General features: G+C 61.8%; 43 protein-coding genes, 3 tRNA genes, 1 other RNA gene and 1 pseudogene (1 of these 48 only partly in view). 16 read left to right on the top strand and 32 right to left on the bottom strand.

The features are described 5' to 3' along the window. Both HMPREF2978_RS05060 and HMPREF2978_RS05055 read left to right on the top strand, forming a co-directional pair. On the top strand, positions 1-722 hold the 3' portion of the coding sequence (locus HMPREF2978_RS05060; RefSeq protein WP_070744454.1) for a metallophosphoesterase. Its footprint begins 184 nt before the window's first position; only the last 722 of its 906 coding nucleotides appear in the window; the start codon falls outside the window, past its left edge; the stop codon is at positions 720-722. 81 nt (positions 723-803) lie between these two features. Continuing rightward, a tRNA-Pro gene (locus tag HMPREF2978_RS05055) sits at positions 804-880 on the top strand. Between the two features lie 70 nt (positions 881-950). On the opposite strand, the gene HMPREF2978_RS05050 is transcribed toward HMPREF2978_RS05055, so the two are convergent. The 3 genes from HMPREF2978_RS05050 to HMPREF2978_RS05040 all read right to left on the bottom strand — a co-directional run bounded on the left by HMPREF2978_RS05050 (position 951) and on the right by HMPREF2978_RS05040 (position 5,850). Beyond that, on the bottom strand, positions 951-2,453 hold the full coding sequence (locus HMPREF2978_RS05050) for a DUF5129 domain-containing protein (protein ID WP_070744453.1): 1,503 nt from the start codon (positions 2,451-2,453) through the stop codon (positions 951-953). A 262-nt stretch (positions 2,454-2,715) separates the two neighbouring features. Further along, positions 2,716-4,167 (bottom strand): hypothetical protein, encoded by a 1,452-nt coding sequence (locus HMPREF2978_RS05045; RefSeq protein WP_070744452.1) that lies wholly within the window; start codon positions 4,165-4,167, stop codon positions 2,716-2,718. Positions 4,168-4,293: 126 nt separating this feature from the next. Then, the gene (locus HMPREF2978_RS05040) at positions 4,294-5,850 is read right to left on the bottom strand and encodes a catalase (protein ID WP_070744451.1); all 1,557 of its coding nucleotides are present in this window, start codon (positions 5,848-5,850) and stop codon (positions 4,294-4,296) included. A gap of 173 nt (positions 5,851-6,023) precedes the next feature. Between HMPREF2978_RS05040 and HMPREF2978_RS05035 the strand changes: the two genes are divergently transcribed. Beyond that, positions 6,024-6,572, top strand: coding sequence for an RNA polymerase sigma factor (locus tag HMPREF2978_RS05035; RefSeq protein WP_070525228.1), 549 nt, complete (start codon positions 6,024-6,026; stop codon positions 6,570-6,572). Positions 6,573-6,850: 278 nt separating this feature from the next. Next, positions 6,851-8,173, top strand: coding sequence for a YkvI family membrane protein (locus HMPREF2978_RS05030; protein WP_070744449.1), 1,323 nt, complete (start codon positions 6,851-6,853; stop codon positions 8,171-8,173). An 85-nt stretch (positions 8,174-8,258) separates the two neighbouring features. On the opposite strand, the gene HMPREF2978_RS05025 is transcribed toward HMPREF2978_RS05030, so the two are convergent. Both HMPREF2978_RS05025 and HMPREF2978_RS05020 read right to left on the bottom strand, forming a co-directional pair. Continuing rightward, entirely contained in the window at positions 8,259-9,296 is a 1,038-nt protein-coding gene (locus HMPREF2978_RS05025) for an aspartate-semialdehyde dehydrogenase (protein ID WP_070744447.1), read from the bottom strand. 19 nt (positions 9,297-9,315) lie between these two features. After that, a complete protein-coding gene (locus HMPREF2978_RS05020) occupies positions 9,316-10,581 on the bottom strand; it encodes an aspartate kinase (protein WP_070525222.1) in 1,266 nt (421 codons plus the stop codon). 146 nt (positions 10,582-10,727) lie between these two features. Here HMPREF2978_RS05020 and HMPREF2978_RS05015 point away from each other — a divergent pair, with 146 nt between their 5' ends. Continuing rightward, a complete protein-coding gene (locus HMPREF2978_RS05015; protein WP_070744446.1) occupies positions 10,728-11,600 on the top strand; it encodes a DMT family transporter in 873 nt (290 codons plus the stop codon). On the opposite strand, the gene HMPREF2978_RS05010 is transcribed toward HMPREF2978_RS05015, so the two are convergent. Continuing rightward, entirely contained in the window at positions 11,597-12,799 is a 1,203-nt protein-coding gene (locus HMPREF2978_RS05010) for a mannosyltransferase family protein (protein WP_070744445.1), read from the bottom strand. The two genes, HMPREF2978_RS05015 and HMPREF2978_RS05010, sit on opposite strands and share 4 nt — an antisense overlap. Positions 12,800-13,026: 227 nt before the next feature. On the opposite strand from HMPREF2978_RS05010, the gene leuA reads away from it, so the two are divergent. From leuA to HMPREF2978_RS04985, 5 genes and pseudogenes are all read left to right on the top strand, one after another. Next, entirely contained in the window at positions 13,027-14,841 is a 1,815-nt protein-coding gene (leuA, locus tag HMPREF2978_RS05005; protein ID WP_070744444.1) for a 2-isopropylmalate synthase, read from the top strand. Positions 14,842-15,152: 311 nt separating this feature from the next. Continuing rightward, entirely contained in the window at positions 15,153-17,102 is a 1,950-nt protein-coding gene (locus HMPREF2978_RS13225) for a hypothetical protein (RefSeq protein WP_070744443.1), read from the top strand. Between the two features lie 104 nt (positions 17,103-17,206). Then, positions 17,207-18,412, top strand: a pseudogene (locus tag HMPREF2978_RS04995) (DNA polymerase III subunit epsilon); the annotation flags it as partial. A 369-nt stretch (positions 18,413-18,781) separates the two neighbouring features. Continuing rightward, on the top strand, positions 18,782-20,071 hold the full coding sequence (locus HMPREF2978_RS04990; RefSeq protein WP_070744439.1) for a Mur ligase family protein: 1,290 nt from the start codon (positions 18,782-18,784) through the stop codon (positions 20,069-20,071). Beyond that, the gene (locus HMPREF2978_RS04985; protein WP_070744437.1) at positions 20,064-20,843 is read left to right on the top strand and encodes a type 1 glutamine amidotransferase; all 780 of its coding nucleotides are present in this window, start codon (positions 20,064-20,066) and stop codon (positions 20,841-20,843) included. Before HMPREF2978_RS04990 ends, HMPREF2978_RS04985 begins: the two co-directional genes overlap by 8 nt. A 23-nt stretch (positions 20,844-20,866) precedes the next feature. Here the strand turns inward: HMPREF2978_RS04985 and recR are convergent, their stop codons facing one another. The 6 genes from recR to ffs all read right to left on the bottom strand — a co-directional run bounded on the left by recR (position 20,867) and on the right by ffs (position 26,736). Beyond that, positions 20,867-21,523, bottom strand: coding sequence for a recombination mediator RecR (gene recR, locus HMPREF2978_RS04980; RefSeq protein ID WP_070525209.1), 657 nt, complete (start codon positions 21,521-21,523; stop codon positions 20,867-20,869). 113 nt (positions 21,524-21,636) lie between these two features. Continuing rightward, the gene (locus HMPREF2978_RS04975) at positions 21,637-22,017 is read right to left on the bottom strand and encodes a YbaB/EbfC family nucleoid-associated protein (RefSeq protein ID WP_070744436.1); all 381 of its coding nucleotides are present in this window, start codon (positions 22,015-22,017) and stop codon (positions 21,637-21,639) included. A 57-nt stretch (positions 22,018-22,074) separates the two neighbouring features. Next, positions 22,075-24,690 carry a DNA polymerase III subunit gamma and tau gene (locus tag HMPREF2978_RS04970; protein WP_083316497.1) on the bottom strand — a complete coding sequence of 872 codons (2,616 nt, stop codon included), beginning with the start codon at positions 24,688-24,690 and terminating at the stop codon, positions 22,075-22,077. 32 nt (positions 24,691-24,722) lie between these two features. Beyond that, positions 24,723-25,199, bottom strand: coding sequence for a suppressor of fused domain protein (locus HMPREF2978_RS04965; RefSeq protein WP_083298950.1), 477 nt, complete (start codon positions 25,197-25,199; stop codon positions 24,723-24,725). 85 nt (positions 25,200-25,284) lie between these two features. Next, positions 25,285-26,556, bottom strand: a complete 1,272-nt coding sequence (locus HMPREF2978_RS04960; protein ID WP_070744431.1) for an aspartate aminotransferase type Ic — start codon at positions 26,554-26,556, stop codon at positions 25,285-25,287. 81 nt (positions 26,557-26,637) lie between these two features. After that, an RNA gene (gene ffs, locus HMPREF2978_RS04955) (signal recognition particle sRNA small type) lies at positions 26,638-26,736 on the bottom strand. 166 nt (positions 26,737-26,902) lie between these two features. Between ffs and HMPREF2978_RS04950 the strand changes: the two genes are divergently transcribed. After that, a tRNA-Ser gene (locus HMPREF2978_RS04950) sits at positions 26,903-26,991 on the top strand. Positions 26,992-27,070: 79 nt separating this feature from the next. Here HMPREF2978_RS04950 and HMPREF2978_RS12790 read toward each other — a convergent pair. From HMPREF2978_RS12790 to gluQRS, 4 genes are all read right to left on the bottom strand, one after another. After that, on the bottom strand, positions 27,071-27,436 hold the full coding sequence (locus HMPREF2978_RS12790) for a VOC family protein (RefSeq protein ID WP_168166442.1): 366 nt from the start codon (positions 27,434-27,436) through the stop codon (positions 27,071-27,073). Positions 27,437-27,704: 268 nt separating this feature from the next. Beyond that, positions 27,705-28,040: a hypothetical protein gene (locus HMPREF2978_RS04945; RefSeq protein ID WP_070744426.1), complete on the bottom strand. Its 336-nt coding sequence runs from the start codon at positions 28,038-28,040 to the stop codon at positions 27,705-27,707. Between the two features lie 48 nt (positions 28,041-28,088). After that, the gene (locus HMPREF2978_RS04940; protein WP_070744424.1) at positions 28,089-29,660 is read right to left on the bottom strand and encodes a cation:proton antiporter; all 1,572 of its coding nucleotides are present in this window, start codon (positions 29,658-29,660) and stop codon (positions 28,089-28,091) included. A 69-nt stretch (positions 29,661-29,729) separates the two neighbouring features. After that, positions 29,730-30,662, bottom strand: a complete 933-nt coding sequence (gene gluQRS / locus HMPREF2978_RS04935) for a tRNA glutamyl-Q(34) synthetase GluQRS (protein WP_070744422.1) — start codon at positions 30,660-30,662, stop codon at positions 29,730-29,732. Positions 30,663-30,720: 58 nt separating this feature from the next. On the opposite strand from gluQRS, the gene HMPREF2978_RS04930 reads away from it, so the two are divergent. Beyond that, complete coding sequence (locus HMPREF2978_RS04930) at positions 30,721-32,031, top strand: hypothetical protein (protein WP_070744420.1); 1,311 nt, start codon at positions 30,721-30,723, stop codon at positions 32,029-32,031. A 35-nt stretch (positions 32,032-32,066) separates the two neighbouring features. Here the strand turns inward: HMPREF2978_RS04930 and HMPREF2978_RS04925 are convergent, their stop codons facing one another. The 10 genes from HMPREF2978_RS04925 to HMPREF2978_RS13445 all read right to left on the bottom strand — a co-directional run bounded on the left by HMPREF2978_RS04925 (position 32,067) and on the right by HMPREF2978_RS13445 (position 48,794). Continuing rightward, the gene (locus tag HMPREF2978_RS04925; protein ID WP_070744418.1) at positions 32,067-32,561 is read right to left on the bottom strand and encodes a hypothetical protein; all 495 of its coding nucleotides are present in this window, start codon (positions 32,559-32,561) and stop codon (positions 32,067-32,069) included. Continuing rightward, positions 32,558-33,568: a TRAFAC clade GTPase domain-containing protein gene (locus HMPREF2978_RS04920; RefSeq protein WP_070744416.1), complete on the bottom strand. Its 1,011-nt coding sequence runs from the start codon at positions 33,566-33,568 to the stop codon at positions 32,558-32,560. The genes HMPREF2978_RS04925 and HMPREF2978_RS04920 overlap by 4 nt, the downstream gene beginning before the upstream one ends. Then, positions 33,568-34,527, bottom strand: a complete 960-nt coding sequence (locus tag HMPREF2978_RS04915; protein ID WP_070744414.1) for a hypothetical protein — start codon at positions 34,525-34,527, stop codon at positions 33,568-33,570. Before HMPREF2978_RS04915 ends, HMPREF2978_RS04920 begins: the two co-directional genes overlap by 1 nt. Before the next feature lie 18 nt (positions 34,528-34,545). After that, positions 34,546-35,793 (bottom strand): GAP1-M domain-containing protein, encoded by a 1,248-nt coding sequence (locus tag HMPREF2978_RS04910; protein ID WP_246818728.1) that lies wholly within the window; start codon positions 35,791-35,793, stop codon positions 34,546-34,548. Beyond that, a complete protein-coding gene (locus HMPREF2978_RS13450) occupies positions 35,787-36,242 on the bottom strand; it encodes a GAP1-N2 domain-containing protein (RefSeq protein WP_246818727.1) in 456 nt (151 codons plus the stop codon). The genes HMPREF2978_RS04910 and HMPREF2978_RS13450 overlap by 7 nt, the downstream gene beginning before the upstream one ends. A 2-nt stretch (positions 36,243-36,244) precedes the next feature. Continuing rightward, positions 36,245-38,635: a SaeA-related protein gene (locus tag HMPREF2978_RS04905; RefSeq protein WP_070525194.1), complete on the bottom strand. Its 2,391-nt coding sequence runs from the start codon at positions 38,633-38,635 to the stop codon at positions 36,245-36,247. Between the two features lie 23 nt (positions 38,636-38,658). After that, complete coding sequence (locus tag HMPREF2978_RS04900) at positions 38,659-41,496, bottom strand: AAA family ATPase (RefSeq protein WP_070744412.1); 2,838 nt, start codon at positions 41,494-41,496, stop codon at positions 38,659-38,661. Further along, on the bottom strand, positions 41,496-45,161 hold the full coding sequence (locus tag HMPREF2978_RS04895) for a tubulin-like doman-containing protein (protein ID WP_070744411.1): 3,666 nt from the start codon (positions 45,159-45,161) through the stop codon (positions 41,496-41,498). The genes HMPREF2978_RS04900 and HMPREF2978_RS04895 overlap by 1 nt, the downstream gene beginning before the upstream one ends. A gap of 70 nt (positions 45,162-45,231) precedes the next feature. After that, the gene (locus tag HMPREF2978_RS04890; protein ID WP_070744409.1) at positions 45,232-48,135 is read right to left on the bottom strand and encodes a VWA domain-containing protein; all 2,904 of its coding nucleotides are present in this window, start codon (positions 48,133-48,135) and stop codon (positions 45,232-45,234) included. After that, the gene (locus HMPREF2978_RS13445; protein ID WP_246818726.1) at positions 48,135-48,794 is read right to left on the bottom strand and encodes a hypothetical protein; all 660 of its coding nucleotides are present in this window, start codon (positions 48,792-48,794) and stop codon (positions 48,135-48,137) included. The genes HMPREF2978_RS04890 and HMPREF2978_RS13445 overlap by 1 nt, the downstream gene beginning before the upstream one ends. Positions 48,795-49,235: 441 nt before the next feature. Between HMPREF2978_RS13445 and HMPREF2978_RS04880 the strand changes: the two genes are divergently transcribed. Then, the gene (locus HMPREF2978_RS04880) at positions 49,236-49,970 is read left to right on the top strand and encodes a queuosine precursor transporter (protein ID WP_070525188.1); all 735 of its coding nucleotides are present in this window, start codon (positions 49,236-49,238) and stop codon (positions 49,968-49,970) included. 176 nt (positions 49,971-50,146) lie between these two features. Continuing rightward, on the top strand, positions 50,147-50,872 hold the full coding sequence (locus HMPREF2978_RS04875) for a sortase family protein (RefSeq protein ID WP_070744406.1): 726 nt from the start codon (positions 50,147-50,149) through the stop codon (positions 50,870-50,872). Here the strand turns inward: HMPREF2978_RS04875 and tgt are convergent. Continuing rightward, positions 50,860-52,143, bottom strand: a complete 1,284-nt coding sequence (tgt, locus tag HMPREF2978_RS04870) for a tRNA guanosine(34) transglycosylase Tgt (RefSeq protein WP_070525184.1) — start codon at positions 52,141-52,143, stop codon at positions 50,860-50,862. The two genes, HMPREF2978_RS04875 and tgt, sit on opposite strands and share 13 nt — an antisense overlap. 6 nt (positions 52,144-52,149) lie before the next feature. Next, positions 52,150-54,582 carry an MMPL family transporter gene (locus HMPREF2978_RS04865; protein ID WP_070525182.1) on the bottom strand — a complete coding sequence of 811 codons (2,433 nt, stop codon included), beginning with the start codon at positions 54,580-54,582 and terminating at the stop codon, positions 52,150-52,152. A 181-nt stretch (positions 54,583-54,763) separates the two neighbouring features. Here HMPREF2978_RS04865 and HMPREF2978_RS13220 point away from each other — a divergent pair, with 181 nt between their 5' ends. Then, positions 54,764-54,931 (top strand): hypothetical protein, encoded by a 168-nt coding sequence (locus HMPREF2978_RS13220; RefSeq protein ID WP_168162394.1) that lies wholly within the window; start codon positions 54,764-54,766, stop codon positions 54,929-54,931. A gap of 48 nt (positions 54,932-54,979) precedes the next feature. Here the strand turns inward: HMPREF2978_RS13220 and HMPREF2978_RS04860 are convergent. The 4 genes from HMPREF2978_RS04860 to HMPREF2978_RS04845 all read right to left on the bottom strand — a co-directional run bounded on the left by HMPREF2978_RS04860 (position 54,980) and on the right by HMPREF2978_RS04845 (position 56,435). Then, a tRNA-Ser gene (locus HMPREF2978_RS04860) sits at positions 54,980-55,070 on the bottom strand. Positions 55,071-55,162: 92 nt separating this feature from the next. Beyond that, the gene (locus HMPREF2978_RS04855; RefSeq protein WP_070525180.1) at positions 55,163-55,360 is read right to left on the bottom strand and encodes a CsbD family protein; all 198 of its coding nucleotides are present in this window, start codon (positions 55,358-55,360) and stop codon (positions 55,163-55,165) included. A gap of 93 nt (positions 55,361-55,453) precedes the next feature. After that, entirely contained in the window at positions 55,454-55,897 is a 444-nt protein-coding gene (locus tag HMPREF2978_RS04850) for a nucleoside deaminase (protein ID WP_070525274.1), read from the bottom strand. Positions 55,898-55,931: 34 nt separating this feature from the next. After that, on the bottom strand, positions 55,932-56,435 hold the full coding sequence (locus HMPREF2978_RS04845; protein WP_070744404.1) for a tRNA adenosine deaminase-associated protein: 504 nt from the start codon (positions 56,433-56,435) through the stop codon (positions 55,932-55,934). A gap of 39 nt (positions 56,436-56,474) precedes the next feature. On the opposite strand from HMPREF2978_RS04845, the gene HMPREF2978_RS04840 reads away from it, so the two are divergent. Further along, positions 56,475-57,503, top strand: a complete 1,029-nt coding sequence (locus HMPREF2978_RS04840) for a prephenate dehydrogenase (protein WP_070744402.1) — start codon at positions 56,475-56,477, stop codon at positions 57,501-57,503. Positions 57,504-57,671: the final 168 nt, after the last annotated feature.

Below are 57,671 nucleotides of genomic sequence, written 5' to 3'. Positions count from 1 at the left end.
GCCAACGCGCCAAAATCGAGTGGGTCTCGGGCCTCGATGACCTTGACCCGCACTTGGTGATCAACACCGGTGACAATCTCTCCGACGAGCGCGCGGTCCCAGAGGTCCTCCGCGCCCTGGGCCCGCTGCTGAGCCGCCCGGGAATGTTCTGTTTTGGCACCAACGACTACTGGGCGCCGCGCATCCCGAACCCCTTCAACTACCTGGTCGGGAAGAAGAACGAACCCTCCTACGTGAACCTGCCGTGGAAGGGCATGCGCGCGGCCTTCCTCGAGCATGGCTGGCACGACGCCAACCAGGCCCGCGTGGAGTTCAAGGTCGGCGACGTCCGCCTCGCTGCCGCCGGCGTGGATGACCCACACCATGATTTGGATGACTACTCGGAGATTGCCGGCGCCCCGAACGAGGATGCCGACCTTTCCTTGGCGCTCCTGCACTCCCCGGAACCCCGCGTCCTGAAGAAATTCGCCGCCGACGGCTACCAACTGTCCCTGTCCGGGCACACGCACGGCGGTCAGCTCTGCCTGCCATTCAAGGTGGCGGGTTCGCGCTCCATCGTGACCAACTGCGGCATCGACCGCGTTCGCGCGGAGGGCCTGCACCGTTTCGGAGAGATGTACATGCACGTCTCCAATGGCCTGGGCACCTCGAAGTTCGTTCCCTTCCGAGTGTTCTGCCGCCCGTCGGCCACGCTGCTACGCATCACCGAAAAGGCCGCCTAGGTATACCCCCTCCACGCTGCCGTTTTGTCCTTTCAGACCAGGGTGAGTTACAGTATTCCGGTACCGCTTAGAGCGAGACACCGGGATATGGCGCAGCTTGGTAGCGCGCTTCGTTCGGGACGAAGAGGTCGCAGGTTCAAATCCTGTTATCCCGACCACAAACCCGCAGGAAACTGCGGGTTCTTTTGCGTTTTCACCAGCGCCCCAGCGGGGGCGGGGCAGGCCCGCCTAGAAGCTCGAAGAACCACCCGACCCGGAAAAGCCCGAGCTAAACCCGCTATTGACGCCGCCGCTGCTGGAGGAGCTATCGCGGGTGGTGGTGGCATCGCTGTCCCAGGTGCTCACAACGTAGAAGGGCACGTAGCCGTGGTAGCCGGAACCGGCGAAGAAGTTGGAGTCATAGATGCGCGTGCGCTCCGGGCGCTCGTCGGCCTCGTTGCGCTTCTGCAGCTGCGCCTGCAGGTGCTCAGAGAGTAGCGCGGTGCGGTCCAAGAGCTCCACGTAGCGTTCCATGAACTGCGGGTGGTTTGGTTCCTGGGACAGGGCCACGGCGGTGTCTTCCAGCTCCTTTGCGTGGCGCTCAAACGCTGAGTCGATGTCCGCTGCCAAGTAGCCCGCCTGGGCCAGGTCCTTACCCAGCTCATAGAGCTCAAAGCGGCGCACGTCAGCATCCGCGCTCTCGACGCGGTGCAGCTTGTCAATGTTGGCCTCGGCGGTTTCCACGCGCTCGCACAGCTCGCGCGCGTGGGCGATGGGCTCGGCATGTGAGCGGAACTGCTCATCCGGCGCATCGGCCGGAATCGACATAAGGGAGCCCACCTGGGAATCGATGGCCAGGAAATCATCGCGCAGGCTCTCCCAGTCCTCACGCAAGCGCTCATCCACCAGACCCGATTGCAACGAGTGCGCCCGGATATCGATCTCCCGCAGGCGCTGCGCCACATCGGTATAGGTCTGCGACACGTAGTCCCAATCCTCGCGTGCCTGCTGGGCCTTCTTCTGCCGGCTGCGGCGAGCACCGCCGACGATACCCGCGCCTGCCCCGCCGACACTCAGGCCCGCAGCCCCGAGGCCAATGGCCGCCCCAATGCGGTCACCCTTCGCACTCTCGTACTGGGTGTCCGCAGCACGGTCCACATCGATCGCTGCCGCGGCACCCGCAAAGAGACCAGCAGGAATGTTGTCATCCCGCACGCCCGGTTTAATGGCTTCGACGGACTGCTCTAAGTGGCTGTCACCTTTGCGCAGCTTCATCTGCTCAGCCACGTCCTCACCCGCAAAGACGAAGGTCTGGCGCGGGTCGAGGCCCACGCCGACGAAGACCTGGCCATCAGCAAACTTATCCTTGCCGATGAGCTCAGGGTGATTATCGCGCAGGTACTCCTCCACGGAGTCATTCACATTCTCTTGGTTCTTGGCAAAGACCATGTAGTGCAGCCCCTGGACCACGTCGGGGGCGGCGATCCGGGAGACGTCGTTAAGCATGCGCTCTTCTTCCTGCGGAGTGAGCACATCGTCCGGGTCCATGATGTCAGCCTGCACTTCTCGCTGCGCGGGCTGCATGACGTAGTCGGAGCGCTCGGGCTCATCGAAGACCGCCAAGCCCGCACCCGCACCGATTCCCCCAAGCAACAGACCGCCCACCATGGCCGCACCGACGATGGCGTCGACCGATGTTATTTTGGGGCCGCGGCTGGCAGCAAAAGGTTTGATATCGCGGGAGTCGGTCACGGTGATTCTCCAATTCCTGAGCGGTCAGTGCGGCCGATTTTACCCCCGCAATTGGAAACGACGCGGCGCCCCTACAGCAGCCGCGTCGCCCCTATTCCCTATCACTCACAACGGATTGGAGAAACCGTTTGCCTACCCCCTAAGTAGGCTTTGTGAGCGCCTCTTACTCTAGCACTCTTTTCATTCACAGCGGTAGCAAAATCTGGAAAAGCGAGTAACGTATCTTGACACTTATGCGATAGCCCGGCCGCAGGGCCGTGAGCTAGGCTTTTTCTTTGTCTGCTCGCCCAGCAGGTGCCCCCACGAGCACGAAGGCCGCCACCGCGATTACCCCCAAAATGGCCAGGGCCATCCACAGCTGTGGGGACTGCCCACCATTGCCCGCCACGGTGATGGCGGAGGTGGCCCACTGCATGGGGAAAAGGTGCACGAACGCGCTCATCGCGGCGTTGAGATCGGTGCCGGTGGACGCCGCCTTCCAGGCCCATCCCACGACGCCGACCTGTGCCACGGCGAGTACGCTACCCAGGAACCAGCCGCCTGCACCAAGCCAGCGCACGAGCGCATAGACCATGCTTGCCGACGCCACCCCGGCCCCCGCCGCCGCGAGCCCCGCCCAGGCCACTGCGGCCGCGGTCACGCCGGTAGCCAGGAGCGCAACGAGCAGGCCCACCACGACGCCAATGAGCACCGCGCCGCCAAGCAGCACGAGGATGCGGCGCTCCATGCGCGTGAGCAGAGCACCGATAACGCCCCCGCCCAGAACCGCGATAGCAGCGAGGAGCATAGCAACGATGGGGCTGAGCAGCTGAGCGGGTTCACTTTCGCCCTCGGCGGGCCCGGCGACAGTCGGCATCGCACGCTGCGCGCCCTGCACCTTGGTCTGGTTCTGCTTGGCCATGCCGTCGACCTTCTCTGCTCCTTCCACAAGCTTGTCCACGCCCTTCAAGGCCTCATCGACCTTGGCGTTGAGCTCACCAATACCTGCGTTGAGCTGCTTTGCGCCCTCCGTGGCTTGGTAGACACCATCGTGATAGGCATAGCCGTTCACGGCCAGCTGGTTGGAGAGTTCACGCGATCCATCCTTGAGCTGCGTCAATTGGTCCTGAACGGATTGGTCGAACTGAAAATTCTCCACCTGGCCGCGCAGATCACCGAGCTGCGAGCGGATATTCTTCGCCTCCGCTGAGTTGTTGCCTTCAAGGTCCTTGAGGGTCCCGTCGATTGCCTGCAGGATCTGTCCGCGAACCACCCCGAGACCGATGACTTGGTCGACGGCTCCACCGACGCCATCAGCCAGCTCGGTAGCACCGTTGCCCAGCTGGGCGGTGCCGGACTGTAGCTGCACGAGCCCGTCATAAAGCTCTTGCGAGCCGCCTGCCAGCTTGTCTACTCCGCCGCCGAGCTCACCGGCGCCATCCTGCAGCTCGCCGGTGCCGTCGGCAAGCTGCTGCGTGCCATTAGCCAGGAAGCCGGCCTGGGCGTTGGCTTCGGAGAGGGCACGGGCGACGTCGTAAAGCTCAGCCGGATCAATGGTGCCATCGCTGGGCGCACCCGCCTGTTCCTGGGACCAGGTCTCGGCTGGTTGCCATTCGGATACGGCAGCAACGGCCGCGCCGATGATGAGCGGCAGGATGAGCACGAGGGTGAGGATGAGAGCGCGGGCGCCAATTTTCCGGTTGGCATCTGCAGGGCTGGCTAGGCGTGAGGTCATGTAAAAGAAACTATCGTTCACGCTGCACAAAAGCGGTCAGGCGCGCGGAAAAGCCCCGCCAGGAATGAACCTGGCGGGGCTGATTAGCTCACCGATGCGACGGGATTAACACTCCTGTGTTAATCCCTACTTCTTTTCAGCAAAGAGCTCGCGCACGCGCTTGCCCAGCTGCGGGGAGACAGCGTCCCAGTAAGCGTAGACACGCTCCTCGGTCTCCGGGGACACACCGGCCATAGCGTTGGTGATGTTGTCCGCCAGGCGTTCCTTAGCGCCGTCGTCATAGACGTTCTCGTACAGGTCGGTGGCCTGTACGGTGTCGTTGTCCTCGGCGTGGCGGACGTAGGGCGCGCGATCCAGGTCGATGCCTGCCGGATCCGGGTTGACGTAGAGATCCGGAGCGGTGGTGGTCTCCTGCTCCTTGAAGCGCAGGTTCTCATCGCCGTCCATGTAGCCGCCGCCCTTGGCGTGGCGGTTCGGCGAGTAGACCGGATCCTCCGGGGCGTTGAACAGGTACTGCATCGGGCCCTCGTGCTCATAGGTGTTGACCTGGTTGAGCGGCTGGTTCACCGGCAGCTGCTTGTAGTTCGGCCCGATGCGGTAGCGCTGCTGGTCAGCGTACGCAAAGACGCGTGCCTGCAGCATCTTGTCCGGGGACAGGCCAATGCCCGGGACGATGTTGGACGGATCCAGGGCAACCTGCTCAATCTGCGCGAAGAAGTTGCGCGGGTTGCGGTTGAGTACGAAGTATCCGACATCCACCAGCGGGTAATCCTTCTTGGACCAGGTCTTGGTCAGGTCGAAGGGGTTGAAGCGGTACTCTTCAGCCTCCGCCACCGGCATGATCTGAACCTTGACGTCCCAGACCGGGAAATTGCCTTCCTCGATGGCGTTGTAGAGGTCCTCGCGGTGGTAGTCAGCATTCTTGCCGGCCATCTCCGTAGCTTCAGCGTCGGTGAAGTTCTCCACGCCCTGGCGGGTCTTGAAGTGGTACTTCACCCAGAAGGCATCGCCGGACTCGTTGACCCACTGGAAGGTGTGGGAGCCGTAGCCGTTCTGGTGGCGGGTGGTCTTCGGGGTACCGCGGTCACCCATGAGGTAGGTCACCTGGTGGGTGGTCTCCGGGTTGCGGGTCCAGAAATCCCACTGCATGTCAGCATCGCGCAGGCCGTTGGCGCCCAGACGCTTCTGGGAGTGGATGAAGTCCGGGAACTTAATACCATCACGCAGGAAGAAGACCGGGGTGTTATTACCCACGATGTCGTAGTTGCCGTCCTCGGTGTAGAAACGCAGCGCGAAGCCGTGGACGTCACGCCAGGTATCCGGGGAGCCCTGCTCGCCGGCAACGGTGGAGAAACGACCCATCATCGGGGTCACGGTGCCCTTCTGGAAGAGCTTTGCCTTGGTGTAGGCGGAGACGTCCTCGGTAACGTGCAGCTCACCAAAGGCGCCGTGGCCCTTAGCGTGCGGGGTACGCTCCGGCACACGCTCACGGTTGAAGTGCGCCAGCTTCTCAATCAGGTGGATGTCATTGAGCACTACCGGGCCGTTCTGGCCAGCGGTGATGCTGGTGTTTTCAGTAGCAACCGGCTGACCGGAAGGGCGGGTAGTGTTCGGGCCGCCTGGGGCGCGCTGCCCCTTATCTAGAACCTTGTCTGCCGCGGACTCATTCGAAGCGTTAGTCATGGGGTTAATGCCTCCTAATCGGTTGATAATTTGCTTTACATTATCAATCACGGACCTTTCATAGTCTAGCCATAAAAAATGACCTACGCAACAGTTTCTGGGGTTGCCAGAGCTCACGGACTTGAGCCCCTAGTGCCCAAGCCCCTCATCCCCCGACTGGTAAGTTATGGGAGGTGAAACGACACTCCGAGCGCGACGATGCGCGCGTCACCGACCTCGCCCTCAAGGCAGGCCGTGGCGATCGCGCAGCCCTCACGGAGTTCATCAAGTCCACCCAAGATGACGTCTGGCGCCTGCTTGCACACCTTGGGGGCCCAGACATCGCGGACGATCTCACCCAAGAGACCTACCTGCGCGTCATCGGCGCACTCCCCCGCTTCGCCGCCCGCTCCTCAGCGCGCACATGGCTGCTTTCGCTTGCCCGCCGCGTATGGGTAGACAACATCCGCCACGACATGGCCCGCCCACGCAAGTCCAGCACCGAATACGAGGACGCCGCCGCCCTTGCCGCGACCCCCGAAAACTCCGGCACGTGGAGCGAGTGGATCGACGCCCGCGCACTTATCGACGCCCTCCCGGACGACCGCCGCGAAGCCCTCATCCTGACCCAGGTGTTGGGCTACACCTACGAGGAGGCCGCGAAGATCGCCGGGGTTCGCGTGGGCACTATTCGCTCCCGCGTTGCCCGCGCCCGCAAGGACCTCATCGACCAACGCGGCTAATCGTTATCGAGCCGTTACAAATGGGCATGGTCGGCCACAGAACCTGCACCTACATGCGCCAAACGGCAAATTCTCACACCCTCGCCACTGCCGCTCCTTAAAGAAACCGCGGTCTCAGCTGGAAAATACCTATCGAACACACCTAATCTTTTTCGAGGCACACGTGATAAATCGATAGTCGAACCGGGCCCGCGAGGCTTTCCCAATTGCCCGCACCACACCTTGGGTTGTGATGGCATTCCCCCGGCGCGTGTGAGATTGAGAGACCTCTTTACTTTATGTGGAAACGCGCAGTGGCCATTTCCATGGCCTTCATTGGTGTCGTCGTCGGCGCCGGTTTTGCCTCCGGCCAGGAAGCACTCCAGTACTTCGTGGCTTTCGGAAACATGGGCCTGTGGGGCGTGCTTCTCGCCTCCGCCCTCATGATTATTACTGGTGTGGCCATTTTGCAGCTTGGCTCCTACTTCCAGGCCGACGAGCACACGGCAGTCTATGACAACATCAGCGGGCCCATCGTCTCCCGAATCTTGGACTGGGGAACGTTGGCCACTCTGTTCTCCATCGGCTTCGTCATGTTCGCCGGTGGTGGCTCCACTATTAGCCAGCAGTTCGAGGGCGTGCCCATCTGGGTCGGCGGCGCCATCATGCTCGTGCTCGTCCTGCTGGTGGGCCTCCTCGATGTGGATAAGGTCAGTAACGTCATCGGCGCGATTACGCCGTTCATCATTATCTTCGTGGTTCTGGCCACCGGCTACACCATCATCGTGACCGACGTGGATTGGTCCAGCGCCAATGACTTTGCTGTCAGCAACGTCGAAAGCCCCCTCAGCAACTGGTGGCTGGCCGCGTTGAACTACACCGGCCTCAACGTCATGTGCGCGGTCTCGATGTCCATCGTCATCGGCGGCAACATCCTGGATAACCGCGCCGTCGGTATTGGCGGCCTCATCGGTGGCTTCTTCTACCTGCTTCTGCTTGCTCTCCTCGTGGTTTCCCTCTACATGGTGGCGCCGGAAGTCTACAAGCAGGACCTGCCGGTGCTGACGCTGATCAACCACGTGAACCCGGCCCTGGGCTACTTCATGACCTTCATCATCTACGGCATGGTCTTCAATACCGCCATCGGCATGTTCTACGCCATGGGCAAGCGCTTGACCCGTAAGAAGCCGAAGCTCTTCTACCCCGTCTACGCGGGTGCTTGCGTTGTGGGCTTCATCCTCTCCTTCATTGGCTTCAAGCAGCTGGTTTCCAGCGTCTACCCGATTCTGGGCTGGATTGGCCTGCTCATGATCGCCGTCATGGTCATCAGCTGGATCACTCAGCGCGACAAGATCACCTCCGAGTCTGACCGCCGCGTGCGCGCCCGTACCTTGGTCAAGCGCCGCCTGGACCCGCGCGAGCACTTCACCAAGAAGAACGAGCGCGAGCTGCGCAAGCTGGCAGCGGCCTCCAACATGGAAACTGAAGAGTTCGTCTCTGCCGTCGCCGAGGAAATCCACGAGGAGCTCGAGGCTGACGATGAGATTGAATACGACCGCGAAGACCCAGACCCCTCCGTGACCTTTGTGGAGCACACCAAGCCCGAGGTCCCGAAGGACTAGCGTTTCCTGCTTAGAAAAGAGAAGAAAAGTCCGCCACCAGAATGCTATCTGGGGCGGACTTTTTGCTGTTTGTGTTGTTAGGGCCTTAGACCAAGAGCTCCGCAATCTGAATGGTGTTGAGCGCAGCGCCCTTGCGCAGGTTATCGCCGGAGACCACGAAGATGAGGCCCTTATTGTCTTCCACAGTCTGGTCCTGGCGGATGCGTCCAACCAGGGAGAGATCGATGCCAGCTGCCGCCAGTGGGGTCGGCACATCAACGACCTTGACGCCCGGCGCGGAGGACAGCACCTCGCGGGCCTGCTCCGGGGTAATCGGCTTCTCGAACTCCGCGTGCACCACCATGGTGTGACCGGTGAATACCGGGATGCGCACGCACGTACCGGAGACCTTCAGCTCCGGGATGCCCAGGATCTTGCGGGACTCGTTGCGTAGCTTCTGCTCCTCATCGGTTTCTTCCGTGCCATCATCGACGAGATTGCCGGCCAGTGGCAGCGCGTTATACGCAATCGGGGCGACGTAGGGGCCCAGATCCTCCTCGGAGACCTCAAGCGCAGAGCCATCGTGCACGAGCTCCACGCTGCGGTCACCAATAGACGCCACCTGCTTAACCAGGGTTTCTACGCCTGCCAGACCAGAGCCGGAAACCGCCTGGTAGGAGGCGACGCGCATGGTGGTGAGCCCGGCGGCGTCGTGCAACGCCTTCGTCACCGGCATGATCGCCATGGTCGTGCAGTTCGGGTTCGCGATAATACCCTTCGGGGTGTTGCCCTTTTCCTGCGGGTTCACTTCCGAAACAATGAGCGGCACGTCCGGGTCCTTGCGCCATGCGGAGGAGTTATCCACCACGATGGCACCGGCCTCGGCGAAGAGCGGTGCATACTGCTTAGAGGTGGAACCGCCGGCGGAAAACACAGCGACGTCGATCCCAGCGAGACTTTCGACGGTTTGCTCCGCCAGATCTTCCACGACAACCTTCTCCTCGCGGAAGGAAAGCTCCTGGCCCGCCGAGCGCGCGGAGGCCAAGAAGCGAACCGTATCGGCCGGGAAGTTGCGCTCCTCCAAGAGGGTGCGCATCACGCGGCCGACCTGGCCGGTGGCGCCTACAACTGCAACAGTGGTCATGACCTTAACTCCTTAAACTTTAGCGTCCGGTACCAGCATAAACGGTGGCCTCTTCCTCGCCACCCAGCTGGAACTTCTCATGCAAAGCAATGGCTGCCTTTTCGAGATCAGCCTCGCGGGTCAGCACGGAAATGCGGATCTCGGAGGTGGAGATGAGCTCCATGTTGACCCCAGCATCACGCAATGCTTCCGTGAAGTCAGCGGTGACACCCGGGTGGGACTTCATGCCGGCACCGACGAGGGAGACCTTGCCCACCTGGTCGTCGTAAAGCACGTTGGCCCAGTGCCCCTCCTCCTTGAGCTTGGCCAGGATCTCCATTGCCTTCGGGCCATCCGAGCGCGGGCAAGTGAAGGTGATGTCGGTGGTACCGGATTCCAGGGAGGAAACGTTTTGCAGGACCATGTCAATGTTGATCTCAGCATCCGCGATGGCGCGGAAGACCTTGGCTGCCTCGCCGGGGCGGTCCGGGATGCCCAGAACGGTGACCTTGGCCTCGGAACGGTCGGTGGCGATACCGGTTAGTACTGCTTCTTCCACGGGGATATCCTCCATTGATCCGGCAATCAGCGTGCCGGGGTCGGTTGAATAAGACGAGCGAACTCGAAGGGGAACGTTGAACGCGCGAGCGTATTCGACGCTGCGCAGGACCAGAATCTTGGAGCCGACGGCAGCCAACTCCAGCATCTCCTCGAAGGAGAGTTGCTCGAGCTTCTGGGCGTTATGGACAATGCGGGGGTCGGCGGTGTAGACGCCGTCGACATCGGAATAAATCTCACACACGTCGGCCTTGAGCGCTGCCGCCAGCGCCACCGCGGTGGTATCTGAACCGCCGCGGCCGAGGGTGGTGACGTCACGCGATTCCTTGTTGACACCCTGGAAACCCGCGACGATGCAGATCTTGCCTTCTTCCAGTGCTTCGGTAAGGCGGCCCGGGGTGACGTCAACAATGCGGGCGTTTCCGTGGCGCTCGGTGGTGAGCACGCCGGCCTGGGAGCCGGTGAAGGATTGCGCCTGCGCGCCCAAGGACTCCACCGCCATGGCAACGAGCGCATTGGAGATGCGCTCGCCAGCGGTCAGCAGCATGTCCATCTCGCGCTGCGGCGGGACGGGGTTGACCTGGGCGGCGAGGTCTAGGAGCTCATCGGTGGTATCCCCCATGGCGGAGCACACGACAACCACGTCGTTGCCCTGTTTCTTCGTCGCCACAATACGCTCCGCCACCGCGCGAATGCGCTCTGCGCTTTCGAGGGAGGATCCCCCGTATTTCTGTACGACTAGGGCCACTGATGGTCCCACCTTTCCTGTTTGTGAGGGCCAATATCTGTTCACTACCCAATACCTATAGACCGGCAGTCAACTCCTTTAGCCTACCGCCCTTTCGCTACCATCGAAACACGTACTGGGTATTAATTCCAGGTAGGGTAGAAACGATGCTTTCAAACCTGGTTGCCGTTGCTTTCGCACTGGCCTCGGCACTAGTCGTGGCCTGGGGCACTGTCATACGCCACCGAATCGTGTTGGACGCCAGCTCCAGGAACGTCATGCGCACTGCAATCCGCACGCCTCTGTGGTGGATTGGCACCGGCGGCGCCGTCGTTGCCTATGCCTTGCAGCTCATCGCACTCCACTTCGGCACATTGCTCATTGTGCAGCCCATCCTCGTCCTGTCCTTGATGTTCACGCTGCCGCTCGCCGCGTGGTATTCCCGCCGGCCGATGCCGGCCCGGGAGGTCTTCTGGTGCCTGGCACTGACCATCGCGGTGGGCATCATGGTGGTCTACGGGCGCCCCACTGCAGGCTTGACGACGCCCACCTGGTCCCAGTGGTGGCCCGCCTTCGCCCTCGGCGCACTGACACTCACCGCACTCTTTGTGGCGGCCTATAACCGGCCGGAGGAATCCGCACTCGCGCTCGGCAGCGCGTGCGGCATCCTCTACGGCTACGTGGCACTCGTGGCCAAGGCGGTGGTGGACGTCCTCTCACACCAGGGCATTGCGGCCTTGCTGGCTAGCTGGGAGCTCTATGCGCTCATCGGACTGGCCGCTGCCGGCACGGTCATCCAACAGTATTCCTTCCACGCCGGCGCTTTGGCGCACTCCCTTCCCGCCATGACCATCATGGAGCCCATCGTGGCTTTCGGCTTGGGCTACTGGGTCCTGGGTGAAAAATTTCAGGTCGAGAGCGTTGCGGGGTGGTGCGTGATGGGCGCATCACTCATCATCATGATCGCGGCGACGATTGTCTTGTCGCGCGTTCCGGTCAACCCGGGAAGCACTCGGCGCGCGGAGCAAAGCCCGCGCTAAATCGCCCACTCAAAGACCACCAGCATGTAAGCGGAGAACCACGCTGACCACAGAACCCACGCTCCGCAGGCAGCCCACAGCACGCGCGGGCGCCACGCCGCGGCGGCGCGCACAACCCACGGCAGCACCAGAATGATCGCGGGCAGGAGGAGACGCGGACGCGAGTGCATGATGCCGTCGGAAAGCAGCACATTCGCGCACAGCGCGGCACTAAACCACCAGGCCACCGGGGCAACCCTCCCCCATGCTGCCACCAGCAGCACAGGAACCCCCAGGATCACCAGGGTGGTGAGCAGGTAGCCCACGTCGTTGTTCTCAGTCAGGGTTTCCCACACGAACTGCACGGTTGCCGCACCGCCATCAAAGGTGGAATTCCAGTGCTCAGTTTGAATCCCGAAGTAGCCACCAGCATCTGCCAAATAGCGCTGCGTCCACAGTAGATATGTCGGCAGCGGGAGCGCTGCCACGATGAGGCCAAGCCACGCCCGCCAAGAGCGCCGCCCATAAATGAGCACCCACAGGGCAAAGACGGCGAGAAAATCCACGGAGGTCAACCGGACGAAGGATAAGGCGAAGCCGAATGCCGCTGCACGCCACCAGGCGCGATCATCTAAGGCTATAAGCCCCCACACCACCAGCGCCCCGAAGAGGGCCTCGGTATAGGGCATCGAAAACACGATAGACATCGGCGCGCTGCTCACTACGAGGGCTGCTGCCCATTGCCCACGGCGCTGCGCACCCACGCGCCGCGCCAAAACCATGATGCCGGCGGCCATGACTGCAGTAAGCAGGGTGTTAACAATGAGCGCGGCTAACTCCAGGCTGATTCCAGTCCAGCCCAGCACCCGCAACAACATGGGAAGACCCGGAAAGAAAGCCATAGTGATTTCATGGACCGGCCCATCCGTGTTGATGTCTGCGTCAAAATAACCCGCACGCGCGATTTCCAGGTAGTACTTGGAATCCCAGGCTGTGAGCCGACCCCACAATTCCTGTTCATTAACCGCGGCAATGACACTGAGAACAGCGATACGCACCGCGGTGCCAACAACCGCGACCAGCACGGCAACTGGCAGGAGCGCCAGCCTCCCCAGCGCACCTGCGGAGGAGGTAGAGGCTGATGAGGCACCTTCTACTGCGGTATCCGCCCCAGGTTCCGGCGTCGTCTTCGTGGAATTCTCTTCATGCACGCCAAGCATCCTATCCGCACCCCACCACGTCCCAATATGTGAAATCAGTTGCCGCACAATGAGAAGCGTTGTATTGTGGCTCACATGACTTTGCGGCACACTCTTCTCCTTAGTAGCCGCGGCGGGATTTAGGTTTGTAGCTTTACGGCCAGCGCCCCGTCGCGGAGCGTGGTGATGCCAACACACACCGCAGCTGGCCGTTCCCCAAGCCTCATACAAGGAAGAGAACAAACACCATGTCCCCGAACGATTCTTTCATCTCCGCACCCCGCGAAATCACCACTCCGGCCGGCCCGCGTAACGACAACCAACCAGCTTGGAATAAGCAGCGCGGTTCCGCGATGCCGGTTCACCGCTACCAGAGCTTCGCCGAAGAGGTCGAGCCGGTCACCCTGCCTGACCGCACGTGGCCGGACAAGAAGATCACCGTGGCCCCGCAGTGGTGCGCGGTGGACCTGCGCGACGGTAACCAGGCTCTCATCGACCCGATGAGCCCCGAGCGCAAGCACCGCATGTTCGACCTGCTGGTCAAGATGGGCTACAAGGAAATTGAGGTGGGCTTCCCTTCCGCCTCTCAGACGGACTTCGACTTCGTTCGCGAAATTATCGAGGGCAACAAGATTCCGGAAGACGTCACCATTCAGGTCCTGGTGCAGGCCCGCGAGCACCTGATTCGCCGCACTTTTGAGGCTTGCCAGGGTGCGAAGAACGTCATCGTGCACTTCTACAACTCCACCTCGAAGCTGCAACGCCGCGTGGTCTTCCGCAAGGACCGCCCAGCCATTAAGAAGCTGGCGACGGACGCCGCGGAGCTCATCAAGAGCATTGCCAAGGATTACCCGGACACCAACTGGCGCTGGGAGTACTCGCCAGAGTCCTTCACAGGAACCGAGCTGGACTTTGCTGTTGAGGTCTGCGATGCCGTCGTAGACATCATGGAGGCAACTCCGGAAAACCCCATGATCATCAACCTGCCCTCCACCGTCGAGATGATCAGTCCGAACGTCTACGCCGACCAGATCGAGTGGATGCACCGCAACTTTGCTCGGCGTGATTCCATCATCATGTCCCTGCACCCGCACAATGACCGCGGCGAGGGAATCGCCGCCGCTGAGCTGGGCTACATGGCCGGCGCGGACCGCATTGAGGGCTGCCTGTTCGGCAACGGTGAGCGCACCGGCAACGTGGATATCGTCACCCTGGGCCTGAACATGCTCACCCAAGGAGTGGATCCGCAGATCGACTTCTCCGATCTGCCCAAGATCCGTGAGACGGTGGAGTACTGCAACCAGCTGCGCGTTCCGGAGCGACACCCCTACGGCGGTGAGCTGGTGTTTACAGCCTTTTCCGGCTCGCACCAAGATGCCATCAACAAGGGCCTGGATGCCCTGGCGCAGGAGGTGCGCCCGGGCGCGAACAACACCGAGGTCTCCTGGGAAGAGCTGCAGGAAACCACGTGGGAGGTTCCCTACCTGCCCATCGATCCGAAGGATGTCGGCCGCGATTACCAAGCTGTCATTCGCGTCAACTCGCAGTCCGGCAAGGGCGGCGTAGCTTACATCATGAAGACCGATCACGGCATCAACATGCCGCGCGCCATGCAGGCAGAGTTCTCCTCTGTTGTACAGGCAGTGACCGACGCCGAGGGCGGCGAGGTCAACTCCAAGAACATGTGGGATATCTTCGCCAACGAATTTTTGGAGCGCACCGCCCCGCTGGAGCTGGTGACTTTCCAGGTAGACAACTCCACCACGGAAGAAGAGGACGCCAAGGTCACCGCGACCATCGTCTTCAACGGCGAGAAGCGCGTTATCTCCGGTATCGGCAACGGCCCCATCGCCGCGTACGCCAATGCCCTGGAGGATGTCGGAATCGACTTCGAGGTCATCGACTACTCCCAGCAGTCCCGCACCGCCGGTGACGATGCGGAGGCGGCCTGCTACATCGCTGCCGAAGTCAACGGCGCCCAGGTGTGGGGTGCCGGCATCGCCGGCTCCACGACCCGCGCCTCCATCAACGCGATTACGTCTGCGGTCAACCGCGCTGACTAGCGCCGACTAACTGCGCCGCCAGACGCGAGGGAGAGGCTCAAACCAAGCACTCGGCCCCTCCCTCGCACTCCCGTGTACAGAATTCCGGCACAATCTTTGCGCCAATGTTGCGTCATGTAACATCGCGCTGTATATGCGCTGTTGTAGGCCGCCCTCGGCGGGTTATATACTGGATACAGACAACACAGAAACAATTTTTTTAAACACCTAGTGCGGACTAAAGGATTAAAGCCCGCACGACGACATTCCCTGCTGCGCACGGTTTCACACCGCGCGCATTTGTCGCGGTGCGACCAACGAAGGCGAATTATATGACGGTCACTAACTACGTGGTCCCCCACAGTGGTTTTGGTGAGCCTCGGCGCCTTACGGTTGACGCCGTCACCCCAGAGATGTTCCTGCAACTACTCTCCTTGGCAGAGGCCAACCATCTCCCCGTGACCTTGTGTGGGCACTCCCGCTCCGGTTTCCGCGTCCGCCATAACGAAGACATCGTCGGTGTCATTCCCGCCTCCCAATCCACCGATTACGCGGAATTGGACTCGATCATCGGCGCGGGATTAACGCCGCAGGCCACCGCAGAAATTGTTCTCCGCGAAGATGCAGCGGAGGAAACCATCCCGGCGTTTGAAGTTCTCCTCCCCGAACCAGGCCTGTGCGTCCCCCACAACATTCCTCCGGCTGGCCGTTGGGGCATGCTCAACGGTGACCGCGCTCTGCGCATCACTGACTTTTCGGCAACCCCGCGCTCCCTGCCGAAGCACCCCTCCCAGCTCCTCGTACGTTTGTCGAATACCCGGCATTTCTTCCGCCGCACTATCGAGATTCACCTGGATGACGAACTCGTCGCCACCATTCCACGTGATCAAGCGTCGCAGTTGAGCGATACCATCACGGGATTCAAGCACGAGGGCCTCATCGCAATCGCCCGCGCCTACTTCACCCCAGACACCGAAGTCCCCACGCTGACTGTCTACACCGAAGATGGAACCCCGGACACTAGTTTTGCGATGCGTACCGCGGGTGTCATCGCCGCTGCAGCGGGAGCGGCTGCCGCGACGGCCGCAAGTACTGACAGGGCGCACGCCGCGATCGCACCTTTCGGCAGCTCTCAAACAGCAGGTGCGGCACAGACCGCCGGCTCCACTGCCGCGAAAGGCGCACAGGCCCTGTCCTTGAATTCCGTCGGGGCTGCTGCGACGGCCGGAACGCAGGTCGCGGTAGCTAGCACCGGACTCAAACTGGCCGGCGCTGCAGGCATCGCAGTGCTCATCGGTGGAACAGCAAACTTCGTCTCCTCGGTGCACGCGCTCCATCCCGATCACGATCACATCACCGACTCGGTTTTGGAGGGGTACACCACGTCGCTGCTGGCCCCCAGCCCGGCTAATGATGAAGAAATTGACAGCGAACCTTCCGCTTGGGCAGATGAGCAAACCGAAGGCACCGTCGCAGACACCCACCACCCCCAGGACCAGAACGTCGCGGCTGAGCCAACGGAACTGTCTGAGCCCATAGAACCAGTGGAGCCGACTGCACTGGCTGAACCGTCTGAACTGACAGAACAGCCCGCGCCAACTGAGCTAACGGAGCCCACACAACACGTAGAGCTCGCTGTTCCTGAGGACGTATCTCCTTCCCCAAGCAACAGCCCCGAAGTGTCCGCAGCGCCTGAGACAGATCAGGAATCCGAAGCCGAAGAGGAGCCCTCCCCTTCCACACTCACGAGCGCACCTAGCTCCACGCCGGCCCCGCAGACGACGCCTACTTCGGCGACCCCGACTTCAGTGGCCACAACCCCTGCGACCACCGCGCCGGAGTCCTCGGCTCAGCCTGCCCCGTCGACGGCGACGACCACTCCTTCTCCTGCCACGACGGAGCCGTCTACCCCGACCACCACTCGCGCGACGACACCGCGCACGCCTGCGCCAGCTACGTCGACCACGGCAGCTCCGATAGCTTCTGAGCCCAGCGATACACCGACGCCAAAGCCGACTTCTGAGCCCTCACCGGAGCGCACTCCCGAGCCGAGCAGCACTCCAAAGCCAGAGCCGAGCGAAACGCCCACGGTGGAGTCGACCACTGAGCCTTCGCCGGAGCCCAGCGAAACGCCAACGTCAGAAACAACTTCTGAAGCCACGCCGGAGCCCAGCGACACGCCGACACCAGAGCCGAGCCGCACACCGGAGCCGAAGCCTGAGCCAAAGCCTGAACCAACGCCTGACCGCGACGGCTGGGTCATCATCATCGAATTCGGTTAGTCGCCTCAGCGCGCAGCGCCACCCCTACTTCCATTTAGGTGGTTAGAGCCGCTTCACGTGTGCCCTTTCCAGCTTCCTCGCAGTTGGGTACTAAACTGTGAACAATGACTACGACACCCGGCCCCTCCAAGCCTGCAGCGCAGCCTAGCGCAGCAGGGACGCCGGCCGCGGCGTCACCGAACACCAGCGCCCCGAAGCCGGGACCACGCCCGCACCACACTGCCAAGAAGCAGACCCCCAAAGAACATCAGGCGCCCCAGCAGAACAAGGACGACAACAAGGACAGGGCCTCCGCCCGAGAGGAAGCCCTCGCAGCTTTCCCCTTCGTAGCGCTGACCATCCAAACCACCGGCATCCACCCCTCCACGGGTCGGTTGCTCACCGTGGATGCGCTAACCCTCAACGCCGAAGGCGAAATCGGCCAAGAGTTCCACGCCGTCATCAATCCGGGCGAGGACCCAGGCCCCAGGCACCTGCACGGTCTGAGCGCTGAAGAAGTCCAAGCCGGACAGTCCTTTTCCATGCTCCTCAAACCACTGGACCGGCTCATCGATGGCCGCACTCTCATCGTCCACGACGCCCCCTACACCTGGGGTTTCATCGTCTCAGAGGCACGCCGCGCAATGACCGCCGCCGCCCGCCAGAACCGCGCGCGCAATCGCAACCGCGGCAAGGGCCGGCGCCGCCGATTCAAGGTGGGTCACGTTCCTACCCCAGTGGCAATCGTGGATACCCTCGCCACCGCACGTCGCCAAAGCGTATGGGGCACCGATATTCGTCTGGCAGCAGTCGCCCGCGATACGGGCCTTCCTGCGCCTGACCCCACGGCCAGCGTCGAACGTGCGCAGAGGCCGGAGAAGGAGACCTCCCGCGAAGCAACCCGCCTGCTTGTGAATCTTTATCGCGCGCAAGCTTCAGGCCCACGCAGCAGCGCAGCACCGGATGATCTGCGAGCTGATCGTTTTGGGCTGCAGCGTTCCCACGTCCGCGTCGACGCTGCTGAGGCTCCCCGCCAGCACCACAACCCTGGCACGTATGTGCTCGGCAAGGAACTCATCCGCGGCATGGAGATCGTCGTGGCCCCGGAAATCACCGAGGACCCCGATACCATCATCGCCGCCCTGGCCCGGGAGGAACTCAACTACTCTGAGAAGCTCACCCGAGAGACGTCCCTGGTGGTCTGCAACATCACCACCAACCTCGTGGGCAAACCTATGCACGCTCACCGCAAGGACATCCCCCTGATGTCCGATGTTGCCTTCCTCGCCGCTCTCGAGCGCATCGAGGAGCCCACGGAGCCAGAGGAAGAAACCAGTTCCACGTCAACGGGTAATTCGGGCGGACGCCACAACAGTGGACAATCCAGCCGCAATCGTTCCACGAACAAGAACCGCCGCCGCTCTCGCCGCAAGTCCTCCGGCACTCAGCACTCCCCCAAGCAGGGACACGCGCAGAAGAAGCCCCAGGGCTCCTCATCCGACGGATCTCCGAGTGACAAGCCCGCCCAGTCGGACTCCGACTCGAACAACCGGAACAGGGGCGGCAATAAAGGTCGCCGCCGTCGCCGGCGCGGCGGACGTGGCCGCCGCGGTAGTGGCAACCACCAGAAGCATCAAAACTCGGGACACAACCGCTCACACAACACCGATAACTAAGCTCCCCCGACTACTCTGGGGAACATGAATTTTAACTTCCGAAGCGCGTTTTCTTCCGCGCGCACTGCGGTCGCTACCACCGCTGCGGCGCTGGCCACCACCGCCTCGCGCGCCACGGGCCGCGGCGCGGGCGGCATGATTGGCGGGCTCATCGCCAACGCCATCGACCCCACCATCATGCAGAACTTGGCCAAGCAGCGCCCGGCCATCCTGGTCACCGGTACCAACGGCAAGTCCACGACCACGCGCATGCTGGCCGCCGCGGTGCGCGCCGAGCACACCGTGGCCACCAATGATGGCGGCGACAACATGGATGCGGGAATCATCTCCGCGCTCCTCGCAGGCAAGGATGCGAGTCATCTAGTCCTTGAGGTGGACGAGCTCCACGTTCCCCACGTCGCGGATAATCTCAGCCCCACCGCGCTGGTGCTGCTGAACCTTTCCCGCGACCAGCTGGACCGCGTGGGTGAGATCAACAAGATTGAACGCGCCCTGCGCGGCGCCGTCGAGGCCCACCCGGACATGCTCGTCATCGCCAACTGTGATGACGTCCTCATGACCTCCGTGGCCTATGACGCGAAGAATGTCATTTGGGTCTCCGCGGGCGCTGGTTGGATGGGTGAATCCGTCACCTGTCCACGCACCGGCGGCCACATCGTGCGCGATGGTGAGGACTGGCGCGCGGTCAAGCCGCTTGCCGACGGCCGCGAGTTCCGCCGCCCCACCCCCACCTGGGCGGTGACGGAGGAGGGCATTGTGAGCCCGAAGGGCGTCGATAAGCTGCGCCTTTCCCTCCCAGGCCGCGCGAACCGCGGCAATGCCGCCCAAGCCGTCGCCGCTGCGGTGGAGGCCTTTGGCGTGGACCGCCACAAGGCTATTGCCGCTGCCGAAGGCGTCGATGATGTGGCCGGACGCTACTCCACCATCACGCTGGGCAAGCGCGAAATCCGCCTGCTGCTGGCCAAGAATCCGGCCGGCTGGCAGGAGGCGCTGTCCATGGTGGACCGTGACGCCGATGGCCTGGTCATCGCAACCAATGGCCACGTGGCAGACGGTATTGATATGTCCTGGCTCTGGGACGTGCGCTTCGAGGATTTCGAAGGCATCCCCGTCAAGGCAGCCGGTGAACGCGGAACCGACCTAGCAGTGCGTCTGGTCTACGCGGATATCTCGCACGAGCTGATTGCGGACCCGCTCACCGCTATTCAATCCTGCCCGGAAGGCCGCATCGAGGTCTTGGCCAACTACACCGCCTTCCGTGATCTGAAGAAGGCACTCACCGCCGCAGCAGCAAAGGAGCACTCGAATGACTAGCCTGCAGATTGGCCTCATCCTCCCCGACATCCTGGGCACCTACGGCGATGACGGCAACGCCTTGGTCCTGCGCCAACGCGCCCGCATGCGCGGCCATGAGGCAGAGATCGTGCCCATCAAGCTGGGTGAGCCGGTGCCGGATTCCCTCGACATCTACACCCTTGGCGGCGGCGAGGACACCGCGCAGATTCTCGCCGCGGAGCACCTCATCGCCGATGGCGGCCTGACCCGTGCGGCGACCGCTAAGCGCCCGATTCTGGCGATTTGCGCAGGCCTGCAGGTGCTCGGCGAATCCTTCCGTGCGTCCGGTCGCGTTGTGGATGGCGTGGGGCTTATCGACGCCACCACCGCCTCCATGACCGAGCGCGCTATCGGCGAGGTAGCCACGGAACCGACCAAGGCCGGCATCACCGCTGAGCTCACCGAGCCGCTCACCGGTTTTGAAAACCACATGGGTGCCACCATCCTGGGGCCCGCCGCCCAGCCGCTGGGAACGCTGACGCGCGGAACCGGCAATGCGGATACCGCCGCCATCCTGGATCTCTCCGACAAGGCTGTTCAGCGCGGAGCCGAGGGTGCGGTGCAGGGCAGCGTCATCGCCACCTACATGCACGGTCCGGTCCTGGCACGCAACCCGCAACTGGCTGACCTGCTGCTGGCCAAGGCCATGGGGGTAGCGCTCAGCGAACTCGAGCCCTTGGATATCCCGGCTATTGACCAGCTGCGTACCGAGCGTTTTAACGCCTCGGAGCCGCCGCGCTCGCAACGCTAGCGGCGCTCGGAGGCACCGCGCCGCTAGACCGTCAGGCGGCCGCTCAAGGCACGCGAGAGCGTCAGCTCATCGACGAACTCAAGGTCGCCTCCCAGCGGCATGCCGGAGGCCAACCGGGTGATCTTTAGCCCTGGGAAGTCTCGTAGCAGGCGCACGAGGTAGGCCGCGGTGGCCTCGCCCTCCGTGTTGGGATCGGTAGCGAGAATGACCTCGGTGATGTCCGGGGAGTCGTCGTAAAGCGGCTCCTCCGGGGTGGAATCCGCGAGCTCTCGGTCCGGCAGTACGCCGCCGAGGCGCTGCAGAAGTTGTGAGATGTTCAGGTCCTTCGGGCCTACGTTTGCCAGCGGGTCCAGTGCGCCGCCCAGCACGTGGTAGCGGCCGTCATATTCGCCGGTGCGCTCGATGACCTGGATGTCCTTGGGCTCTTCTACCACGCAGATGGTAGAGGCATCGCGCTGCGAGTTCACACAAATGCGGCAGACTTCCTCGCGGGAAATATTGCAACAGATGCGGCAGAAAGTCACGCCATCACGCACTGCCCCCAGCGCCTTCTGGAGGCGATCAATCTCCTCCGGATCCTGATGCAACACGTGGAAGGCGATGCGTTGCGCTGACTTCGGGCCAATACCCGGCAGGCGCGAGAACTCATCGATGAGATCCTGCAGAGGTCCTTCAAACACGCAATGCTCCCCTCACTCAACAATCCCCTAGACCTCGACGGTCGGAGACACAACTAAAGGCCGCGCCGCCCTCCGCAAGAGGGCAACAACGGCCTTTAAGTCTAACGCGCGGCTTACTGGTTACCGCCGAAGACATCCTGGATGGACGGACCATCATACTTCTGCTGGGACTGGCCCATGCCCTGGGACAGCGGGCCGATCTTCTCCTGGGCCAGGCGGCCGGCAGCGGCGTGAGCCTCCTTGAAGGCGCCGACGATGAGGTCCTGAAGGGTATCGATATCCTCCGGGTCGACGACGGACTTATCAATGGAAACGCTCTGCAGCTCAGCGCCACCGGTCATGGTAACCTTCACCAGGCCATTGCCAGCGCTACCCTCAACGGTGGCGGCCAGGATTTCCTTCTGAGCCTTTTCTAGTTCAGCCTGGACGCGGGCGGCCTGCGCCAGGATCTCGTTCATGTCATTTGCCTGCTGCATCGGATCGTTCTCAGTCATGCTAAAAATCCTTTCACACGGTTATTTTCACTACGCGCCAAGTGTACAGATGCCGCGCTACAGCCGCCGCGCTCCCAACTCCTGCGCGAGGAGCTCCATGGCGACCTCCGTGGCGTTGCGGTGGTCCATCTCTCCGGCGCTCTGCGCGGCCTCCATCATCTCGCGTTCCTCGTCCGCGCGGGTGTACTCCGGCTGCGGTGCGGGCGCTTGCTGGGGTGCGGGTTGCTGCGGCATTCCAGGCGCCTGGCCTGCGCTTTCCGACGCCCCATTCGCCCCCGCTGGCGGACCGTACTCCTCCGGCGGTGCCTCGAACTCACCCTCGTCTGGCCCCGGCTCTGGTGGCAGCGGAACGCCGTTGCCGAACTTGGGAACCTTGGAAAACTCTTCATCGCGTTGGGCCGCGACCTGGGTCGCCTGAGCGATGCGTGATCGCCATTGGCTGCCACGGGCCTCCCTCTTTGGGGGCACTGCTGCCCCGCGCGGGGCAGTCTCCGGTCGCGTGGCCTCCTCCTCGCGCGCACCGTGCTGAGGCTTGGGCTGATCCGCCGTCGTTTCAGACGACGGCCCCTGCTGCCCAATCCGACGCGGCGCGCCCCACGGGTCATCGCTAGCGGTGCCGTGTTCCTTCACCTCGGGCTCGCTGGTCTTGTCTACTTCTTCAGATTCTGTTGCGGCTGCGGAAGCTGGCGCAGTTTCGGAAGAGTGCGAATCAGTAGCGTTGTCCGGAGTCTTTGGACTCTCTGCCTCCTCGTCGGGCTCGGCGGCCTCCCGTGGCGGTTGGTTGGGATTCCACTGGGTACGCTGAACTGGCTCAGCCACCGTGAACCCGTGGGCCTTCGGGTCGGTGCCGATGACACACGTGACCTTCAGGGTGCGGTTGAGCTCCTCCTGAAGGACAGTCACGATGACCTCGTTGGTGCCTGGAGAATTGATGCGTTCCGCCAGCGCACCGGTGGTGTGCCCAAGAACCAGGGTGTCATCACGCACGCCGAGGACACGGGCTTCGGCAAGCATGATTTCAGCGACCTTGTTGCGACGGCCAATGGTGGCGCGCAGGTCCGACCACCGCCCGCGAATCTCCGCGGCTGGGTCGTGCGGCTGCTCAGGCTCAGGGTGCTGTTCTTGAGCCTGTTCTTGTTGTTCCGTCTGCTCCTGTTGCTGCTGTTCGTGCTGTTCCTGTTGCTGGCGCTCCGGCGGCTCTTGGCGCTGTTTAGGCTGCTCTGGCTGCTCTGGCTGAGGCTCAGGCTGCGCCTCCGGCTGTGCAGGACGCTCTGGTACTTGGGGCTGCGAGTCCTCGGGGGCAGGGGTCTGCTGCACCTGCTGGACTGCTTCCTGAGCCTTGTCGGCCTGCTGCGGTTGCTGCAGTGGTTGCTGTTGCTGGGCCTCTTGCTTTGCTGCTTGACGGCTGCGGCGCTGCGCGATGATCGCCGCAGCGGCGGCCGCGGGATCCTGGGCGCTGGCGACCGCAGATTGCTGGCGCTGTGCAGGCGCGGTGGGCTGCCCTGCGGGTGCCGAAGGCTGCGCTCCCGCACCTTGCGGGGCAGCGGTGGGTAGCTGACCGGCCGCTGCCGCTGCGGGGGCGGCACCAACGATGAGGTGCGCACACAAAATTTCTAGAAGTAGCCGTGGGGACGTCGCTCCCCGCAGGGAGGACACGCGCTCGTTGACGGTTTCCGCCAGGTAGGCCAGCTGCGGGCCAGAGAAGCGCTGCGCCTGGGCAGTCAGTACTTCCCCGCGGTCAGTCGGAGCCGAGACCAAACCTTCCTCCAGCGCGGATGGCACGGCCTGCAGGATCATCAAATCCCGCAAACGAGCCAAGAGATCAATAGCAAAACGACGGGGATCGTGGCCGGCTTCAATGACATCGTCGACAAGCCGGAAAAGCCCCGCTTTATCCTGGCTAGCCAGAGCCTCAATCGTGTTATCCAGCAAGCCCTCGTCCGTGACACCCAGAAGCGGACGGGCCACATCGTAGGTCAAGCCATCGGGACCCGCGCCCGCCAACAGCTGGTCCAAGATGGATAACGTGTCACGCGGTGACCCGCCGCCGGCCTGGATGACCATGGGGTACACGGTGTCATCCACGTGGACGTTCTCCGAGGCCACGGTGCGCTCCAACAGCCCCTTCATCGCCGGCGGGGTTAGCAGGCGGAAGGGGTAGTGGTGGGTACGCGAGCGGATGGTGCCGATGATCTTTTCCGGCTCCGTCGTGGCAAAGATAAAGATCACGTGCTCCGGTGGCTCCTCCACCACCTTGAGCAAAGCATTGGCACCGGAGGCGGAAATCATGTGGGCCTCATCGATGATGAAGATGCGGTAGCGCGACTCCGCCGGCGCGTAGTAGGCGCGGTCACGCAGCTCACGCATGTCCTCGACACCATTGTGGGAAGCGGCATCGAGCTCCGTGACATCCAAGTTGCCCGGCCCGCCAGGGGCCAGCGAGACGCAGGAATCGCACACCCCGCACGGCGTGGAGGTGGGGCCCTGTTCGCAGTTCAGCGAGCGGGCCATGATGCGCGCAGACGACGTCTTTCCGCAGCCACGCGGGCCGGAAAAGAGGTAGGCATGGTTAATGCGCCCCGCATCAAGGGCGGCGGACAAAGGCGTGGTGACCTGCTCTTGGCCTACCACTTCCGCGAACGTTGCTGGACGATATTTCCGGTAAAGAGCCACGGTTAGTCAGTCTAGCGTCTCGCCCCGACACGTCACTCCGAGCGCTGCCAATCCAGCAGATCGATACCTTGCTCCGCCACCGCCTGCTGCAGCGCCGGCACGCCTTCCTCGACGGCGTAGGCGTACTCGGCGTCGCTCAGCATCAGCAATTGGCAGACCAGCGTCAGGCGGCCCTCCTCCGCCACTTGTGGGGTCTGGCCGCCCCACAGGTACGGAGCAATGAGCATGCCATGGCGCACGCTGAAGCGAGCGAAGCGCTTGTCATCCTCCGCAAAAAGCTTGGGCAAGAGCAAGCCCGGCTGCGCGGGCAGCAAGCCTGCGGCTTGTTTAAGCAATGCCGCTGCCGCGCTCACCGCAGCGGCAACCTCCGGTTGGCCGGTGCGTGCAACGGTGAGCAGTTCGCAGCGCACGTCGATCCCCTGCTCAGCGTGCGCCAAGCCGGTATCCACATCAGCGAAGCCACACGTGACCGCGAGGGACTGCTCGCCCTCCAGCGAGGCTAAGCCCAAACGCTGCCCTTCAACATTCTTAAACTCGAGGTCAGCGGGAATAATCTGGTCGAGCCAGTAGGCCGTCTCGTCAGAGTTGATTGCCCTATGCCCCCAGCTTCTCCAGTGCGGCGAGCAGCACACAGGTGGCCACGCCGTCCATGGCTGCCTCAACTTCCTCCTGCGGCGGCAGGGACGGGGCCAAGCGAATGTTGTGGTCCTTCTCATCCTTGCCATAGGGGAAGGCCGAGCCGGCCTTGGTCAGGAGAATGCCGGCGTCACGGGCCAGCTCCCACACGCGGGTGGCGGTGCCGTCCATCACGTTGAGGGAGATGAAGTAGCCGCCCTCCGGGTGGGTCCAATCAGCGATCTCATGATGGGTGAGGTTCTTATCCAGGATGCGCAGGACTGCCTCAAACTTCGGCGCCAGCAGCGCAGCGTGGCGGCGCATAACCGCGCGCACGCCCTCGGCGGAACCGAAGAACTCGTAGTGTGCCAGCTGGTTAATCTTGTTCGGGCCAATGCCGCGGATACCGGCGTGCTCCAGGTACCACTCGAGGTTGTCCTCGGAGGAGCCGAAGAAGCTCACGCCGGAGCCGGCGAAGGTGATCTTCGACGAAGAAGACATGGCCCAGAAGCGGTCCGGGTTGCCTTCTTCCGCAGCGATATCCAGGATCGGCAGAATCTCCGGGAAGTCCTCAGTCAGCGTGTGCACGGCATAAGCGTTATCCCACACGATGCGGAAGTCCGGCGCACCAGTCTCCATTGCGGCAAGGCGGCGGGTCTTCTCTTCAGAGATGACAGCGCCCGAAGGGTTGGAGAACATCGGCACCACCCACATGCCCTTGACCTGCGGGTCCTTGGCCAGCTCTTCTACCGCCTCAATGTCCGGGCCGTCTTCTTCCATCGGTACCGAAATCAGCTCGAAGCCGAAGGATTCCGTGATGGCAAAGTGGCGGTCATATCCCGGGGTGGGGCAGATCCACTTGATGGTCTCTTCCTTGGACCAGGGCTGCTCAGAGCTGTTAGTACCGAAGGTGTAGGCCCACAGGACGAGGTCATACATGATGTTCAGGGAGGAAGAGTCCGCCGCGACGAGGAGCTCTGGGTCCATGTTGGTGAGCTTGCCCCACAGCTCGCGCAGCTCCTTGATGCCCTTCTGGTTACCGTAGTTACGCAGGTCATTGCCTGCGGCATCGGTGTAGTGGCCGCGGCCCGGCAGGACGAGCAGATCATTGGACAGATCAAGCTGGGCCTTGGACGGCTTACCGCGGGTCAAGTCAAGATCCAAACCCTCAGCCTTGAGGGCCTCGTAGTCCTTGCGCACCTGCGCGGCAAGCTCAGCAAGCTCGGACTTTTCAAGATTAAGAAGAGACATCCGTCTTCCTTCCGGGACGTAGTGCGGACATATGGCAACCATACTAACGCCCCGTTACATCCCCCGTGTTAAAGCACACAAAATAAAAGGGGACCCCGCGCACCCGCCAGAGCCTCCTGACCCTTGCTGCATTCCTGCCCTGGGGGAGTTCAGAGGATGGACGCCACGCGGAATCCTGCGGTCTAGCCTAGCGTGCCTTGCTTGCCGACGCCAAACCGCTCCCCCACCACCCAGCTCCCACTCCGCCTCCAGGCGCACTTCTTACCTCGAGCACCTAAATGCTCAAGTTCTTTGCGCTGACCTGGCGATTTTGCTTCATTAGGGGGCTCATGTAATGTTTCTCAGCGGAGGATTCGACTAGCGGCCTATGTCACACGCCTGGAACGCGTGCGGGAGTCACATCCCTCAGGGGTTCAAATCCCCTATCCTCCGCCATTAGGAAGTCCCCTGGATGTCATCATCCAGGGGACTTCTTCTTCATCTCTTCTTGGCTTCATCTCGAAGCCAACCCGTTTCACCACGTATAGAACTCCAGAATGTTTCCGTCTGGATCCGAAATGTAGGCGGAATAAGAACCCCATGGCATTTTCTTGGGTGAGGCAGAAACCTCGCGATAGGAATCTGGAAGTTGACTCCAGTACTCGTCGACGTCCTCGACAGAAAATTGGATTACTGCTCCGCCGGGGGTTGCCGGACTAGTGCTAGTAGCTGAAGCAAAATCTGAAGAATCGAATACGCCAATTACACTGCCATCAAACGACACTTCAAAATATCCTTCTCCAGCATTCAATGGCTTTACCTCGGAGTTTGGAAGTCGATGGTAGAACTCCCATGAGGCTTCGATATTGCGGGTCAAGATTGTCAAATGATCGAATCGCATGATTGGCATAACCTTTCTTGCTAGGCCAAAGATTAGTTGCGATTATTCCAAACACCCTTTGCACGTGTGCGGTTTTAGAAATCGAGGCTATTGGATTCTTCATGCGATGACGTGAAGCCTTCAAGCAAAGGAACCAAAGTAAAGGCACCATTTGCGAGACCCCAAGCGGAAACCCCCAGGTGGTTACATGCAATACTTCGCATAAGGTTTCAGTACTTTGGTTTCTTTGCAGCCCGACTGCCAGCCGTGCAATCCAACCCGAACGCTGTTAATCGAACTCGGGAGCTTCGAAGCCGTCTTCCTTGAGCCACTCCACATGGGGCGGGGTATTCATTCCCCACTCGGTGCGGGCGAGCAGGAAGGCCTCCTCCACCTCGGGCTCCGTGTAACCGCCATCGCGCAGATACTGGCGGAAACCGTTGGACCCAGGCTCCTTGATCCAGAGCCACACGTAGTCATCCAGCGTGCTATCCCCCAGGATGTCTTCCATGCCCGTCGGCAGCAGCTCACGCCCGGCGCGTACGCGCTCCTCCAGGTCCTCCTCGAAGAAGTCATAAAGGTAATCTAGACCGTCTTCCAGCTGGGCGTACTCATAGGCGTCCATTGATTCGCTCCTCTCGCCACCATTCTTAGCCACGGATCAGCACTCCCCTCAACTGTGTTTCTTTGCGCCGAGGGACATCCGGTCGACGTCGGCAAGCACTTCATCCACAATCATGGGGTTGAATTCCCTGTCGCGGCGCAGACGCAGCAATTCCTGTTGGGCACCGGCAAGAGCTGTTCGCCGCGCCGCGAGGGCCACCTCACGGGCCTCGATGGCCATACGCAGACGAGTCGTAGCGTCCTCGCCGTCCTCATCCTCACCGAGGCGATCCTCAAACCATCGGGCGATATTCGCCGCAATGTCGGGATCCAGTTCCTCATACTTCGCGCGCATCGCAGCGATACCGGCTTTACGCGCGCGGGAGGTAATGGTCGCGCGCATCTTATCCGTGGCTGCCTGCGAATACGTGGTGAGGTCGAGCTGACGCATAAGCCACGGCAGCAGCAGTCCGGGAATCACCATGGTCATGAGCAGCACCACGAGGGCGATAACGGTCAACTCGTTATAGAAGCTCAAACCACTTGGAACAGACAGAACCAGCGCAAGAGTCACCAGACCGCGCATGCCGGACCACGTCATAAGCAGCACTTCTTGCAGGCGCAGCGGCGCCAGGCGTGGCTTCCCGCGGCGCTTGTTAATGAGATAGAAGGCGTACATCCACACCAAGCGCACGAGGAAGGCAACAACGGACAGGATGACGCCGATGATGACCGCATGCCAGAGGTCCGCGCCCGCCGCGTCGATGGCACTGAACACGGTCAGGCCAATGAGGCCGAAAGCCACACCCGTGAAAAGCAGCTCGACGGTCTCCCAGAATGACTGGCCGGAAAGGCGGTCCTCGGCTTGAATCGGCGCGCGGGAGTGCAGTTCCACCGCGGCAATCACCACCGCGATGACACCGGAGGCACCGAGCTCCTCCGCGGCGATGTACACGGCAAAAGGAATCACCCACGTCAAGGCGTTGCGAGCGATAACCTCGTGAACCGCACCGACGAACCACGAAGACACGCGCCCCACGACGAGCCCGAGAATGGTGGCTACCGCCGCGGAATAGAGGAAACGCGTCACCGCTTCCCCGGCGTGCATCTCCCCCGAGCTCGTCACGGCTTCCAGGGCGAGGTGGAAGGCCACAATAGACGCGGCATCATTGAACAGGCCCTCAATCTGCAGCACGGAAATGATGCGCCGCGGGATACCGGCTGGTTCTGCCACGGCCTCGACGGCCACCGGATCTGGCGGAGCAATCGCGGCGCCGATAAGGATGGCGGCAGCGAGCCCCAAGCCCGGCATGAATGCGCGAGCGGTGAGTCCCACCGCCAGGGTCGTAGCTACCACGAGCAGCACGGACAGCGCCAGGATGGTCATCCACTGTTCACGAATGACGCCCCACGATGTTCTCCTTGCCAGCGCCCACAACAATGGCGGCAAGAAGATGGGAAGAATGAGGTCAGCGGGCACGGAGAATTCAAATGTGCCATTCGAGAAAGTGGCGTACACCGAAACCGCCACCGCAGTAAGGATAGTCAAAAGCGCCGGCCAGGGAAGCCCTATTTTGTCCCCTACCGCCTTGACGATGACGGTCAACAGCATCAGGCCAATAAGGACAAACAAAACTTCCATGCTGAGCTTCTCTCTCCGTTAAATTTTTTGTTCTCAGACTACCGCTGTACAGCCGGCGAGGGTGAGGAGTTACACAGCACCATCCCAAACGAAGGCCTCTCGCGGCAGCTTCTCCGGCTGAAACTGTTCGCACAGCTCCTGCACGGAAGAGGCCTCATACCCTAAGGATTGGGCCAAGAGCTTGACGACGTCCCCCGCATCCCTACCGTGCCCCTCGAGCAGCTGACGCAGGGTCACCGCTCCATCGCGCTTGGACAAACGCACACCCTCAGCGTTGAGCACGAGCGGCACGTGGACGAACTCCGGCTCCGGATAGCCCAGTTGGTGCGCGAGGTACGCCTGGCGCGGGGCCGAAGACAGCAAGTCATCGCCGCGCACGATCTGATCTACGCCTTGGAAGGCATCGTCGACAACAACCGCCAGGTTATAGGCCCAGTCCATGCCCTGGTTCGGGTCGGCCGGGGGCTGCCCGCCACGGCGCAGGATGAAGTCATCCACCTCCCCGGTGTACTCGCCCGCGAAGGCGTCGTGGATGGTGAAGGAGGAAACGTCGGCAAGCAAGCGTATGGCTGGCACGCGGTTCTGGGCGGCGAGTTCGGCGCGTTTGGCGGCCCGTTCATCGTCGCTAAGCGCACGGCACGTTCCCGGATACTGCCCGGGGATGGCATGCGGGGCGCGGGAGGCTTCCTGGATATCTTTGCGCGAACAATAACACTCGTAGGTTGGAAGCTGCGCCAGCGCCGCCTCATAAGCCGCGTAGCGATCCTGCTGGTAAATGACCTCCCCATCCCAGTCCAAGCCAAGCGCGGCAAGGTCCTCCAACTGACGCTGCGCCGACTCCCGGGAGGAGCGCTGCGTGTCAATGTCTTCCACGCGCACAAGGAAGCGGCGCCCGCTGCTCCGGGCGTAGAGCCAAGCCAGCAACGCCGTGCGCAGGTTACCCAGATGCAGATCGCCGGACGGGCTCGGGGCATAGCGCCCGGCGGGGCTGAGAAAATCCATGGCAACCAGTCTACGAGGAGTCCCGCGCGCGTCGGAGTCCTCTACTAGAATCTCCCCCATGGCTTCTGATGCGACGTATCCTCTGCTTGATTCTGCCGACGCCGAAAAGATGCTCGCCTTCGCGCGGGCCCAGGCGCCAGGGGTTTCTCTCCCCACCGATGAATCCGCCCACATTGATGAGCAGATCAACCGAGTACTCGCAGATGACAGGTTCCTGGGAAGCGTGGAGGACGCCCTCCCCGCCGCCCAATACTTGGAGGCCCGCGAAACCCTTCGCGTGGCTGCCGGCACCATCGAGAACATCGACGATTCTCTCACCATTGCCTCACTAGGCGCGCTGACCGGACAGCCCGCGCTCGTGGCTACCGGCTATACCCGCGTGGCCCGCGCCTGGTTGGATAACAACAACACTGAAGAAGCAGAAAAATTTGCGGCCAAGGCAGCTGCAGCTGGCGACGACACGGCGTTGAATGAGATTTCCGCAGCGCGCACCGCGGCCAGCCAGAAAGACTTCTCCGAATCCGCTCCCGCCAGCGCGGAGGTGTCCTCCGGATCCGCAAGCAACACATCGCTGGCCGAGCTACAAGAGCGCCTAGAATCCGCCAAGAGCGGTGATGCGAAGACACACGCTGCAGAGTTCGTGGCTATCAACGACGCCGTCACCGGAGGAGATTTCGACGGCGCAGGGGCCACGATGGGTGACATCCTCCGCACCATCCTCGAATCCGCCGTGGGCGCGCTTTGGGCATCTAATTCTGCCGCCGACTGCGAGCGCGTGGCTACGCAATCTTTCACCATCCTCTCCAACGCACGCGCGGACGAGGAGTACCAGCAGCTCCCCGCAGTGATGCTGGCCCGCTTCTATAGCGATGCCGCACAGAACTCCTCTTCGGACCTGGAGCAGCGGGTGGCCTGCTTTGCCGCTGCTGCCCGCGAGTTCCAACGCTGCGGAGACCTCGATGGCGAGCTCCATGCTTTGCTCAAGACCGTGGCCCTCGATATTCGCCACAGCGATCCGGAGGAGGCCTATGACATCCTGGCCTCGCGCTACGTGGATTCGCTGAAGCTCGAGAGCCTTCCCGTATCCGCCAAGTGGACCGTCCTGTATTCCGAAAGCCTCCGCGTGCAAGCGCAGGACATGTTTAAATCCACCCAGGTTTTGCTCGACTTCTTGGATCGGCACCCTGTCGCCGAAGCCACGACGCCGTCGGAGCAAAACGCCATGGCGGAGGTCGCCGAACTTTTAGGTGATCGCTACTCTTCCGCCGACGCAACAGACCGCGGGCGCAAGATGTACCACATTGCGTTCAACCTCTTTGCCGCGGCTAACAACGTCCGCGCGCTCGAGGAGCTGCGCAAGAAGGCTTAAACCACACGTGACAAGGTCTAACCTTGTCACGCTTGTCACGCTTGGCCGCCGAACCACTGCCGGTTCGCCGGCAGCCACAGCAGCACAATGACCACCGCCGATGCAATGGACGCGGGCATGACCGAACTCGCCGGAATGAGCAGCACCACGATGGCGCTGATAACGGTCAGCGCAATCCGCGCGGACTGCTGCGCGTGCAGCACATAGGTGGTGAGGGCGCACACCAAGAGAACCAGTACGGCGAGTAACACGCCCAGCTCGGTGGAAAGCTGATCCGTGCGGCTTACCGCCGCCGGGCTGTTTTCAAAGGCGATGAGCCGGCAGATGTTATATACCGCGTAGCTCGTGATGAAGACCTCCAGTACCGCTGCAATCTTCAGCGGCCACGGTGCCCATTGCGCCTTCATATCAGCTGCGCGGCGGGTCTGACGGACCGATTCGGTGACTTCGCCGTAGCGATAGTCCGGCGCGGGTGCGGCAGGCGAGCCCGGTTGCGGGGTTCCTGGTGGTTGTGGGCTACCGAAGGTCATGACACATCCTGCGCAAAGACACCGCGGCGGCTCAGCAGCCAGCGGATGGGATCCAGAACGCGGTAGGGCGCAATGCCGCTGCGCGCTAGCTGGCGACCCGTCGGGGCCTCCCCCAACGCGGAGACCACGAAGAAGCTACCGTCGCGCGGTGCTGCCGAGTAGAGCTTGTTGATGAGGTCATTAGCACCCAAGAAGCGCAAGAGCGATTCGGCTTCAAGGTGGACCATCCAACGGTCCGAATCGCGGAAGTTCCATCCGGTATCCCTACGGAAAGCGGAGCCGCGGTTGGCCATGAGCTTCTTCCAGCGCACGTCATCCACCTGCTCAAGTTTCTGCACCGTGTCGAACTTCGAGATGGTCACGGCCAGCGGCGGCGGAGTATCCGTATCGAGCAGCGCCAGCAGGTTGTCCAGAACCCGCAAGGAATCCGCACCGAGCTCACCAATATTGGGAATCAGGCCGTGGATAAAGTCCTGAATCTGCTGCACACGCAGCGGGTCAAAGAGGAAAATCACCAAATCCGCGTGGGAGAAGAACGCGAGGTTCTCACGGTCGGCTTCGCTCTCCGGAGGATTCTCCAAGTCCTCACCCGCCACGTCACGGAAGACCAAGTAATTCATGCGCTCGTGTCCCTGCTCATCAGGCCACTTGCCGAGCTCAAAAATCAGCGGGTCGCGCTGGTAGGCGTCTGTAGCCACCGCACTTGGAGTGGGGTCCATGGCACGCATCTCCTCAAAGAGCGGCTTCTCATAGACCTCGGCGTAACGCTCGCGCGTGGATTCATCCGCCGCTTGGACGGAGCGGTTGTGCTTGTGCGCCAGCTGCTTGAGCTGCTTGATCATCACCGCGGTGTAGAGCGACTTACCGGAGTTACGCGCACCGGCCATGGCCACGCAATGTGTCACGGCGTCGGTCCATCCCTGCAGCAGCTCCCGGTTGGTGTACGGGCTCACCGTCACACCATCCTCGAGCGGTTTAAAGGTCCACGGGCAACGTGCCTGGCTCATTAGTTCCTCTCTTTCAGCATGGCGGTGACGCGATCGGTCAATTCCGAAAGCTCCGTGTTCACGCCGGATTCGAGCTGCTTGACGACGTCCTCGTCGATCACCGCATAGGCCACATGAGCCGGGGTTCCGTTGATGCGCGCGAGCTCCAGTTCCTGACGGCCGATGGCGCTCGTGATGAGCACGACGGTGGGCACGTGGGTCTCCAGCATGGAGGCCACGGGAGAGTCGGTGACGTAAATGACCAGCGAGGACGTGGAGGTGAGAGTCGGCAAGCGCCACGGCCGCTGGCCTACGCGCTCCGCTCCACTATCAATGACGCCCGCGATGAAACGGGTCAGCTCATCCACCTTATGGGTCTCGATGCTGTCCTGCCCATCAGTGGCGCGGAAGTGCCGGAAAGCATCGGAGAGCGCATCGATGTATTTGGCGGTCGCCTCGACGATCTTCGGTGTGACATTGATCTGCATGGAGGCGGAGCCATCGACGACCACGGTGACATTATCGAGGTCTGCGACATCCAGCTCCGCGCGGCGCATCTTGGAGCGCACCTCACGGGCTGAATCTGTAATTCCCGCGCCTTCAGTCGTGCCGAATGCTTCCAAGCGGTAGCTGCCGGATTCCGGGGTGACCTCGGCGAGGCGTTCGGCGGAGTCCTCGGCGGCGTCGATAAGCACGCGCGGGAACGTCACCGAATCACTCGCGTTGCTCACCGTCAGACGGACCTCGCTGCGCAGGCCGAAGGTCCCATTCCGCTTCGGGCGCACGACAATGGTGGCGCGCTCGGGCAGAGAGTGCACCATGATGGAGAGGTCGTGGACGCGCACGGCATCAACGCCTTCTCCCAAAATCGCCAGCTCCATGGAGGCGCCGCCGGTTCCCATCTCGAAGGCTTCGACGCGCAGGATGCCGTCTGAGCCGATGCGGCGGGACTCTCCGTCCCGCAGTGTGTATTTAGCCATGACGCTTCTTTCCTTCTCTTACCTTCCAGGGAATCCTGTGTTTTGACCGGGAGCGGCTCCCCGGTGCTGCCATGCTGTGTTCGGTTCAAAAAGCGATGGTCCTGGTCGCTGCTGCATGGGAGCTGAGCGCTCCGCCAGCAACTGTGTCGTGCCATCCAGCAACATGGCGACGCGCCCCGTGGCATAGCGCTCGCAATGATCCAGTGCGATGATTCCCGCAAAGTGCGTAGCGGTGAGGTATCCGATGTGCTCGAGCTCGCGGTTCTCCCAGGGCTGCAGGGCATCCTCAGCCAAGAGGTTGAAGTCCCGCGGGAAATAGAACACCCAAGAGGCAACGATTGCGGACATCAGCAGCTTGTCCAGCCCCTCACCCAGTGATGATTTGTCGAGGTAGGCCAACTGGATTGAGCGACCACGGTTAACGTCTAGGTGCTCGATCCACCAACGCGGATCGAATTCCTTGAGTCTATGCCACTCCTCGGCGCTGAGCCCAGGAACGTTGGCGTTGCCGCCCGCTGCCGTTGCCGGCGCGGTGTCTGCACCAGCAGACGGCGCGGCCTCCGCCTTCGTAGCAAAGGGGTTCTCCTGCGACGTGCTCAACTCAGGCGCATCGAGGGGATTCGGCGGAATACCCGCAGGGCCAGTGCCCGAGGGCGCAAAAGGTGAGGAGTCTACAACAGGCGCTCCGAAATCAGCTGGGTCCTGACCCCAGGAATCATCAAAGCTTTGGAAGCTCTGCGCGTCTCGCTGTGCAGGTTCGCTATCGGTTGCAGCGTTCTCCTCTGCTGTGGGTGTCGAAACTGTGCGCTGCTCGGCCTGCTCTTGCTGTGGCTCCGGGGCCGCAGACTCAGCTTCTTCCGTGGCACTTGCTTCATAGGAGCTGACGTCTGGAAGGGCCTCATCGAGAGCGAACACGACTGGATTACCGGGGATCGCCGTCTCCGCGAGACGCTGCTTCTCGCTCGGCGGCACCACGAGCATGGTGGAGGTGCTCAGCGGGAATTCATTGATGGCGGCGGCCTTTTCGAAAGTAGAGAAGCCGAAACCATCCTCCCCCACCTCGCGGGCGGTGGCAGCAATCCACAGCGCTGCCTGGTTATCCGGGGCCACGAGAATGACTAGGCCGTTGCGGGAATTCAACACCGTGGCCATGGCAGAAACCAGCGCACGGTTGAAGCTCGGATTCGGGTTCGGGGTTACCGCCTTGAACGGTGCGGGAAGCTTCTCTGGGTAGCGGAACTCGCCATCCAGAAACTCTTCTAGCAACACGTCCGAGTGCAACGGTCCGCGCGCTGAGATCTTTCCGGAATCTGTACCTTGTCCACCTCGTAGATGGAAAAAGGCGCTGGGACGTCAGGAGAAAACAGAACCGTCGCCGGTGTCGGCGGGGTTCCCGTGCGCGAAATCGACGTGTAGGTGAAGACGTTGCCTCCGCGGCCGGTCGCATCCAAGCCCGCGGGGACAGACACCATGGTGACCCACTTTTCCGCCTCAGGGGTGAGCGCAAAGACCGCGGTACGACGAACCAGTTCCGCGCGCTGCTGGGCAGAGGGGAAATCCGGGATCGTCGTGCCGTTATTGAGAGAGGTCGGTACGAAGGACACGAGCTCAGCCAGCTCTTCCTGGGTGATATCACCGGCCTTCTGACCTACTCCCCAGCCACCGGCGCGGCCATTGGCACGGGAAAATGATGCATAGCTAAAGGCGCCGCCCATAACTACTGGCCTCCTTGGAAGTACTGATCCTGCGAATAATCCTGCCCGTAGTTCTGCTGCTCGTAGTTCTGCTGCTCATACTGCGCCTCATAGTTAGGAGCCTGATTCTGCACGGGTGGGTACAGCCCCAGCCTGTAGGACACATCGCCTTCCACCACCACGGCTTTATCCGATGCGCTCAGCGTCGAGGAAGCATCGCTATAGCTCTCCGCGAAGCCACTGAAGGCATCATCACCGCCGAAGCTGTCGAACGAGGTATCAACCTGGCTATCAAAGCCCTCGACGGCGAACAGGCGGATGAAGCCACCGCGCTGAATGCGCTCCCCGAGCGACACCGTGAAATCTGGGTGCTGCCCGCGCATCGGGCCCAAGCCATGAGCCACGTGCGTGGTGCTCTGCAGGTTGGTCTCCACAATGCCGAGTGCCTCGCCGTCTTCGGGGAAGAGCGGCAGGCGGTCAGCACGGTAGACCACCTGGCAGGAGAACTGGCGCTTATCGCCGTTGCCCAAACTCCAGAGGAACACCCTGACTTGGCCTTGGGAGTTATCGACCTCAAAGTCATAGGTCACTGGGCGCAGACCCTCGTACTGGATCACGCGCTCGTTGCCCTCGGTGCGCTTGCCCGCGAAGACCGCGTAAGGCTTCAGCCGCACGGTATCGCCGTGCTGATCGAGGTGCAGGCGGATGCCTCCCTGGAGGTCGTAGTCCTCTTCGCGGATCTGATCGTGCTCGCGGTTGGTGGAGTACTCCACCGCCGTCGCGCCCTTCGGCCAATCGAAGGTGATGAGCTGGCTGTCCACGCGCTCAATGAGCCGGAACTGGTCATCCTCAATAGACTGCACGCGCTGCAGCACCTTGGATTCGCCCACCCAGGCATCAGCATCGTTGAAGTTCACTGGGGTGATGTACACCTCGTACCAATCTGGCGGCCACGGCACCGTGGTGGTTTGGAAGGAACCCGGTTCGGACACACCGCGGGTCTCACTGATAGCACTCGACAGCGCGCTTTCGACGTAGGTCTTCGGCACTGCGGACGTGCGCAGGTCCGCCTGCGGAGCGGTGGGCGTGAGATAAATCTTTACCTCGCCGGTCTTGGGCGAGTACCAATCCACCTCAATGGTGTCCTGCCCGTATTCACTGCGGCGCTCACAACGGGAGAGCTCCAGCTTCTCCAGCTCGCTGGCGAGCTTCACGGAGCGCTGGACTGCGACTTCGTCTTGGCTTTGCTCAGTAGCGCCGTGGAACTCCGCCTGGCCCAGCAGAGAGATGACGACGGTCTGTCCGGTCTCTTGCACCGGAATAGTCGCTTTGCGCCCGCTGCTGTCCACGTCTTGTTCGAAGCGCGGGGACAGCTTTTCCTTCTCGCTATCGCGGCAGGCATAAACCATGGCGCTCGAGTGTCCCGGCAGCAGGTCCCAGGACACCTGGATGGCTCCCTTGATAGTGGACACCTGAACATTCACCGGCGGGAAGACCACGCCCGTGTCTCCCATGAATACCGGCTGGCTGTTGACGAGCTCGCGAAGGTTGCGGCCCTTATAAGCCCATACCGCGTAGTGGCGCAAGCCTGTCTCGCCCGGCTCGTGTTCGCGGTACGCGGTTCCCTTGGTGTAGACGAGGGTGTCACCGGCATCCGGGGACGCCACCATCTCTGCGTCATCGGCGACGACTCGGTAGAACACCACCTCATCCGGTGCGTGCTCCAGCTCCGGCCACCACAGGCGCACCGGATGGCGCTGATCAGAATCCTCCGGCTCCGGTTCTGGTTCTATGCCGTATCCAGGCTCTTCTTGAGATTCCTGCTCCAGCGCCGCCTCTTGTGGCACCTCAACTTCAAAGTCGATGCCAGGGGCTTCCCAGTTCGGGTCCTGGCGGAACTGGTACTCCGCCTTAATCCCAAAGTCTGGGATTTTGATGTAATCATCTTCGTTGACCTGAGTCTTTTGCTCTTCCTCAGCCTGCAGTGCCTCCCACTCGGCGAAGAAATCGTGCGGCTGTGCCGCTGCTGGCACCGGTTGGGGTTGAGCCGCAGAGCCTGCCTGCGCTACACCGCCGGCTGCAGCGGCACGCTGTGCTTGCTCGCGTTGGCGAGCCTGCGCTTCAGCTTGTGCGGCGCGCTCGCGTTCTGCGCGCTCCTGTGCCGCCCTCTCTTGTGCCGCGCGTTCCTGCTCGGCACGTTCTTGGTCCACCACAGCATTGCGCGCCTGCGCGCTCATCTCCGGATACTCCACCGCTTCGCCGTTATACGCGGCGGCGATCTGCTCGGCGAACTGCCTAAACGGCGCTGATACAGCCGCGCGCACATCGTCGGCGTTTACGCGCTTGAGCTGGTGCAGGGACTTAAGCTCACTCAGCGGCACATCCGCAATCGAAGGTTTCTGGTTGTGTGTCATCAACGTTCCTTAAGAAGGTCTCGTCAGAAAGTTTCGTCGAGGTCTGAGAGGTCCGGTGCTTCCGGCTGGCCAAACGTCGGCGGCATGGTCGGGGCTTCGCTGGTGCTCTGCCCCGGCGACTTAAAGCCCATGTGGTCCATGTCATCCAGATCATCCAGAGAGAAGTCCGAGGAATCCTTAAAGGACGGAGCACCAGACGCCGCATCCGGGATCAAGTACTTGAAATCAGTGATCTTTCCGTACTGCACCACCGTCACAGAACGTGAGAGCTGACTGGTCAGTGCGGTCTGGCTGTCCACCTCCACGATGCGGGTGCGGGAGCCGTCGATTTCGGTATATCCTTCAGCGCCACCCGCGTTGGTCAGCGCATTGGGGCTAAAGGCCTGAAGAGCGCCCTTTTCCTGGTTCATGCCGTCGAGGAACTCGGCGGTACTCTGAACGCGGCTGCCGCCTTCCTCACGGAAGGTCACGCGGCTGAGGTATTGCTGCAGGCTGCGGGCCATGCGGGGATCCGTAATAACCTTCTGCCATTCCTGTTGCTTGAGGTCGCGGTCCTGCATATAAGGGTGGTCAAGGCTGCGCGATAGGTTATCCAACGCAGTGCTGGAACCGAGGCCAGCCATGCCCCACATCTCATTGAGTGCCACTGCCGAGTGGCCAGTGCGGTTGCGCTCAAAGGTGTCATTCATGTCATCGAGCAGGGACTTGAGCGAGCGGTGCGCCCACTCCGTCTGGAAGATGTGGGAGCGGATTTCATCCGTCATGCGCACGGCATCATCGCGGTTGAGCACGGCCTGGGCAATGCGAGCGTTCTCCGGAAGACCCGACTGCGGTGTCCGCAGATGATCGCTCGACGTCTCCTTGCGGCCAAAGGGCGCGTAGATAGCGCGGCCCAGCAATGCCGACCAGCTCAAGAACTGGTTATAGGCATTGGAGATACGCGAGATTTCTGCCGAGGCCGTCGCCAGATTCTGCGCGGCGATCTCTTGGTTGCGGTTCAACAGCTTGCGGCGCTGCACGTAGTCAAAGATCTCGCGCTGGGCCTTGGTAAAGACCGCCCAAGAACACACGAGGAAAAGAAGAACAGCCAGGATAATACCCACGACGTACCACGGCCAGTCGAACCACTGCAGGTACTCACCCAACGGCAAGTCCGCGTTGTAGCGGCCGGCCACCATGTAGGTCATCAGAGCAAGCACCACGAAGAGCACGATCCACATCGTGCGCAGCTTCCGGGTCAGCGCTTTGTTCTCCGCATTGAAGTCACGCGCTTGGAAGCTGTTGGCCAACTCTTGCAGTTCGCGTGCCTTGGCGTGCGCGTCGCGGTACTTCTGCTGGGCGTGCCCCAGCTTCTCCCAGAGGCCCTGGCCCACCTTCCACGCGAAAGTGGTGCTGTTCTTTGCTCGCCACGAAGCAAACTCGTGCTTCTTGCGGCTGACTGCTTCATTGCGGGTCTGCTGGCTGGTGTACTCAATATCGGCAGCGAAGCGCTCGGCACCCACCGGATCGAAAGGCGCAACGGTTGCCTGGGACTCGTGCGTATAGCCCAACGTGCTGGTCATGAGCGGATGGAAGCCCTCGAAAGAAGCGCTGACATCCTGCACGGACTGGCCACCGTATTGCACGATGTACATGTTGCCCTGGTTATTGCGCAGGCCCTTGGTGTCGATGCTGTCGCGCCAGGATCCGTCGACAAGCCCGAGCGCATAATCGTGATAGGCCTCCCACGTGCGCGAGAGCTGCGGCTCCTGGCCCAAGGAGAACTGTTGCTCGCGGGCGACCCGCATGGTGTGCTCACTGGCTTGGCGCAGCTCGTCGACGCTCGTCGCGCCGCTGCCCTTGCCGGAGTGCCCGGCCAAGACGACCTCCACGCTGGAGTCCGCACCGTAGAGCATCTTCTGCAGGAAGGTAGCCGCGTTCTTGTTCATTGCGCCGCGCTGGCCCTCGACCCAATCTTGCGGCTTGCCCACCACGGTGGACCAGTACAAACGCAAGTTATCCTTCAGCGCCGCCCAGCCGCTGACCTTGTGGGACTGCAGCTCCTCATAGGCGGTCGGAGCGCTCACCAACGGGGAAATCTCCTGGTTGATGAACATCTGGGCGCACTGATCCGTCAGTTGCTCCGGATTGGCGAAGTGCACGGCGCGGGAAATGTTATTGACCTGCGGCTGCGGTAAGCGCTGGCCGGGATCGAAGACGGCCTTCCTGACCTTGTCCTCGATATCACCGGCATCGATGGTGCGGTGGAAGGCGCGCACCAAACGGAAGCGCTGCCGGTCACCGGTCTCAATGACGCGATGCGTATCCGGATCCAGCACTGCCGGCTCGGGCATGCCGCGCCACAGACCGAAGATGCTGGCTACGGCTGGGGCCGCAAACTGTGCAAGCTCGAAGCCATCTGCGGTGCGCTTGATGGGGCGAATACGCGAAGAAGCCGGGGTTCCACCCTCCTCCGGGGAGAGCACGAGGTTGCTCCAGCCCTGCAGCGGAGCGATGTCCACGCTCTCACGTGGCAGGGCGGAGAGCAGCAAACGCACGCGCAGGTTGGAGGCTTGAATCAGGCGCTGATCGACGGCCCCGACCCACTCCGTGAGCTTGGCGACGTCCTGCGGTTGTTCCGCATCCATCGGGTCAATGGTGGCGAGGAGGACGTCCCCGCTGAAGCTGCGGAGGGCATCGTCGAGCGTCGACAAGCGCGCCGTGCCCTCCTCAGTGAAGGAGCGCACAACAGCCCCGCTGGTGGGGTGGGCATAGTCAATCCAGAGGAAGTCCTGCAGGAGGCCAACCGCACGCAAATCGCTAAGTCGCGAACGGATGTCATCCGCGGTGGCGCCGTGTCCGAAAAAGATTACGTTCGTCATTAGAAGGTGTCATCCAGGTCGTTGAGGTTGAATTCCGGTGCGACGTCCTGGCCAAAGCCGGAATCGGAGCTGCGCACCTGCGGGGCAGGCTGGGCGACGGGATTTTCCGCCACAGTCTTAGCCTGGTTCAGGTAGTTGCGGATAACCGGAACTACCTCGATGACGTCCAGCGCCAAGTCACGGTAGTACGGCGTGTGCGATGCGACCTCGCGGGAGCGTACCTCCGCAAAGGGCTTTTCCTTACGTCCCTGTCCCGGCAAGGAGTTGGTATGGCCCGGCACAAAGTGATCTGCGCCGCGGGTGAACTTATCCAGCTCCTCCACGAAGGATTCGTAGCGGTCCTGGATGGAGGTACCCATGACTCCACGGTTCGGAGCTTCACCGGATGCCAAGAACTGCGCGAGGCGGTGAACCACCGGGTGCGTGGACGCACCGGAGTGGGCGAAGTCCAGGCCGTCGTCGAAAAGCCCACGCAACAGCTGGTACGGGTAGAGCGAGGAAGCGAATCCGTAGCGCCCGGTTTCCTGCACCTTCGCGTAGGCGATGAAGATGGACTCCAGAACCGAAGGCATCCAATCGGACTTCTTGATCATGCGGCGCGGCGAGATAAGCAGCGGATCCGGGAAATCAACCCAGCCATTCACGCCACCATCCGTGTCATCAAAAATGTGGGCTGCTGCATTGGCTGCATCGGCGTTGGAAATGTAGACGCGGCCGGTGATGCGTCCGATGATCCAGCCTGCCACCATGGCTTGACGCTCCGTCTTCGTCAACGGCAGGGCTGCCGGCAGCGGGCGGGTGCGGCGTTCCGACCACCAGGAACCGTCGAAATTGTCCTGCTTCTCGATGTCTTTGGCGATGTAATTGAACATCGAAGAGAAGACGATCGGCGAGTAGTTGGGGTAGGAACCGAAGATCTCGATGTGCTGGACATGGTCCGACATGTTCAGCGAGTTGCGCAGCGCCACCGTGGAAGGTCCGTCAATCTCCGGGCGGCTGAGCACCGACTCCAGCTGGGAGGCAATGCCAGTTTCTGCAGAGCCGAGCTCCGCAAACGGGATATCGGAGAAGGAGTAGGTGTACTGCACGGACTTGCCGTGAATGCGCTGCACCATGTCATCGTTAACAGCGGCCAACGGGCGGGCATAGCTCAGGGCCAGCTGGAAAGCCTCGATGAAGCGGCGCTGGCGCTCTGCGTGCTCGACCTCGTTGATGTCCGGGGTAAGAGTGAGGTAGCGGCGCAGATCCACCGAGTTGAACTTTTGGAACTCATAGTCACGGCGGTTAATCCACTGGCGCGAACGCTCCAGAAGATCAGTCGGGCGGATCTTGGCATGGTAGTGCGCGCGCTGGGATTCGCGGGATTCACCAGTTTGCGGATGGCGCGAGAGGTACTTGGATACCCAACCAGCCCGGTTGGAGTAGTCATCGTTGGTGCGCTTCTGCGGGGCTAGGGTGTCATTCGGTGCCTGGGCCGCATCGAGCGATTCCCATTCACCGCGGATGACCGCACGCACCGCAAAGGGATAAGCCTGCTCGTAGTTGGTGACATCCGAGGTGGACTGCTGGCCCTGGATGGTACGCAGCATCTGGTCACGGTAATCCGAGATGAAGGTATTGACGTCCGTCAGCATAATCTCGTTCTCGGCACCCTTGAAACGGGTTTCCACGACCTCATCGAGCTCCGTCGGCCACGAGTTGACTTCGTCGGTGCGGACGTCAGCCAACTTGTTGGTCTCCGGGCGCTTCGACACGGCCTTCTCCAGCACCGCGTGGGCATCCCCCAACTCACGCTTGAGGTGGAAGAGGTTCTCATCGGCGTAGTCCTGCAGGACATCCTTAAGCAGGTGAGCAATGGCCATGAGGGCGTAGCTGTAGAACTGGTTGAAGTACAGGCCCATCAGAGCGTTAACCGTAGGAGTCGGGTCCGTCATCTGGCCCTTGCCGGTCAGCGGGCTAAGAATAGGATCCGCGCCTTCCGGCTTCGCCAGCACGCGGGTGTTTTGGTAGTAGCCGGAGTACTCAGACAGGCGCGGCAGGAGGCGGTCGGAGTTGGTGAGCACATCCGTGATCTTGGAGAGCATCTCGCGCACATAGGGCACACCCACCGCAGCCAGCTCCGACTCCACGGTGGCGAGGACACCATCGCTGAAGAAGTTGGCGTAGCGGTAAACAATGTCATAGGCGGCATTGTTCAGAACCGATGCGATGGCCTGCTCATTGCGAGGATCTGCCATGTTGCCCTCAAACTCTTCACGCCATTCGTTGACGTTGCGACCCTGGCCCACCGGAATAAAGCTCTGCAGGTGCTTCGCAGCGCTGTCCGCAGCCTGCTGGGCCTGACCGCCGAACACGCTGTTGAGCCAGTTCCAGACGCTGCCGCTATCGATTTGTCCGCCCTGCGCCCAGGAAGGATCAAGAGTCATAGAGCTAAAGGCGTTGGGCAGACGCTCCTCTAGCTTCTTAGCAATCTGCATCTCACCGGCCTCGGGGTTCTGCGGGTCGAGGTGCCCGTTGAAGAGGCGCTCGAAGGCGCTGCGGGCAAGGCGCTGGGACGAGTATTCGGCAAAACGGTCGCGGCCCATCGAAACCTGGGCATAGCCCAGCGAGCCCCACGGTAGACGGCCCCACGGCGTGCCGTCTGGGCGATCCCAGCCGAAGAAGCGGCGGCCGCCGTCACCGGCCGGGGTGTTAGTCAGCGCGTAGGACACGAGGTTATCGCTGGCCTTGGTGGAAGCCATCAGCCCCGCCAACGCACGGCCCAGGCCGCGGTAGATGGACATGGCGGAACCATCGCCGAAGCGAGCGCTGGTAGTACCCATCTTGGAACCGATGGGGAAAATACGGCCGAAGGTTTGCCCCTCCGGCGGGGTGCCCATGTCGAAGGCCTCGAAGATAGCGCGGTCATGCTCATAGGCGTTGCCCATCTGCGCGGCGACGACCTCACCGAACATAGCCAGCGAGTTCGGCCACGCGCCGGCCATGTCATCCGCCTTGTTATCGGCGAAGATTTCCGGGGTGTACATGAAGATGAGGGTGCCCTGCGGGTTCACGTTCGGAATAGTGGTGAGCACACGGCACACATCCAAGAACATCGAGGCACCCGCGCCACCCGCCATAGATGAGACAACGAGAACAACCGGCTGGGAATCACCGGTATCGGTGTCCAACTTGGTCTGCTTGTAGTTGAGGCGGTTGAGCTCCTGGATTGCCTCCTGCGTGAACATCTCATCCACCGCTTCCTTGAGCGACTGGCGGATCTTCTTGAGATTCGGAAGGGTCAGCATGCGGCCAATTGCGCGGTACTGGCCGGCGCCGTCAGCCAGTTTCACGTCGTTGGTGGAGGGGTTGCGGGTGGCCCACGTTGCGATCTCACCGAGCTTGCCGGCACGGCCCAGGATGCTGGACACGCCCTCATCGAAGGTGTTGTAGTTCTGGCGGGCACCAATGCCTACGTAGTGGCCGCCGTTCTGGGTAACATTCGGCAGCTTCTGCGGGCCCGCTTCCTCTTCGAGCGGCACATCGATGTTGACGAACTGCCAGGCCTTGGGCAACTCGGTCATATCCGGGTCAATGCTTCGCAGCTCGGCCTTGAGCTGGTCCATCATGAACGCCAGCGTCTTGGCGCCGGAGCCACCGCAACCGACGACGAGGAACTTCTTCATCTTTAACTACCTTTCGAAGGGGAGGTTCGCTTCTGTGCTGTTTATGGCTGTTGTGTGCTGCTCAACCGGCTTAGCCCTGGGAGCCGAATCCCGGGGCTGGGGGCCAGCCGCCGTTATTACCAGGGTTACCAGGATTGTCTGGGCGCTGCTGGCCCGGTTGGCCAAAGCTCGGGCCGCCGCCGAAACCAGATCCACCACCAAAGTGTGGTGCTCCGCCGAAGCCGGGGCGCCCCGGCTCTTCAGCACGACCTGGCTGGCTCTGCGGTGATGGGCCCGAAGGCTGGGACTGGCCGAAACCACCAGGTTGCGGCGCCTGTTGCTGCCCACCAGGGCGGGGAGCCCCAGGTTGCGGAGCACCCTGCTGCGGGGCGCGTTGCGGCGGCGGACCGCTCGGCGGCTGGGAGCCAGGCTGGTTCTGCGGGACCGGCTGCCCCGGCTGGCCTACCTGCGGCGGCGTCTGGGCCTTCTCAGCCTTTTCGGCTGGGAATTCGACTTGGTCAAAGAGTTGCAGGGCCTGGCGGCTGATTTCCTTCGACATCTCGTCGCACGCGCTAGCCTGTGCCAACGTATCGATGGTCATGACAATCTCGCCGGAATCGCGGTCCTTCTTGTTGCCGATGAAGAACCACGTATTCTGCACCGCAAGCGGCAACACTGCCCGGTAACCTGACTTCTTGCCCTTGCCGGAGATAGTGCCATCGCGCTGGACCTCCACGTGGGCGGCGGTGAAGGGGCTCAGCCCCATCTTTACCTTCGCGTCATTGCTGCCCAAGCGGGCAGAACGTGCAGAGGCTTCCACCGGAACGGCACCTTGGAACTCATCCTTGGACACCGAAAACGGGCGGCCGGTATCGGTACGCACGAGGTCCGCACCATCACGGCGTACCGGGATGGTCTTCGCAAACATGCGGGGCTTTTCCGGAATGCGGCCGCTAAACCACTTCATGAAGTACAGAATGGCCAGCGGAATCAGCAGTGCTAGCAGTACCGCCAGGACAAAGGAGAGGCCGAAAGCAGACTTGCTCAATGGTGCGGTCATGGAGCCCTGCAGCGTCAGCGGCAGCTCCATCTGCTGGTTGTCCTCAGCAGACTGCAGGTTAATGAACGGCTCCACGCGCAGTGGTCCATCCGCCATCTCTTCCACGCTGAGAGTCACCGGGATGGTTGCCTTCTCATCCTTGGAGAGCTCGAGTGCGGAATCTTCCGAGTTGTGCTTGGAACTCACTGCAACGGAAGGAACTCCCGCGGGAAGCATTCCACCATCAGAATCCATGGTCTGATCCGCTACCCACGCCTTGCCGGGGCCGGTCACGGGAACGTCGACGGTAATCTCTTTCTCCGTCATCGTGATTGTCTGTGCCGAGCCCACCGTCGGCATATTGACCGGGGTAACGGTCAGCGGCGTTTCCGCGTTGATGGGGTCAAGCTTAGAGCCCGGGCGCTGACCGGTTTCTTTAGTCGTGATCTCCACGCGGGTGCGCAACTGACCGGATGCCGCGTTTTCCACCTTGTCCAGCGGAATATCTACCTGCTGCCCATCGGTGATTGGTGCATTCTCTACGAGGGTGACCGGGGCACCATCCTCTGGTACGAACTCCGCGTAGAGGGTGCCCTCGCCCTCTAGCGCACGGGGTTCGCCTTTGCCATCGACCAGCTGTCCCTTCAGGATCTTGTCCGAGTTGATGCCGCCTTCTACCTTGGCCCCGTCTTCGGTCTTGAGGTTCAGGTTAAGGCCCGGCACCATGACGACGGATGCGAGGTACTCACCTTCCGTGCCTTCAGCCACCTTGTAGCCAAAGGTCCAGGCACCTTCCCAGGCGTCGCCCTCCTTTTCCATCGCGATATCAACCATGCCCGGCAGCTTGTTGTTCTCCGTTACGGAAACCTTCGCGCCGGCGACGCTGGCGGTATCCGGCTTGAGCTCCACGGTTTCGCCATCGGGACCAGTCAACGTTGGGATGAGCTCGCCTTCATCCACCGAATTCTTCGGCACCGCCGACAAGCGCACAGGGGACACGGAGTTATCGAGGACGAAATCAAACTGGTCCTTGAAGTTGCCGTCCTTGGTCACACCACCTGAGGTGGGGATGAGGTTACGGAAGGCTGCAAACAGCGCTGCTGGGTCCTCACCCGCGTCAAAGAATGCACCGTTCGGGGCACCCTGGCCGCAGTCTTCGCCCTCCGCCATGCGGGTGAGCTGGCGAACCTGATCTTGGGCTTCCGCAGCCGGAACGAGGCCCACGTTGAAGAGGCGAATATTGGAGTTGCGGAACGCGGTGACAGAGGAATTGACCTCACACAACTTGTCCTGCGCACCCTGGAGATCGTTGGCCTCGGCATCGGTGTAGTACTTGCCATCGGTAAAGAACACGATGCCGCGGCAGCTACTGCCTTGGTGAGAAGCCAGTTCCTTCAACGCGCCTTTGTAGGCCGCGCCGTAGTTGGTTTCGAGGTCCGCAACGCGGTCCTCCTTGCGGAATTTATCCAATTCACCCTGCAGGGCATCGCCGTTACCGGAGACGTTGGTCCATCCGCCGTACTCGGCCGGATCGCTGTAGTAGTCAGAGCCGAAGCCAGCGAGTTTCACGTTGATGTCTGCGCCATTGTCTTCACCGAGGTTGGCCAGCTGCTTTACGATGTCCGCCGTGGCATCAACGCGGAAGGCATCGGCATCTGTCGGCTGCGAGCCCTCATATCCCACCAAAGACGCTGATTGGTCAAGAACGAAAAGCAGGTCTGCAGATTTCTCGCTGGCAATACAGGAGCCGAAATCGGACAAGTTCTTTTGCGATACCTCTGAGAGCGAGGATTCGGAACCGATTCCCTCAGGGCGTTCCTCCGGCTGAGCTTCTGGGGCTTCAGGAGCTTCAGGAGGTGGCGGCGGAGCGTCCTGGGCTACCGCTCCCAGGCTGCCACCGAAGCCAGCGATTGTCATCGCCGCGGATAGGGCAAGAACTCGAGTGAACTTCTTCATTAGGCGCCAACCGCCTTTCCTACGTAGAAGGCGATTTCCACCGCAGCAACAATGACAAGAACAAAACTTCCGCCCATGATGATGCGGTAGAGCAAGGTTTGCGTGGTGTCCTCAACATAAAAGGTCTCGGCTTGGCGCTGCGTATTCTTCAGCGTGTAAAGGCCCAAGAGGATAAAGGACACGATTCCGGCAAGAAGCCATCCGCCGATAGCCAGAACAAAGAACAGAGTCTGCGTCGGTGAAGCGACGAGCGGCGCAATCACCAACAGGATCAGCGCGATAACTGCAGAAACGCCAGCGGCAATGAGCAGCGGCCACGGCCCCTTCGTTGGGCTCGTCGGTGCTGCCACCTGACGGCGATAATCTGGCGCGGGCGAGGATTCACCGAAACCGTCAGACGAGCCCGGCGCGCCGAAAGAGCCGCCTGCCCCTGAACTAGGGTTAGTACCTGCAGGGCTTCCCTGGGCAGAGCCGAAACCGGAGCCTTGACCAAAATCAGGACCGGAGGAAGGGTTCTGCGCCGGATTCGGGGCACCAAAGCCACCAGGGCCCCCAGACCCACCGGGCGCGCCGAACCCGGAACCTGCACCTGGCTGATTAGCTCCTTGCGGCGGGCGCCCGCCAAACTGCGGCGACGATCCTGGGGAACCAAACGTCATATCGATGACCTTCCCTTAAACAAAGTTGGGCCACCGGCGAACCTGGTGCCTCCCCCATCTAGCGACGCAGAAGGTAGAAGATCCGCCGGAAAGCTCTAAGGATTAGAAACCAAGGTAGCCGCACCCCCTGACATGACGTGTCTTTCTCTGGCTTCGAAATTCGAACGCGCCCGAATCTCTTCGAGCGCGCACCACGCACACAATAGACAGGAAACGTTCAGGGAATACGAAAACGTTGCAAGCAAAAGAATGCCATACCAGAGGCGTTTTTTCTGCCCACTTCGTAGATCTTTATGGGCTCATCGCCGAGAGCACACCCCCGAAACAGCCAGTTCCACTGCAGGTTCTCAGGAAACAGCTGGGTGAGGGAGCACTCCCCATTGAAGGAGAATCAAACTCCCCATTTCTACTTCCCCCAGTTTCGTGGAAAAATGCTGTTCCATGACAACTCAATCGGCAACCGCAACCACCACAAACGGTGGCGAGAGCATCCGATTCATCCCGGTACATTCCACTTTGTACCCGTGGCTGGTCGCGGTGTTCGTCGTTACCTTCCTCATCTCGAACATCAACGCCACGAAGGGCGTCCAGCTCGGCCCGCTCATCACCGATGGCGCCTTCTTCCTCTTCCCCATCGCCTACATCGTGGGCGATGTTCTCTCCGAGTGCTATGGCTTCAAGTCCACCCGCCGCGCCGTTTATATCGGTTTTGCCATGGCGCTTCTGGCCGCAGTTTCCTTTTATATTGCAATCTGGCTGCCCGCGGCTGATTTCTACGAAGGCCAGGAAGCTTTCGAAGCAACTCTTGGCCTCGTTCCGCAGATCCTGCTGGCTTCCCTCGTCGGCTACGTCGTAGGCCAGCTGCTCAACTCCTTCACCTTGGTGAAGATGAAGGCTCGCAGCGGTGAGAAGGGCCTCATCGCCCGCCTTGTTACATCCACTGTCGTCGGCGAATTCGGCGATACCCTGCTGTTCTGCGCCATCGCAGCACCCGTCATCGGCATCGACTCCTTCAGTGGCTTCCTGAACTACGTCATCGTGGGCTTCCTCTGGAAGACCGCCTGCGAGGTCATCATGCTTCCGCTGACCACCCTGGTTATCTCCTGGGTCAAGCGCCGCGAGGACTACGTGCCTATCGACGAGGCCGAAACCTCTACGGCAGCGCCGTCTAAGTAGCAGCGACCCGTCCCGAATTCCCCCTTGGCACGCACTGTGCTGAGGGGGTCTACTTCTCTCTTCCCTTCATCCATCATGCGTAATACGATGCATTCACAGGAGCAAAGGAGAATAAATGGCTGCAGAGGATTCCGGCGAGCGGTTTAATCTTGATGAGGTCTTAAAGGACATCGACGATGCATAAGCATCTACGAACTTCCCTCCTCCCCATCCTTGGCCTGGCCACAGCCTTCAATCTTGTGGCGTGTTCGGGCACGGAAGAAGAGTCGTCGCCCGAAACGACGAGCCACGCGGCACCGGAAACGACGACGGTGAGCAGTGAGGCGTCGTCAAGCGCAGCGCCCACCCCTCCCCCGCTCAACCAAGGCCCAGCACCCGCCCTGACCGGTACGTTTGAGATGGACGGCCCAGCCACCATCACGGGCGCGACCTATGATTCGATGCCCTTCGTCGTGCCCCTCAACCCCGCCGGGCCACAAGAGACCATGGTGCGCTGGGTGCAAGACTGGGGTGAGTCACCCGCCACGGCGGAGCAGGGCACCACCTACGTATTGGGACATGCCTGGGGCCAACAGAAACTGGTGTTCAACCCCTTCTCCGAGGTGGTCACCGCCAACGTCGATCTGAGCAACCCCACCACCGTGGAGGGCCTCGACGGGGCGCAGGTGCAGCGCTTTGCGACGCCCATCCTCAACGGCTCCCACATCCGCATGACCTCTGCCGATAGTGCCGGGCGCGAGTGGATCGTGGATAACGCCTTCCTCGTGGACAAGGAGCAACTCGGCAGCGACGCCGACCTGATGAATACCGAGGTTCCCGGGCGCATCGTACTCATCGCCTGTGCGGTAGACGGCGCAACAGACTTGGAGTACAACGTCATCGTCACCGGTCACTTGGCGTAATAGCGCCCCAGGAATTCATCGCGATACGCCTCGTAATAGCCGCCGTCGATGGACTCCCGGATGTTATCCACCAGCCGAATCATGAACTCTAAGTTGTGGATGGTGCACAGCGTTCCCGCCAGGAATTCCTTGGCTTTGAGCAAGTGGTGGATGTAGGCGCGGGAGTAGTTCTCCGAGACGTAACCGCCGAATTCCTCGTCCACGCCAGCAAAGTCGCGCTTGAAGCGCGCATTAGTGAGGTTGAGGCGTCCGTCCAGGGTGTAGACGCCACCACGGCGCGCCAGGCGGGTCGGCGCCACGCAGTCGAAAGTATCGGCACCAGCCTCAACGGCGGTAAAGATGTCATCCGGTTCAGAGATACCCAGCAGGTGCCGGGGCTTATCGACGGGCAACTCATCGCACACCCAGCCCACAATCGTGCCCAGGTTCTCCTTCTCTAAAGCGCCACCGATGCCGAAGCCACCGAAGCCGCGACGACCATTCGCCTCGGCGCGATCGGAAAGCTCCACCAGCCCGCGAGCGGCCTGACGGCGCAGGTCCTCGTATTGCGCGCCCTGTACCACGCCCCACAGGGACTGGCGCGGCTTCTGCGGGCCGCGGGCAAGCGTCAGGCGATCGTGCTCATCCAGGCAGCGCTGCGCCCAGCGGCGCGTGCGCTCCACAGATTCCTCCTGGTAGGTACGGGTATCCACCAGCGTGGTGAGCTCATCGAAGGCAAACATGATGTCCGCGCCCAGACCATGCTGGATCTGCATGGAGACCTCTGGAGTGAAGCGGTGCGTGGAGCCGTCGATGACGGACTTAAAATCCACGCCATCCTCATCCACCTGCGCCATGCGTTCCTTCTTGGCCGCGCGGATGTCGGAGTCCGTCAGGTCCGCCACATCCATGGCGAGGACCTTCTTAAAACCCACGCCGAGGGACATGACCTGGAATCCGCCCGAGTCGGTGTACGTCGGCCCATGCCAATTCTCGAAGGTAGCCACGCCACCAGCCTCGTCCACGATGTCGTGGCCCGGCTGCAGGTAGAGGTGGTAGGCGTTGGACAGGATGGCCTGCGCGCCGGTCAAGCGAATCTGCTCCGGGGTCAGCGTCTTCACCGTGGCCTTGGTGGCCACCGGGATGAAGGCCGGGGTCTGAATATCACCGTGCGGGGTATGGATAACACCGGTGCGGCCGTGCTTCCCCGGTTGTGCTGGACCGCTTAAGTCCAGCTCCTTCTTCACGTCGAAGGAAAGGTCGGTCTCAAGCTGCGGCTTAGGGTGAGTCATAGGGAACTATTCTACGGGCTGCGCTGCCTTATCCTCTGCTTCACGGGATACTGCCGCGTGTTTGCGCTCCCATTCTTCCTCGAGTGCGGTGCCCTCGATGTCCAGCTGCGGGATCAGCTTGTCCAGCCACTTCGGCATCCACCAGGTGGTGTGCCCCATGAGGAACATGGTGGCGGGGACAAGCGACATGCGGACTAAGAATGCGTCGAAAAGCACGCCCGCCGCCAGCGCGAAGCCGAAGATCTGGATGAAGGGCAGGGGCTGGCTGATGAACGCCACAAAGACGGAAATCATGATGATGGCTGCGGCGGTGACCACGCGGGCACCGGCGGTAAAGCCGGCGATGGTGGCCTCGTCGTTGGCGTTGTACTTGCTGTACTTCCCGCCGCTGCCCTGCGGGTAACGGGAGAAGTGCTCGCGCATGCGGGTGACCAGGAAGACCTGATAGTCCATGGCCAGGCCGAAGGTCACGCCGATGAGGAAGATGGGCATGAAAGAAATCAGCGGGCCGGGTGCTGGCACCAAGCCGGTGAGGCCGTCTTGCCACACCAAAACGGTCAGGCCGAAGGCTCCGCCGACGGAAAGCAGGAAGCCCAGGCCCGCGACCAACGGCACCAAGATGGAGCGGAACACTGCCAGCAGCAGGAAGATGGCCAGGCCCACCACAATGGCGAGGTACGGCCCCATGGCTTCCTCGAGGCGCTCGGTGATGTCGAGCTGCACCGCGGTCAGGCCCGTCATGCCGATCTCGGCACCGGTGGCATCCTCCAGCTCCGCACCGGCAGTACGCAGGGCGGCGGCGGTGCCAACCGTGGCCTCATCCGTAGGCGCTGTGGTGGGGCTGACCATGATCTGCGCGGACTTCATATCCTGGCTCACGCCGACGAGCTGGGCGTGCTTGACCCCGCCCACCTGGTTGAGGCGCTGCACGGAATAGATGAAGGAGGAAAGTGCGGCCTTCTTCTGCTCATCTTCCTCACCTTCTTGGCCCTGGATATAGGGCTGTAGCGCCGCGGATTCCGGGTTGGCATTGGCGCCATCCACGATCACCAGGAAGGGGCCGTTGATGCCGGGGCCAAAGCCTTCGGACAGGAGGTCCGCCGCCTTGCGCTGGGTGGTATCCGGGTTGGAGGTGGTATCCGCTGGCAGGGCCAGCTCCATGTGCAGAACCGGGGCCGTCAAAGCTCCGAGGCCAAGCACCACCAAGGCCATGACGATGCCCGGGGCGCGCTGCACCGCGCGCACCCAACGGTTACCCATCGTTGGCTTCGTGCGGCGCGGGCGGCGCTTCGTGGGGTTGCCGGCAACGCCGGGGATGCGCCCGGCGAAGGCCTTATCACCGAGCAGGCCCAGCATCGCGGGCACCAAGGTCAGCGCCACAAGCACAGCCATGAAGACCGTGCCCGCAGCGGCCAGGCCCATGGCGGTGAGGAAGCTGATGCGCGCCACGAGCAGAGCGAAGAGCGCGATGAAGACCGTCGCGCCGGCAAAGACCACCGAGGAACCCGCTGTACCGACGGCCATGCCGGCGGCATCCGGCCCGTCCATGCGGGAGCGCTCCTGCCGGTAGCGCGACATGATGAACAGCGCATAGTCGATGCCCACGGCCAGGCCAATCATGACGGCCAGCACCGGAGTGAGGTTGTTGAGCTCCATCCAGTGGGTCGCAATCATGACACCCATCGCTCCCAGGCCCACGCCCACGACCGCGGAGATAAGCGGCATGCCCGCGGAGGCCAAGGAACCGAAGGTAATAATGAGGACGATAAACGCCACAGCTAGGCCAATGACCTCAGAAATCGAGTTGACCTGGATTTCATCACCGAAGCCCGCGCCGCCGGCCTCTACTTCCAGACCCGCCGCACGGCCAATATCCATGGCTTCATGGACCACGTCTTTATCCGCAGGCTCTACCGAGTAGGGGCTTTCCGCATCAAAGTCGAAGGTGGTGTAGGCGATGGTCTCATCAGCATTGACCATGGCTAGGTTGTCGGCATCCGCCCGCGCGGTCTCCTCCGGCAAGCCCATGGAAGTGAACTGCTCAATGACCTGCTGCTGAAGTGCTGGCGATACGTCGAGCGGGTTACCCCAACGCTGCTGGCTGCCCTCTGGGATATCAAGGCCTTCAGCAATGTGGTGCACCACATCCTCGACAGCTTCTTTGTTCTGCGGATCGCTGAGCTTCTGCCCTTCTGGGGCCTTGAAGACGAGGTTGACCGACGGCGCATTGGCCGGGTTACCGTTCTCCGGGAAGAGCTCCACCGCGCGGCGGGTGGCGTCAATAGCGGGCGTGCCGCTGATGGAGTACTCCGTGGTCATCGGCTTCATCAAGCTCAAGGTCGCTCCGCCCGCGGCCGCCACAATGAAGATCCAGGCGATGATGACCTTCCATCGGTTGATGTAAGACCAGCGGCCTAGGTGGTAGAGCAGCTTTGCCACGGAAATTCCCCTTCACATGCGCGATTGTTGCTCGCGGAAGCTTTGGTGGTGGACACGAATGTGCACCAGTTTAACCAGTTGGGCTGTGAAGCCCTAACGGTCTCGTAAGAGTTCAACCAACCCTCCAGAGCGTGACCTGCGTTACAATGCAGAATTACTGAAATACCCTAGGAGACTCGCTATGTCTACTTTCATCATCATTGCCGTCGCGGCCATCCTTCTCATTGCCATCCCAGCAGGCATGATGAACCGACGGATTCACAAACGCACGGAAGACCACGACCCCGAGGCACGCCAAGCCGCGCTGGATTTCCAAAAAGATGTTGATAGAGGGCGGGCCGGCTTCTAAAAAATAAAAAGTCCGGCACTCCAGAGCTAAGAACTGGAGTGCCGGATCTGGCGGTGGCGGCGGGATTTGAACCCGCGGTTGGGGGTTACCCAACAATCGCTTTCGAGGCGATCACCTTCGGCCGCTCGGACACGCCACCGCGTTCCAGATTACGTCGAGTAACCCCGAGCGACAAAATCGCTGCCCATACCACGCGGCGCGGACAGCGATTCAGCTATTTGAGGCTAGGAATTAGTCCTTGAGGTTACCGATGACCTCGTTGGCCTTATCCTTGACGCCCTCAACGGCATCGGAAGCCTTCTGCTTGGCCTCAGAGGTGACCTGCTCAGCCTTGCCTTCGTTTTCCAACTTCTCGTTGTCGCTTACGTTGCCAGCAGCTTCCTTAGCCTTGCCGACGAACTCGTCCTTCTTGTTCTCGAAATCACCCATGGTGTTCTCCTTACTCTCTACTTCTCTCACGTGGACCACCCAGCCTACACCTAAATTGCAAGGCGGCTCCGGGGCCATTAACCAGTTCAGGGGCTAAACGCCGCTGCTACGAAGACCCCCGAAGAAGCCCGTGAGCAGCTCCGCGCATTCTTCCTCCAGTACACCGCCGCGTACCTCGGGAACGTGGAGGGCACCGGGGGCGCGCAATACCTCCACCAGCGAGCCGCACGCCCCCGTCTTCGGCTCAAAGGCACCGAAGACCACCGAAGACACCCGGGACGCCTGAATCGCGCCAGCGCACATCGCGCAGGGCTCCAAGGTGACAACCAGCTCGCAGCCCTCCAGCCGCCAGCCATCGCCGTGCACGCGCACCGCCTGGCGGATGGCTTCCACCTCTGCGTGTGCTGTTGGGTCATTCAGCTGCTCGCGGCGGTTAACGCCGGTGGCGAGTTCGTTGCCGGAGGCGTCGTAAAGCACGGCACCCACCGGGATATCCCCCGCCGGCGTCGTGCGCGCGACCTCCAGGGCGCGGCGCATACGGGCCTTCGCGCGCACCAGCCCCTCCGCTGGTTTAAGAGTCATCCGAGTCGAGGCCGTCAATGAAATCCTCCAGCTCATCGCCAAAGCCCAGCTCGCCGGCGATGCGCAGGAGCATGTCGGAAGGCCAGTCCTCTTCGTTATCGATGATGTAGCCCAGCTGGTTCTCATCGAGGCCGAGGTCAGCGAAGATATCGAAATCGCCGTCACCGTACGGGTCGGCGTCCTCCCACTCGTCTTCGTCTAAATCCGGGATCTCGAGATCGCGCAGGTCCAGGAAATCCGCGGCGAAGTCGTCCTCGGAGGCGTAGGTGGCGTCGGAAAGCAGCATGCGCACATCCCCCGGCACCGGGCGCACGACGACGAAATAGTCATCCTCCACGCACAGCAGCGCGAATGCCGCCCCCTCGGAACGCAGGTTGCGCACCGCTTTGATGGAGGTGTTGACGTCGGTGAAGTCATCCTTGAAAGGGCGAATCACCCAGCCGCCTTCGGCACTGGCAACGGTGATGGCAAAGGACAGATCGTCGTGGCTCATACCTCGTCAGATTAGTCGGGTTGTGCCACAATTGTCACCGTGAGTTCTCAAGATGTTCAACGCCCCGTCTGCATTATCGGCCTCGGTCTCATTGGAGGTTCCCTCCTGCGTGACCTAGCTGCTGCACACCATTCCGTGTACGGCTATAACCACTCCACTTCTGGTGCCCGAACGGCCATTAAGCAGGGCTACGACGTCACCGATGATCTGCCGGCCATCCTGCGGCGCGCCGAGGAGGACAACGCGCTTATCGTCGTCGCGGTGCCCATGGATGCGGTTGCCTCGGTCCTCGACTCCATCCAGGAACACGCCCCGAGCTGTGGGCTGACCGATGTCGTCTCGGTCAAGACCGAGGTGCGCCAGCTCATCGTGGAGCGCAACATGGAATCGCGCTACGTGGGCGGCCACCCCATGGCCGGCACCTCCAAATCCGGCTGGGAGAATTCCCACACCGGGCTGTTCAACCGCGCTGCCTGGGTTATCACCTATGACTATGCCGCCGAGTGCGACGCGCGCGGCGAGCGCATCCCCGCCGAGTGGGAGAACATTTTTGCCGACGTGGTCCGCATGACCCAGATGGTTCACGCGGAGGCGGTTCCGGTGCGCGTGGCTAACCACGATGCCGCGGTTGCCCGCATTTCGCATCTGCCGCACGTGCTGGCGGAGACCCTCGCGGTGGTCGGCGATAATGGCGGCATCCTGGCGCAGTCCCTGGCGGCTGGCTCCTTCAAGGACGGCACGCGCGTGGCGGGTACTCGCCCGGACCTGGTGCGCCAGATGTGCGAGACCAACTCGACGGCGCTGGTCCAGGCCCTCGACGAGGCCCTCGAGTTGCTGCAGGATGCGCGCGACTCGCTGGCCTCGGAGCAGCCTTCCATCGCCGCGCTTGCCGACGCTGGCTTCCGCGCCCGCACCCGCATCGAAGCCCGATCCGGTGCTCGTAAGGAATCGGTCTCCCCGGTGAAGATCTCGTCCCGCCCGGTTCTGCGTTTGCACCCGGGCGCGCCGAATTGGGTGGCGCAGCTGCGCCAGACGGAGTCTTTGGGCGGGCGCATCGAGATTTTCTAACCCGTTGGCGAGCTTCCAGCCCTGACCTTCTGCCCTTGACCGGTAGTTTCTCACCGGCTTCCCCTCACCTGGTTCCAGTCAAAAGGTTTGTTTGCCCCCAAACGAACCTTCTACCTGGTTAAAGATGGTTTACCTGCCCCCAGAGGAACCTTTTGACTGGAGACTTCT

The organism is Corynebacterium sp. HMSC074C01, from assembly GCF_001814605.1.
In the GTDB taxonomy this organism is placed as follows: Bacteria; Actinomycetota; Actinomycetes; order Mycobacteriales; family Mycobacteriaceae; genus Corynebacterium.
The sequence above is the reverse complement of the archived record's forward strand: the minus strand, read 5'-3'. Positions and strand labels throughout refer to the sequence as shown.

Bases quoted from the DNA above. Each gene is read 5' to 3' on its own strand.
- HMPREF2978_RS05045 (WP_070744452.1), bottom strand. From the start codon at position 4,167: ATGACCTCACGCCTAGCCAGCCCTGCAGATGCCAACCGGAAAATTGGC.
- HMPREF2978_RS05040 (WP_070744451.1), bottom strand. From the start codon at position 5,850: ATGACTAACGCTTCGAATGAGTCCGCGGCAGACAAGGTTCTAGATAAG.
- HMPREF2978_RS05030 (WP_070744449.1), top strand. From the start codon at position 6,851: ATGTGGAAACGCGCAGTGGCCATTTCCATGGCCTTCATTGGTGTCGTC.
- HMPREF2978_RS05025 (WP_070744447.1), bottom strand. From the start codon at position 9,296: ATGACCACTGTTGCAGTTGTAGGCGCCACCGGCCAGGTCGGCCGCGTG.
- HMPREF2978_RS05015 (WP_070744446.1), top strand. From the start codon at position 10,728: ATGCTTTCAAACCTGGTTGCCGTTGCTTTCGCACTGGCCTCGGCACTA.
- HMPREF2978_RS05010 (WP_070744445.1), bottom strand. From the start codon at position 12,799: ATGCTTGGCGTGCATGAAGAGAATTCCACGAAGACGACGCCGGAACCT.
- leuA (WP_070744444.1), top strand. From the start codon at position 13,027: ATGTCCCCGAACGATTCTTTCATCTCCGCACCCCGCGAAATCACCACT.
- HMPREF2978_RS13225 (WP_070744443.1), top strand. From the start codon at position 15,153: ATGACGGTCACTAACTACGTGGTCCCCCACAGTGGTTTTGGTGAGCCT.
- HMPREF2978_RS04990 (WP_070744439.1), top strand. From the start codon at position 18,782: ATGAATTTTAACTTCCGAAGCGCGTTTTCTTCCGCGCGCACTGCGGTC.
- HMPREF2978_RS04985 (WP_070744437.1), top strand. From the start codon at position 20,064: ATGACTAGCCTGCAGATTGGCCTCATCCTCCCCGACATCCTGGGCACC.
- HMPREF2978_RS04975 (WP_070744436.1), bottom strand. From the start codon at position 22,017: ATGACTGAGAACGATCCGATGCAGCAGGCAAATGACATGAACGAGATC.
- HMPREF2978_RS04960 (WP_070744431.1), bottom strand. From the start codon at position 26,556: ATGTCTCTTCTTAATCTTGAAAAGTCCGAGCTTGCTGAGCTTGCCGCG.
- HMPREF2978_RS12790 (WP_168166442.1), bottom strand. From the start codon at position 27,436: ATGCGATTCGATCATTTGACAATCTTGACCCGCAATATCGAAGCCTCA.
- HMPREF2978_RS04945 (WP_070744426.1), bottom strand. From the start codon at position 28,040: ATGGACGCCTATGAGTACGCCCAGCTGGAAGACGGTCTAGATTACCTT.
- HMPREF2978_RS04940 (WP_070744424.1), bottom strand. From the start codon at position 29,660: ATGGAAGTTTTGTTTGTCCTTATTGGCCTGATGCTGTTGACCGTCATC.
- gluQRS (WP_070744422.1), bottom strand. From the start codon at position 30,662: ATGGATTTTCTCAGCCCCGCCGGGCGCTATGCCCCGAGCCCGTCCGGC.
- HMPREF2978_RS04930 (WP_070744420.1), top strand. From the start codon at position 30,721: ATGGCTTCTGATGCGACGTATCCTCTGCTTGATTCTGCCGACGCCGAA.
- HMPREF2978_RS04925 (WP_070744418.1), bottom strand. From the start codon at position 32,561: ATGACCTTCGGTAGCCCACAACCACCAGGAACCCCGCAACCGGGCTCG.
- HMPREF2978_RS04920 (WP_070744416.1), bottom strand. From the start codon at position 33,568: ATGAGCCAGGCACGTTGCCCGTGGACCTTTAAACCGCTCGAGGATGGT.
- HMPREF2978_RS04915 (WP_070744414.1), bottom strand. From the start codon at position 34,527: ATGGCTAAATACACACTGCGGGACGGAGAGTCCCGCCGCATCGGCTCA.
- HMPREF2978_RS13450 (WP_246818727.1), bottom strand. From the start codon at position 36,242: ATGGGCGGCGCCTTTAGCTATGCATCATTTTCCCGTGCCAATGGCCGC.
- HMPREF2978_RS04905 (WP_070525194.1), bottom strand. From the start codon at position 38,635: ATGACACACAACCAGAAACCTTCGATTGCGGATGTGCCGCTGAGTGAG.
- HMPREF2978_RS04900 (WP_070744412.1), bottom strand. From the start codon at position 41,496: ATGACGAACGTAATCTTTTTCGGACACGGCGCCACCGCGGATGACATC.
- HMPREF2978_RS04895 (WP_070744411.1), bottom strand. From the start codon at position 45,161: ATGAAGAAGTTCCTCGTCGTCGGTTGCGGTGGCTCCGGCGCCAAGACG.
- HMPREF2978_RS04890 (WP_070744409.1), bottom strand. From the start codon at position 48,135: ATGAAGAAGTTCACTCGAGTTCTTGCCCTATCCGCGGCGATGACAATC.
- HMPREF2978_RS13445 (WP_246818726.1), bottom strand. From the start codon at position 48,794: ATGACGTTTGGTTCCCCAGGATCGTCGCCGCAGTTTGGCGGGCGCCCG.
- HMPREF2978_RS04880 (WP_070525188.1), top strand. From the start codon at position 49,236: ATGACAACTCAATCGGCAACCGCAACCACCACAAACGGTGGCGAGAGC.
- HMPREF2978_RS04875 (WP_070744406.1), top strand. From the start codon at position 50,147: ATGCATAAGCATCTACGAACTTCCCTCCTCCCCATCCTTGGCCTGGCC.
- tgt (WP_070525184.1), bottom strand. From the start codon at position 52,143: ATGACTCACCCTAAGCCGCAGCTTGAGACCGACCTTTCCTTCGACGTG.
- HMPREF2978_RS13220 (WP_168162394.1), top strand. From the start codon at position 54,764: ATGTCTACTTTCATCATCATTGCCGTCGCGGCCATCCTTCTCATTGCC.
- HMPREF2978_RS04855 (WP_070525180.1), bottom strand. From the start codon at position 55,360: ATGGGTGATTTCGAGAACAAGAAGGACGAGTTCGTCGGCAAGGCTAAG.
- HMPREF2978_RS04850 (WP_070525274.1), bottom strand. From the start codon at position 55,897: ATGCGCCGCGCCCTGGAGGTCGCGCGCACGACGCCGGCGGGGGATATC.
- HMPREF2978_RS04845 (WP_070744404.1), bottom strand. From the start codon at position 56,435: ATGAGCCACGACGATCTGTCCTTTGCCATCACCGTTGCCAGTGCCGAA.